Source organism: Microbulbifer aestuariivivens (genome assembly GCF_039545115.1).
GTDB classification, from domain to species: Bacteria; Pseudomonadota; Gammaproteobacteria; order Pseudomonadales; family Cellvibrionaceae; genus Microbulbifer; species Microbulbifer aestuariivivens.
Genome location: NZ_BAABRT010000005.1, coordinates 115344 through 173014, shown reverse-complemented (window position 1 = coordinate 173014; position 57671 = coordinate 115344). Strand labels below are relative to the sequence as shown.

The following is a 57671-nucleotide window of genomic DNA, read 5'->3' as shown; positions in this document are numbered from 1 at the left end:
ATGGTCATCGCCGATATAAAAGCCGGTGCTGTCCGGCGGCACGGAGGTGACGGTGGCACCGAGAGGAGGCTCTATCTGGCGAAAGGAATCGCCCTCCTGACGATAAAAGTAACCGCCCTCATAGTAATAGGCCTGATTGCGCAGCTCGATTTTAACCGCCCCCGCCGGCAGCTCGCGATAGAGATCCTGCCCGCAGATCCCAACACTGAAAAGCACGGACAGCAGAAAAACCGCGGGCAAGCGTAACAGCGCAGGAATTCGCAAAAACGACGGATTAAAAACAACCGAAGGGCGCATGATGACAATCCTCAAACCGCGGGGTCCACCGCTGGATTGCCTTTAGTCTATGCACTGCCCGGCGAAACCCCCACCGGCGCCACCATGATACCGGGAGCAAGGCGCATGACGGCGGGCGAGCGAGCGAGCGAGGGTGTGGGACAAAGGGTAGACAAGAATCTACAAAAAACGCTAGAGAAAATGCTGGACCTTGCTCTTGTAGCTGCGGCTCATCTTCAGCCGCTCGCCGTTGTGCAGCACTAGGTAATACTCACCGTTAATATGCGCGCAGATTTCGCTGACGCGCCCAAGATTGACGATGGTGGAGCGGTGAATGCGCTGGAAGACACGCGGGTCCAGCTGCTGCTCCAGCTCCTTCATGGTGATCCGCATAACGTGGGTTTCGCCATTGGCATGGATGCACATGTAATCCCCCGCGGCATCGATCCAGTCGATCTCCCGCGCCGGTACCAGGGCGATTTTACCGGTATCCTTGATGGCGATTTTTTCCGGATAGCGTGGACCGGAGAGATCGCCGCTGGCCAGCTTTTTCTCCAGCGCCTCCGGCGATTCCTGGGTGAGGTCCGCCACCGCCTCCAGCAGCTGCTCGCGCTGCGCGGCCAGATCTTCGGTGGCGCGCTTCTCCCGCACCCGCACAATCGCGCGCTGCAGGCGCTCTTCCTCGATCGGCTTCAGCACATAGTCCACCGCGTTCACCTCGAAGGCGTCGACGGCATATTCGTCATAGGCGGTCACGAATACCACCTGCGGCAACTCTTCCAACGGCAAAGCCTGCACCAGTTGCAGGCCGTTGATGCCGGGCATCTGAATATCGACGAAGGCGATATCCGGCCGCAGTTCGGGAATTTTTTCCAGCGCCTCGCGACCGTTGCGGCATTCGGCCAGAATCTCCACCCCACCCAGATTCTCCAGCCGCAGCCGGAGACCGCGCCGGGCCAGAGGCTCATCATCGACGATGATGGCCTTTAATTTTTCCGCAGTGACAGTGGTCATAGTGCCCTTCCCAATACTCACCCTGATTCCTGCCGCGAGCGATCCCAGCCGCTGGCTGTTCTCCGGCCGCTGGCGGCTCTTATTGGCTACTCGTGCTCGAAAGGAATACGGATATCCACCGCCAGCCCGCCATCGGGCTGGCTGCGAAACCGCACTTTCTGTTCCGTCCCGTAGAGCGCATCGAGGCGCTCACAGGTGTTGCGGATGCCCACGCCACGGCCGGAACCCAGCGCCTGCAGTTGCTCCTCGCTCATGCCGGGGCCATTGTCTCGCACCTCCAGCAACAGCTCGCCGGCGAAGACGCGGGCGCAAATGGTGATCTCGCCACCCCACTCCCGCTGGGAAATACCGTACTTGATGGCATTTTCCACCAGCGGCTGCAGCAACAGGCTCGGCACCAGCGCCCTCGGCGAATCCCCCTCCAGGTCCACACTCACCCCCAGGCGGTCGGCGAAACGCACCTTTTCGATATCCAGATACAGCATCAGCGCCTCCACTTCGCGGGCCAGCGTGACCTTCTGCATCGGGTCGTTGTCCAGCGAATGACGCAGAAACTGCGACAGCCGCGACACCATGCTGTTGGCCGTGCGGCCGTCATTGTCGAGGATCAGCGTCGAGATGGCATTGAGGGTATTGAACAGGAAGTGCGGATTCAGCTGGTAGCGCAGCATCTTAAGCTGGGACTGGTGGGCCATGGATTCCGCCAGCAGCATTTTTTCATGCTGCTCCTGCGAGGCCTGATAGTACTTGATGCCGAAGTAGAGCGCGGCCCAGGTCATCAGCAGCAGGAAAGAATAGGAGAACCAGTAGGTCGCCAGTACCGCCGGGTGCTCTTCCCACTCCCGGCCGTACAGCCACACCGAGCCGCCAAATTTAATCCCCGCCCACACCAGCGCCGCCAGCACCACCACCAGCAGGGAGCCGATAAAGCGGGTGGCCGCCGGGCGCTCCCACAGCCGATGAAAACCCCGGCGCATCACTTCCGACAGGGCCACACCGGAAGCCGTGGCCACGGCGATATACACCGCGTGCAGCCAGTGGTTCTTAACCCAGAAAAAACTGCCGACAAATGTCAGCAGGGTATAGCCGCCCCAGCCGCACGCCTGCAGCGCCCAGTACCTACAGCGCTCGGAGGCCAGCCGCTCAGACAGCCATTGAAAAGCATTATTGCCCATAAGATCCCGTGTCGGCCCGGCGCCAATCGCAGCAGGCCGGTGAGTTGACAGTGCCAGTGGAGTTCATAGTAAATGGCGCCGGCCGCCGGCGAAACACCGCCCGGCGCAGCGGCAACACCGCCTGCCGCAGGCCGACCACCGCAGTCAATACCGAGGACGCACATTGAACTACTGGCTCTTCAAGTCCGAACCCGACGAATACAGCATCGATGACCTGGCCGCCGAACCGGACCAGGTAGGCCGCTGGGACGGCATCCGCAACTACCAGGCGCGCAACTTCCTGCGCGACCAGGTCGCGGTTGGGGACGGCGTGCTGTTTTACCACAGCGCCTGCAAGGTGCCGGCGGTGGTGGGCACCGCCGAGGTTGAGAAAGCCGCCTACCCCGACCCGGCCCAGTTCGATGGGCAAAGCGCCTACTTCGACCCCAAGGCCAGCGCGGAGGCCCCGCGCTGGTTCTGTGTGGATATCCGCTGGCGCAGCCGGTTTGCCCGCCCGGTGCCCCTGGCCGACATCAAGCATGACCCGTTGCTGCAGGAAATGGTGCTGGTCAAACAGGGGCGCCTGTCCATCCAGCCCGTGACAGAGCGGGAATGGCAATACCTGTTGCGGCTGGGGCGGGATTCCTGAGCCTGACGTGCGCTCAAACCTGCACCTTTACCAGAGCGGAAAGCAAAGCGAATCGATCCCGCAACCCGCAATAACAAAGAGCCCTCGCCGCCCATGGCCCGCTGAGCAGACCCGCCCGACTTAAACGCGAGCTGGGGAATGGAGGAATGGAGGAATGGAGGAATGGAGGAATGGAGGAATGGGAGAGCGTGTATCGGTGAGTTGGAATGGGGGCGGTGAATCAGGCGTTGTGCACGCCGGTTAAAAACCGCGCGCGGCGATCACACCACGCCTTTGCTGCGCGCGATCAGCCAACTGACCAGCGACAATGCCGTCAGCACCATAACGATAACCCCGAGCAGCAGGAAGGGGCGGAAGGGCTTGCGCTCCACTCGGTGAACGCCGCTATTCAGGTATTGATCGACCCTGGCCTGGTCTTCATCGGAGAGTTTGTTGTCGGGCATGTTTTTTCGTGCCTAGTTTTTATCGGGCCTGATTTTTGTCGCGGCGAGTTTTGCCTGGCATGCTTTGTCGATCATAGTTTTTGTCGGGCATAGTTTTTGTCGGACAGGGCCAGTTATCGGTTTTAACCATGCTCCACCGAGTTTAGGAGAAACGCCAGATACAAAAAAGCCCCGCACTGCGGGGCTTTTTCACAAAGACTGGCAATCAGAACAGCTCTGCTTCCAGATCCATCAGCGTGGCGCTGCCGGCATCGATGCTCTCTGCCAGCGCCCGGGTCTGCGGCAGCAGGCGGGCGAAGAAGAACCGCGCCGTCTTCACCTGGCCGGCGTAGAAGCTGTCTGCGCCGGTCTGCGGCAACGCGGTGGCGGCGATGCGCGCCCACATATAGGCGTAGGCCACATAGCCGAACAGGTGCAGGTACTCCACCGACGCCGCACCCGGCGCGTTGGGGTCTTCCTGCGCCGCGGCCAGAACGCGCGCGGTCACATCGCGCAGGCGCTGCAATTCGGTTGAAAGCGGCTGAATGAACTCCGCCATCTCCCCGTTGTTTGCCTGGGCATCGATAAACTGCTGCACATCATCGGCAAACAGGTTGAAGTAGGCCCCCTTGTTGGCGACGGTCTTGCGACCGATCAGGTCCAGCGCCTGGATACCGTTGGTGCCCTCGTAGATCTGGGTAATGCGCACATCGCGCACCAGCTGTTCCTGGCCCCACTCGCGGATATAGCCGTGGCCGCCGAACACCTGCTGGCCGAGCACGGTGCATTCCAGGCCCTTGTCGGTAAAGAAGGCCTTGGCCACCGGCGTCAGCAGCGCCACCATCGCATCGGCTTTCTGCTTCTCTTCGCCCTCACCCGCGCCGAACTTGGCGATATCGAGCCACTGCGCCACGTAGGTGGACAGGGCGCGACCACCGCCGATCAGGGCTTTCTGGGTCAGCAGCATGCGGCGCACGTCCGGGTGCACCAGGATCGGGTCGGCCGCTTTGTCCGGCTGCTGGGCGCCCGCCGGGGAGCGGCTCTGGATACGCTCGCGGGCGTATTCCACCGCGTTTTGATAGGAGCGTTCAGAGGCGCCGAGGCCCTGAATACCCACACCCAGGCGCTCGTAGTTCATCATGGTGAACATGGCGGCGAGGCCTTTGTTCAGCTCGCCCACCAGCCAGCCCTTGGCGCCGTCGTAGTTCATGGCGCAGGTGGCGGAGGCCTTGATGCCCATCTTGTGCTCGATGGAACCGCAGCTGACCGCGTTGCGCTCGCCGACGCTGCCGTCTTCGTTGACCAGATACTTGGGCACCAGGAACAGAGAGATACCCTTCGGCCCCTTGGGCGCATCCGGCAGCTTGGCCAGCACCAGGTGAATAATGTTTTCCGTCAGGTCGTGGTCGCCACCGGTGATAAAGATCTTATTGCCGGTGATCTTGTAGGAACCGTCCGCCTGCGGCTCCGCCTTGGTGCGGATGATGCCGAGGTCGGTGCCCGCGTGGGGTTCGGTCAGGTCCATGGCGCCAGACCAGGTGCCCTCGTACATTTTCGGCAGGTAGCGCTGCTTGAGCTCTTCGCTGCCGTGGGCATCCAGCGCCAGACAGGCGCCGGCGGTGAGCACGGGGTAGAGGGCGAAGGAGATATTGGCGGCGTTGATCATCTCTTCCATCTGCGCGCCGAGCATCTTCGGCATGCCCATGCCGCCGTATTGCGGGTTGCCCACCAGCGCGCCCCAGCCGCCTTCGCAGAAGGTGTTGTAGGCTTCCACAAAGCCCTCGGGGGTGGTCACCACGCCATCTTGCCACTGGCAGCCCTCTTCATCACCGCTGCGGTTGATGGGGTCCAGAGTGTTGGCGGCGAGCTTGGCCATTTCCTCGAGAATGGCATCTGCGGTCTCGCGGTCCACGGCGCCATCCAGTCCCGGCAGGCGCGCCCACAATTCATCTGCAGCAAAAACCTCGTGCAGCAAGAAGTTCATTTCCCGCAGCGGCGCTCTGTAATCCGCCATTCTCGGCTCCTCAGTCAAGTGTTTCAAACAAACGTTTGAATTTAGGTGGAGGCGCCCGCCTTGTCAACCGTGGCGGCGCAAATCACACCATTAAAGGGTTAATATCCAGGGCTTGCGCCGCGCTGCGGTAGTCCGCCGCCTCGTCAAAGGGCACCACCCCCAGCAATGGCGCCGGCAATAATGCCCGCAGTGTGGCCAGGTTTTCATCCGCGCGCGCCATGCCCTCCCGCGCGAAGTTGGCCACCCAGCCGGCCAGGGTCAGCCCATCCCGGCGAATCGCCTCGGCGGTCAGCAGGGCGTGGTTGATACAGCCCAGTTGCATGCCCACCACCAGTATCACCGGCACGTCGAGCTGCCTGGGCAGGTCCGACAGGAAGGCGCGCGGCCCCAGCGGCGTGCGCCAGCCACCGGCGCCTTCGATCAGCACCAGGTCCGCCCCCGCGGACATGACGCCGCGGCAGATGCCCGCCATCCGCGACACATCGAGCCGCTTGCCCGCCTCCATGGCGGCAATATGCGGGGCGATGGCGGGCTCCAGCGCAATGGGATTGACCTGGGAATAGGCCAGGTCCATGGTCATCGCCTCCTGCAGCAGCAGGGCGTCGCCGTTGCGCAGGCCCTCGTCGGTGACCTCACAGCCGGAAGCCACCGGCTTCACCGCCGCGGTCTGCAGCTGCTGCCGGGCGGCACACGCCAACAGCGCCGCGCTGACGAAGGTTTTTCCGACTTCCGTATCGGTTCCGGCCACGAAATAAGTTCTAGTCAAGCTGACTCTCCGTTCACTGGATTTTTTCCTGGCGCCCTTTGAAACGCCACCCGATTGCTGATAAGTTAGCCGCTAAGATCATTTTTTAATCACCCCCGCCTCTTTTATGCATCCGGGTTAGGTTCGCCCTAACAGCATGCCCGGCCGGGATCTGGTTGCCAGCGCAGGATAACGCTGTCATGAATCGCGCCACCCGCCCTGCGGCGAGGTGAAAGCAGGGAGGCTGTCTTTACGCGGAAACTGACAAAAACGGTTTACCAAATGATGCGATACCTTTCTTTTGCCCTGCTGCTCTTAGCGCCCATGCTCGCCAACGCCACCATCCAGAAAGCGGATGAGGTGGTGGTGTATAAATCCAAGTCGCTGATGCAGTTAAAGCGCAACGGCCGGGTGCTGAAAAGCTACAAGGTGGTCTTCGGCGAGAACCCGCGCGGACACAAAGTCATGCAGGGTGACGAGCGCACGCCGGAGGGTCGCTATACCCTGGACTGGAAAAACCCCCAGAGCCGCTTCTACCGCTCCATCCATATTTCCTACCCCAACGCGGCGGACAAGGCCCGCGCACGGCGCCTGGGTGTGGACCCGGGCGGGGACATTATGATCCACGGTATCAAGCCGCAGTGGAAAGGCATGGAGAACTACCTGACCAAGATGAACTGGACCGACGGCTGCATCGCGGTGACCAATCCTGAGATGGATGAGATCTGGGCGATGGTGGATACCCCGACGCCAATTTCCATCTACCCGTAACCCCTCTCAGTCGGCAACCACCGGCCCGCAACCACCAGCAACTCAACACAGCCCGCACTCTTGCCGCCGGGTCCGCCCGGCATCAGCTTCGCACGCCCCTGACGCCGGCACCTGCCCCGGTGTCGCTGCGGGCATCAGGGCTTTTGCCCGCGCCGCTTGCGGAAATTCCACCACTCTCGGTAATGACTTCTCTCACGCCGGGGCCGCGATGCCCGCCGCTCTCAGTGCTTTCAGCCCTTTCACCTCTGGCGGCATTTTCGCCGCCGACATCCCGCTCGCCGCTGGCCGAACCGCGCTGCAGCTGCAGGTAAAACACCTCGTAACTGGCCGGCAGGCCCGCCGCCCCGCGCTGGGATTCATAAGCCTGCGACAGGCGCCGCAGGCGCTGACGCCCGGTCAGCCCGCGCCCGGCATCGCGATTGACGTTGTTGGCGCCGATGCGCTTCAGGTCGCGCATCAGCTCCATGGCGCAGGCGTAGTGCAGCACCCGCTCTTCCTTCTGCACAGTGCCGGGCAAATCGGCCCGCCGCGCCGCGGCGGCCCAGTCTGCGGCGGGCAGAAAGCGGTTTACGTGCACGCCGCTGTCCACCTGCGACCAGGCCGCCTTCAGTTCCCGCAGGGTGCCCGGACCCAGGGTGGAAACCAGTAGCCTGCCGCCCGGGGCCAGCACCCGCCGCAACTCCGCGAACAGCTGCGGCAGCCGATAGCACCACTGCAGCGCCATGCTGGAGAACACCAGATCAAAGCTGCCCTCGGCCAGCGGCAGCCGCTCCGCATCGGCGGCGATATAGCCATCGGCGGCGGGCCGGCTGGCGCGGGCATAGGCCAGCATCCCCTCGGCCAAATCCAGCGCCACGATCTCCGCCGCGGGGAAACGCGCCCGCAGCAGCGCACTGCCGTAGCCGGTGCCGCTGCCCAGATCGAGAATCCGCCGGGGTTGCGCCGCGGCGGGCAGGCCGGCGAGCAGTTGCCGGCAGACCGCGCGCTGCAGGTGCGCGGCCGCATCGTAACTGGCTGCGGCGCGCCCGAAGGAGCGGGCCACCGCAGTCTTGCTGAACGGCTCCGCCGCCTCCCCACCAACCTCGGCAGTATCAGTGTTGTCAGCAGCGGCAGAGCCCTCAGCGCCGATGGAACCCTCTGCGACTATAAAACCTTCAGCGTCGAGAGAGTCCTCAGCGGGGATAGAGCCCTCAGCGGGTATAGAGCCCTCAGCGGTAATAGAGCCCTCAGCGTCAATAAAACCCTCAGCCCCGCCATGCCGCTGCACGAAGGCATCGATACGGGCGGCCACCGCCGGGGCGTGCCCCAGGGGCAGCGCATGACCGGCGCCGGCGATGGTTTCCGCCGCCACCCCCAGCGCTCGCAGCGTCTCCGCGACGCCGGCGGGCACCAGCGCATCGCGCTCACCCAGCAGGTGTAACTGCGGCTGCTGCAGCCGCTGCAGCAGCAGGCGATTGTCCAGCTGCCCCAGGCACTCCAGCGCCGCCGGCCATGCGTCGCCGATGGCGGGCGGGGCGAGCGCCCGCAACTGCTTCAACAGGATTCGGGCGTTTTCATCGCCCTGGGCCTGCAGGCCACAGAAACGCTGCCAGGCCTGCGCTGGCCCGGCGGCAAAAGCCGCGCAGAAAGCGTCGAACACGGCTGGCGCCATAGCGGGCCACTCCGCTGTCGCGGTAAAGCGGGCGTTGGCGGCCAGGGTGATGACCCCGGCCACCCGCTCGCTGCAGGCCGCCAGGCGCACCGCCAGCATGCCGCCGAGGGAGTGGCCGAGCAGGAGGCTGTTGCGGGGTATCTCTTGCGCCAGCTCCCCGAGCAGCTTGTTCAGCTGGGGCCAGTCTTCCCCGCGACGCGCGCCGAAACCCGGCAGCTCCAGAATTTTGACCGGCAGCGCCAGGCGCTCTTCCAGCTCCTCCTGTAAGAGCTGCCAGATGCGCCGGTCGCAGCCCCAGCCGTGAATCAGGACCAGGTGTTCAAAGCGCATGGGGGCGCACCTCGATACCCGCTGCGGCAGCGGAGCGAAGAGTGGCGAGGGATGCGCCGAGCGCTTCCAGTAAGCCGTCGATTTCCGCGCCGCTGTGGGCGGCGCTCAGGGTGATGCGCAGGCGGGCGGTGCCGGCGGGCACGGTGGGCGGGCGAATGGCGCCGACCAGATAGCCCCTGGCCGCCAGCTCCGCGGCGATGCTCATCACGGTGTGCTCACAGCCCAGCAACAGGGGCTGAATGGGGCTGGCACTGTCGCAGAGCGGCAGGCCCAGCTGGCCCGCGCCGCGACGGAAACGGGCCACATTGTCACGCAGCTGCCGGCGCCGCTCCGGCTCCCGCGCCATGACCTGCAGTGCCGCCAGCGCACCGGCGGCAACCGCCGGCGGCATGCCGGTGGTGTAGACGTAAGTGCGGGCAAACTGCAGCAGATAATCGATCAGGGCGCGGGAACCGGCGACAAAAGCGCCGGCATTGCCGGCGGCCTTGCCCAGGGTGCCCATCAGTACCGGCGCCTCATCGGCGCTGAGGCCCGCCGCCGCGGCACTGCCGGCGATAGGCCGCGCCTCACTGCCCATCACGCCAAAGCCGTGGGCTTCGTCCACCATCAGCCAGGCACCATAACGGCGGCACAGCCGGGCGATCTCCGCTAGCGGCGCGCAGTCGCCATCCATGCTGTAAACCCCATCCACCGCCACCAGGGTATTGCCGCCCAGGCTCTGGGCGCGCTGCAACTGCCGCTCCAGGGCGCCCATGTCGCTGTGGGCAAAGCGCAGGCTCTCGGCGCGGGACAGGCGCGCACCGTCGATGAGCGAGGCGTGGTTGAGCTTGTCGGAGACGATACAGTCACCGCGACCGATCAGGGCGCCGATGGCTCCGAGGTTGGCGGCATAGCCGCTGGAGAACACCAGTGCGGCCTCGCGTCCGGTCGCTGCGGCGATCTCCTCCTGCAGCGCCTCGTGGACACGCAGGTGGCCGTTGACCAGGTGCGAGGCGGTGGCGCCGGCGCCCAGACGGGCGCCCTGCTGCTGGGCGGCAATCACCTGCGGATGGCGGGCAAGGCCCAGGTAGTCGTTGCTGCTGAAGGCCACCATCGGCCGGCCATCCACCAGCGCGTGGGGGCTGGGCGCCTCATCCAGAGTCTTTATCTGGCGATAGAGGCCACGCTGGCGCCGCTCCGCGAGTCGCGCCTGCAGGGTCTCAGCAAGAGTTGGCTTGGAGGGCGCTCCGGAGGTCATTTGGCCGCGTCGTAAAAGTAGGGATCGTTCTGCTGCTGGACGATGCGCGAGCTCAGTTCCGCTTCCACTTCCGCCTCATCGGCATACTGCTGGTATTCCTCCGGCTTAATTCCCAGACGCTGGAACAGCTGCATGTCTTTGTTGGCTTCCGGGTTGCCGGTGGTGAGAAGCTTTTCTCCGTAGAAAATGGAGTTGGCCCCGGCCAGGAAAGCCAGCGACTGCATCTCGTCGCTCATGGCCTCGCGGCCGGCCGACAGGCGCACATGGGACTTCGGCATCATGATCCGGGCCACAGCGATGCAGCGGATGAATTCGAACGGGTCCAGGTCCTTCTGCTCCTCCAGCGGCGTGCCCGCCACCTTCACCAGCATATTGATGGGCACGGATTCCGGGTGCTCCGGCAGGTTGGCCAGTTGCATCAGCAGGCCCGCGCGGTCCTTATCGCCCTCGCCCATGCCGATGATGCCGCCGGCGCAGACCTTCATCCCCGCAGCGCGGACGCTGTCCAGTGTTTCCAGGCGATCCTGATAGGTGCGGGTGGTGATGATCTCGCCGTAGTACTCCGGCGAGGTATCCAGATTGTGGTTGTAATAGTCGAGACCGGCGGCGGCCAGCTCTTTGGCCTGATCATCGTTGATCATGCCCAGGGTCATGCAGGTTTCGAGGCCCAGAGCTTTGACTTCCCGCACCATCTGGGTGACGTAGGGCATATCCTTCTTCTTGGGCGAGCGCCAGGCGGCGCCCATGCAGAAGCGGGTGGCACCGCTGGCTTTGGCCGCGCGAGCCTCCTCCAGCACCTTTTCCACCTTCATCAGTTTTTCCCGTTCCAGGCCGGTGTCGTAACGGGCGCTCTGCGGGCAGTAGGCGCAGTCTTCCGGGCAGGCGCCGGTCTTGATGGAGCAGAGAGTGCTCACCTGCACCCGGTTGGCATCGAAATGGGCGCGGTGCACCTGCTGGGCGCTGAACAGCAGGTCGTTAAATGGCATCGCAAAGAGATCCAGAACCTGCTGGCGGGTCCAGTCGTGACGAATCGTGGAGGAGGGCATTTGCTGGGCGGCGGTCACTGAGGGTAGTCTCCCTGGTTCATTATTTTGATCCGGCGCAGGCCGGCTACTGGGAACTGCTGTGAGATGTTCGCCAGTGTAGCGACGGCCTGGTCACTGTCAACTGGAAACCAAAGGAATGGTTTACTGCGAATGGCGACGAAGCAGACTGGTGCGCTGCGTCCTCTGCGGCGGCGCGGCGGAGCCCGGTTGCGGAGTTTGCCCCGGCTGTGCCGCTGAGCTGCCGGCCCTGGGCACCGCCTGCCACTCCTGCGCTCTGCCGCTCCCGCCCTCGTCCGGGGCATCCCACCGCAAGCGGCAGTGCCCGGCCTGCCTGACCCGAACCCCCGCCCTGAGCAGCGCACACTGCGCCTGGCACTACGGCTTCCCCATCAATCAACTGATCCAGCGTTTCAAGTACGACGGCGATCTGGCCGCCGGCTTCAGCCTGTCGGCACTGGCGGCGAAAACCCTGGCTGATCAGATCGACTCTCTCGACCTGCTGGTGCCCGTACCCCTGCACTGGTGGCGCTACTGGAGGCGGGGCTTCAATCAGGCCGAGCTTGTCGCCGCAGCGCTGGGGCAGGCCTGGGGGCTGCCGGTAGGGCCACGGGTGCTGCGCAAAAGCCGCCCCAGCAGCGCCCAGCAGTCCCTCGATCGACGCCAGCGGCTGCGCAATCTAAGCGGCAGTTTTACCGTCCGCGCGAATGTAGAAGGCTGCCGGGTGGGGCTGGTGGACGATGTGATCACCACCGGCGCCACCATGGAGAGCGCGGCCACAGCCCTGCTGGCCGCGGGTGCGATGCGGGTGAGCGCCATCGCCTTGGCCAGAACCCCCTAACCACTGGCTGTCGCCAAATGCTCTTAAAGTAGACCAAATGTGACAATCTCGTCACAATACCCGCGCTATTTTCCCCTCATTGCGACACTGCGCCGCCACCCCAGGGGCTTGCAGCATTTCGACGGTCCCCACGACTGGGCTGCTAAGGTTTAAATTAATGACTATGGTCCGCAAGCCGTCGACAGCGGGCCGAGGATTCAGCGATGACAGATTTCAAGTTGCCGCGCGGTATCGTGGTCAGCGGTACCGGCCTGTGGACACCGCCGGACGCCATCAGCAACGAAGAGCTGGTTGAGGCATACAACACCTTCGCCGCGCGCTACAACGAGCGCCATGCAGCGGAGATCGAAGCCGGCGATCTGGCGGCCAAGCCCTTCTCCTCTGCAGAGTTCATCGAAAAAGCCTCCGGCATCAAGAACCGCTATGTCATCAGCCGGGAGGGTATTCTCGATCCCGAGCGGATGCGCCCCTACCTGGCCGAGCGCCCGGATGACGAGATCTGCCACCAGGCGGAGATGGGCCTCAAGGCGGCCAAACTGGCGCTGGAAAAAGCGGGCAAGAAGCCCGAAGACATCGATGCGGTGATCGTCGGCGCCTCTTACCTGCAGCGCGCCTACCCGGCCATCGCCATCGAGATCCAGGGCGCTCTGGGTATCGAGGGCTTCGCCTTCGACATGGAGGTCGCCTGCTCCTCGGCCACCTTCTCCCTGCAGCGGGCGGTAGACGCCATCGCCGCCGGCACGGCGCGCACGGTTCTGGTCATCAACCCGGAGATGTCCTCCCCGCAAGTGGATTACACCGACCGCGACAGCCACTTTATCTTTGGTGATGTGGCCGTCGCCAGTGTGGTCGAGCGCCGCGACACCTGTGCGGTGGATACCGCCTGGGAAGTGCTCAGCACCCGCGCCCAGACCGTGTATTCCAACAACATTCGCTCAAACTTCGGCTACACCGCCCGGGCCGCGGATGTGGACCCCTTCGGCCCCGGCAAGCTGTTCCGCCAAAACGGTCGCAAGGTGTTCAAGGAGGTCTGCCCGATGGCCGCCACCCATATCGAGGAGCATGCCCGTGCCGCGGGCAGCGAGCCGAGCGAGGTCAAACGCTACTGGCTGCATCAGGCCAATATCAACATGAACAACCTGATCGCGAAAAAACTGATGGGCGATGAAGCCAGCCCCGAACGCGCCCCGATTGTGCTGGACCGTTACGCCAATACCGGCTGCGCCGGCTCCATGATCGCCTTCAACCTGCACAGTGACGATTTGGCTCCCGGCGACAGGGGGGTTATCTGCTCCTTTGGCGCCGGCTATTCAATCGGCAGCCTGGTGCTGGAAAAAATCGCCCTCTGATATTCGGCGGCCCCGGTGAAAGCCGGGGCGTTTGCACACGATCGTGCCCGATTGGGACTGCAATGGCCCGCCTGAGGCGACTGCTGCCCCCACATTTTTAGGCTCCCACCCACTTTCCGCTCCCGGCCTTTCGCTCCCCGCTTTCCGCTTTCCGCTTTCACCAGCTTGCCACCTGCCCGGTTAGTTCGCACTGCTGCCCGACCGCCCCCAGCACCCCGCACAAACACGGACGCCAAGCCCGGCGACACCGCGACCGGCACCCGTTCTTCGCTTGCGCTGAGACATGTGAACGGCTGCATGTGAGCGGAGGCACGGAATCCAAACCATGACCATCGTCACACATAAGCCGCTATGGCAAACAACTCATCCCAACTTGCAAGTAAATACAAAATACACAGACTACCAAACTCACAAATTGCGGATATAATCGCCGACCACAACCCGCCTGACTGTTCTGGCCACTGACGAGATCGCTGTTGATATGTCGCCACCCATTGTCGCTCCGCCCCTAGAGCCAGCAACCAGTCCGGCTCCGCCGCTGGCACTGTGCCGCCGCCGGGAGCTGCTGCTCGACATCTTCGCCATGAACAGCTTCTCCTGGGCTGTGGCCATACCCATCGAGCTGCTGCTCGCCGGGCTCAGCCTGCAGGAGCACCTGCAGGTGCGCGTGATGGCGCTCGTATTCAACACCCTCATCGCACGCCCCTTCGGCCAGTACCGCCTGTGGGTCCATCGCCGCCTGCCGGGGCAGGGAAAACTGCACGGCTATCTGGTGGACACCTTCGTTTTCCTCAGCTTCCAGCTGCCCCTGTATACGGGAAACATGCTGCTGGGAGGCGCCGACTGGCTGGAGATCGCCACCGCCAGCGGCACCTTTATGCTGCTGGCCGGCGCAATGGGGCGCCCCTACGGTCTCTACCTCGACTGGTTGCGGCGGCTGTGGATCAGCCGCCGACAGCACAGCCGGGCGGGCGCCATGGCCTGACGATAAGGCCGAAACGTCAAAAGCAGCAGATCCCTCCACCAACCTGACAACGGCTGAGATTGGACTATGCTACTCAGGGGGAGTGACGACGGTCGCAAACACGGCAAATGGTGCGCCGGTACCTAGTAGCCGCCAAGGTTTGCTTGCGAGCTTTGCTAGCGATCTTTGTTGGCGATCCTTGTCAGTCAGCTCTGCCCGCCGGGGTACCCGAACCGCCCCAACGACCCCTGACAGCCAGCGCGGTTTCCAGCAGCACAGTTTCCAACAGAATGTCTTGAGGTTGTTCGCGCCTTTGCAGTGACAAGCAGCTGTGGGTCCAACAGGAAGTTTCGACCCACTTGAGTGAGCTTTGGGCCAGAGGATTTGGCCCCATCAAATGGTGACAAGGATGAATAAACGCCGTAATTCCGTGGTGACTGATAGCATTGTGCGATCGTCTTTCGCCATCCCTGTATTTCTCTCTCTGATCAGCCCATCCGCCGCCCTCAGCCAGGAGTTCCCGGTTGTGGCGTCGGGAATGGTGCCCCTGTTATGGCTGGCGGCGGTTTCACTCGCCCTCCTCGCCACACTCACCACCAGCCTGCTGCTCTGGCGACGACTGCGCAGGGAGGCCCGCATCAGTGTCAGCCGGCTGACAAAACTGCAATCCGAGCGCGACTCTCTTAACCGGCAGTTGCGCCACTACGAGCACAAAGTCAAAGAGCGCAACAAAAAACTCTCCGAGGCCCAGCGAAGCATCAGCGAGCTGCGCCAGAGCAAATCGGACCTGCAGGTCATGATCGGCCATCAGCTGTGCCGCCCACTGGAAAATCTGCGCGAAACCCTGCAGAGGGTGGCGGCCATCGCCCACGGCGAGAGCGCGGCCCTGGCGGGCCACGCACACGCCCAGTTGCAGCCGATCATTTTCTCGCTGAATCAGATTCAGCATCTCGGCCATGTCGAGGCCCTCGCAGTGAACGCGTCGCTGCGGGCCAGCAATATGGCCATGGATGAGACCGATGCGCAGCCCCTGAAAATTTTGAACGTCTGCACACTGGAAGAAAAACGCGGCACCCTCGACCACCAGACCTTCGCCGATCAGATTAACCAGCGAGCCGCCAACCTGCCCAAGCAGATCACCAAGCTCACCAGCGCACTGACCGACCGGCAATGGTCGCAGGCGCAACAGTGCGCAGCGGTGGTGGCCGCCAATGCCGAGGAGATCGGCCTCGACGCCATCGCCGGCCTGCTGCGCAACCTGTCGGTGCAGCTCACAATCGACAGCGAGCGCGACTATTGCCGCCAGCAGCGCATTGAGCTGCTGAACCTGATGCGCCGGTCAATACAGCAGCTGCAGGAATGGAAAGCTCACAATCTGCATACCGAATGGGCCCTGCAATAATCGCTACTGTACTGCCCCCTATGACACGGTTTGCAAAGTGCGGCGATGATCGCACAATAGAAGCTTTAATCGGTTGCGAGAAATTCCATGTCCGAGCAGTACCCTGTGAAAAGTCCAGAGGCCCGCGAGCAATCCGCCCGTGACCTGGCCACCCTGGTTTACCTGATACAGGCCATCAGCCTGTTCACCGCGCTGCCGTTTTTCATCGGCTTGATCATCAACTACGTGAAAGGCGATGACGTGCGGGGCACTCTGGCGGAGTCGCACTTTCGCTGGCAGATTCGCACCTTCTGGTTCAGTATCCTGTGGTTTGTGGTGGGCTGGCTGACGGTGTGGATTTTCGTCGGCTTTGTGATTCTCGGCATCAGCTGGATCTGGGTGATCTACCGGGTGATTCGCGGCTGGCTGGTGCTGGCGGATGGCCGCCCCGCCTATTGATCCGCCATCGACAATCCCTGCAAAAGACCGGCTTTTATGCCGGTCTTTTCGTTAAAGACTGGGGACAATGAAGAAGATTTTTAGACAAGCCTCAAGCAGGCTGAAAAGAAAAACAATAGGGGAAAGAAACAGTGGCGCGGAGGGTCAGAACTGCCCGGTAAGCGCCATCAGGAAAAGATCCGCAGGCAGCCGCTGGCCGTTGACCTTCAGATCACCGCGCTTCACTTCCAGCAACATCTGCAGCTCGCCATCTTTTTTCTCCAGCAACCCGTACTGGCGCAGTAGCAGCGTCTGGCCGATCAGCGGAGACTGCAGCAGTGCCTGCTCCGCAGCCGTAACCTGGATGATGCCGGTCATTGGCGCCAGCCACTGTGCCGCTCCCGCTGCCTGGCCCGGCATCGGCATCGGCCACTGCTCCGATATTTGCGCCCCCCCACCCGCGCCGGTGCGGTAACCCCGCCAGTCAATATCGGCATCCACCATGGCGGGACCATTGGCGGACTCCACCAGCAACTGCTGCTGCAGCGACAGCGGCGGCCCGAAGACTTCCGCCCAGTTGCGGCCACCGGTCGGCGGCAGCAGCTGTGACACATAGTGCGCCAGTACGGCAGGCGCAACCTCCGGCACCAGAATACGCTGGCTGACCGCGCTCACCGGCGTCGCGGATTGCACCTGCGGGGCAGTGAATATGCTCTCCAGTTTCACGCCGCCGCCGGTCAGATTCAGGGCAAGGTCCAACCGCACCCGCCGCAGTTCCACGGGGCCGGACTCTGTCTCGGCCTTTACAAGCGGCCATTGCAGGCCGCCCTCCAGCGAGCGACCAGGCACTATCGTCAGCTGCCCATCGGCCGCCTGACTGTAAAACTTTTCGTGATCACCCTCTCTACGGCGAATCTCACCGAGGCGCACCGCGCCACTCAACACCGCGCCGCTGTAATCGGTCTGCAACACCAGTTCAGCGCCGGCAAACTCTAACTCACCGCCGGCGTCGCTGCGGGCGAAAGGTTGCAGGCGCAGAGTATTGTCGATGTTGTTGTCCACACCGACGACGGTTTCCAGACGCACAGGGCTGTGGGCGAGACGGCCATAGAAGGCTCGCAGTTGCGCCCGCAGTGGCTGCGGCAGCTGCTCGGTTTCCAGCGTGGTGACACTGTAAACCGCGCCCAGGCGCGGGCCGCCGGAGGTGAAAAGGAGAGGTCCGTGCTGGATTTCACTGCGCAGCACAGCCGGGCCATCGCCTGTGGCGATTTGCATCTGCGTCTCGGCGCCGAACCAGCCGCGCCGATACTCGCTGCGCTCCAGCCCCTCGATGCGCCCGAGCTGCTCCTGCCAGACCGTTTCGACCTGGGGGCCGATGACTCCGGGGGCGGCCACCGCAATCAGGAGCAGCAGCCCGGTCACAAGCAGAAGCAAATTGCGCAGTAGTTTCATGGAAAAGACAACACGGAAGATTTTGAGATTCTTTAAGCGTTAAAGCGTTTAAAGCTGTGCGCCCATGGTAACCGATTCAGCAGGCGGGCGAGGGCAACACCTGGCCCTCACCTCGAAACCCAACCCGAAACTCAACCTGAAGCTCCATCAGCATTTCAGCTCGGCAGGCAGCGGGTGCTGGCGCAGCACCATGGGGCAGAGAGCGCCAAAGCGCAGAGGCGGCCGCCTAACAGGCAGCCGTCATCGCCCGGGCCACGCGGGAATTGCTCTCGCGCCCCAGCTCGGCGGAAATGAAGTTGCCCGCTGCCACCAGTCTGTCCAGATCGACACCGGTGTCGATTCCCAGCCCCTGCAGCAGGTAGAGCACATCCTCACTGGCCACATTGCCTGAAGCGCCGCGGGCGTAGGGGCAGCCACCGAGGCCCGCCACGGCGGAGTCCACCACTGCCACGCCCATCTGCAGGGCCGCGTAGATATTGGCCAAGGCCTGACCGTAGGTATCGTGAAAATGCACCGCCAGCTTCTCGATCGGCACGCGGCCGGCGACGCTGTCGATCATGCGCTTGGCCTGCTCTGGCGTGCCAACTCCGATGGTATCGCCGAGAGAAATCTCGTAGCAGCCCATCTCCAGCAGCGCCGCGCTCACCGCCGCCACTTTCTGCGGGGCTATGTCCCCCTCATAGGGGCAACCCAAGACGCAGGAGACATAGCCGCGCACCGGGATGCCGTCGGTGGCCGCCCGCTCCAGCAGCGGTGCGAAACGCTCCAGGCTCTCGGCGATGGAGCAATTGATGTTTTTCCGCGTAAAGGCCTCCGAGGCGGCACCGAATACCGCCACCTCGTCAGCGCCAGCCTGCAGCGCGCGCTCATAGCCCTGCAGGTTCGGCGTCAGGGCGCTGTAGCGCACCCCCTGGCGGCGCTCAATACCCGCGAGAACCGCTTCGCTGGCAGCCATCTGCGGCACCCACTTCGGGCTGACAAAGCTGCCCGCCTCGATCACCGGCAGGCCGGCGGCGGAAAGCCGGTCCACGAGGCCGATGCGCGTTGCGACGGCTATCGGCTGTCGCTCGTTCTGCAGGCCATCCCTGGGCCCCACCTCGACCATTTTTACCCGCCGGGGCAGTGTGACGGTGGTGTCTGTCATGCTGGCTCCCCGCTATCGAAATCAATCAGCAGGCTGCCGCCATCCACCAGGTCGCCTTCCGCACAGAGATACTGTTGCACCACGCCGGCAGAGGGTGCCCGCAGGGTGTGCTCCATTTTCATCGCCTCCATCACCAGCAGCGGCTGGTCCGCCTCGACGGCGCTGCCGGCCTCCACCAGCAGGGCGATCACGGTGCCGTTCATCGGCGCTTCCAGACCCCCGGCATGCTGGCCGGCTTCGCCCAGATCCGGTGGCAGTACGCGAAACTCCACCTGGCAGTCACCGACAAAGACGGCACCGCCCTCGGCGGTATCCACGCAGCTAAAGCCCATGCGGCGCCCGTCCACCAGCGCCAGCTCGCTGCCCGGCAGCAGGCGGATCTCCCCGCGCCCCGCCTCGCCCAAAGCCTCGCAGCACCAGGACACCGCGCCATCGACCACTTCTGTCTCCAGACCCACATGGCGGCCGTGAATGTCGATGTTGTGCCGGCGCCGGGCAGGCAGGCCACTGCGCCAGTTGTCGCCGCAGTGCCAGGGTGAGCCGGGGTCCTCTGCCGGTGCCGCCGCGCGCAGGTCGCGCCGTTCACGCTCGTGCAGATACGCCGCGATTCCCGCGCACTGCAGCGCAGTGAGTGCACGCTCCGCCTGCAGCAGCTCGGACTCGTGGTCCTCGATAAAGTGCGTGGTGACGCGACCGGCGACGAAGTCCTGCTGGTTGATGACCCGGCGCAGGAAGTCGATATTGTGGCGCAGGCCGGCAATCTGGTATTGGCCCAGCGCCCGGTCCAGTTTCGCCAGCGCCTCGCGCCGGTTGCGGCCGTGGCAGATCAATTTGGCGATCATCGGATCGTAATGCACGCTGATTTCATCGCCGCTCTGCACGCCGGTGTCGACCCGCACCGATTCGCTATCCACCGGCGGACGGTGGCGCACCAGTGTGCCGGTGGCCGGCAGGAAGTTGTTGTCCGGGTCTTCCGCGTAAATACGCACCTCGAACGCATGGCCGTCGATGGCCAGCTGCTCCTGCCGCTTGGGCAGGGGTTCGCCGGCGGCGACCGCCAGCTGCCAGGCCACCAGGTCCTGACCGGAAATCATCTCGGTCACCGGGTGCTCCACCTGCAGCCGGGTATTCATCTCCATAAAGTAAAAGCTGCCGTCGGCATCCAGCAGGAACTCGACCGTACCCGCACCCTCGTAGCCGATCGCGTGCGCCGCGCGCAGCGCCGCCTGTCCCATCTCATCACGGAGCTCCGGCGTCAGCCCCGGTGCCGGCGCCTCTTCCACCACTTTCTGGTGACGGCGCTGCACCGAGCAGTCCCGCTCGAACAGGTAGACACCGTTGCCCTGCTGATCACAGAACACCTGGATTTCCACATGGCGCGGGCTGACCACATAGCGCTCCAGCAACATCAGGTCGTCGCCAAAGGCGTTCATGGCCTCGCGCTTGGCCGCATCCAGGGCGCTGTGAAATTCACCGGGGTCATCCACCCGGCGCATGCCCTTGCCGCCGCCACCGGCGGCGGCCTTCAGCAAGACCGGGTAGCCGATTTCCCGGGCGTGCTCTTGCAGCAGTGCCGGTTGCTGGTTTTCGCCGTGATAACCGGGCACCAGCGGCACCCCGGCCTCTTCCATAATCCGCTTGGCCGCGGACTTGGACCCCATGGCTTCAATGGCACTGGCGGGCGGGCCGACAAAAATAATTCCCGCCTGCTCGCAGGCGCGGCAGAAGCCGGCGTTTTCCGACAGAAATCCGTAGCCGGGATGGATGGCATCGGCACCGGTGCGCCTGGCCGCAGCGAGCACCCTGTCGGCATCCAGGTAGGAGTCCTTCGCCGGCGGCGGCCCCAAGCGGATCGCCTCGTCGGCCAGCTGCACATGCAGGGCGTCGGCATCGGCATCGGAATAGACCGCCACCGTGGCGACGCCGAGACGGCGCGCGGTTTTGATAATGCGGCAGGCGATCTCGCCGCGATTGGCTATCAACAGTTTGCGAATCATAGTGCGTCCGAAAAATTATTCCCCGCCACTGCCCATCCAGCTGGGCGCCCGTTTTTCAAGGAATGCCCCCAGCCCCTCCTGCCCTTCCGGCGACACCCGCACCGCCGCGATCAGGGCGCTGGTCTGGCCCTGCAACTCCTCATTGATCACCCGGTTGGACATGGACATGGCCAGCTGCTTGGCCATCACCACGGCGCGCGGGCCGTTGTCGAGGATCGCATTCACCAGTTTCTGCACTTCGAGATCCAGCTCCCCCTCCTGGCACACCTCAGAGACCAGGCCGATCTCGTGGGCGCGCCGGGCGGAAAAGCGCTCGGCGGTCACGAAATAGCGGCGCGCCTGGCGGGCGCCGATGGCGTTGATGACGTAGGGGCTGATGGTGGCCGGCAGCAGGCCGATCTTCACTTCCGATAAACAGAAGCTGGCGCGCTCCGCCGCCACCGCCATATCGCAGCAGCTCACCAGACCCACCGCACCGCCGAAGGCGGCACCCTGTACCCGGGCGATGGTCGGGGCCGGGAAGGTGTCCAGTTTATGCAGCATGGCGGCAAGCGCCGCGGCGTCGCGGCGGTTGTCCTCCTCCGAGTATTCCGCCATGCGCCGCATCCAGTTCAGGTCGGCACCGGCGGAGAAATTCTTGCCCGTGGAGGCCAGCACCAGAGCGCGAACCTGTGGCTGGCGGGAGAGCCGATCGAAAGTTTCGCCCAGCTGCCGGATCAGGTCGTCATCGAAGGCGTTGTGGACATCGGGGCGGTTCAGGGTGACCGTCGCCACTCCCTCGCTGTCGATGTCAGTCAGCAGTTTTTCAGTCATGAAATTTCCTTGTTCTGCCGTTTCCCCACGGCATTCTGGATAGGGGCCTTACATGCGGAAGACGCCGAAGCGGGTCTCTTCCGGTGCCTTGTGGGTAGCGGCGGCCAGACAGAGACCCAACACCCGGCGGGTATCCGCCGGATCGATGACGCCGTCGTCCCACAGCCGCGCCGAGGCATAGTAAGGGTGCCCCTGATGTTCGTATGTCTCGGTGATGGGTTGGCGGAAGGCGCGCTCCTCGTCCTCGCTCCAGCTCTCGCCACGGGCCGCTTTCTGGTCGCGCTTCACCTGCGCCAGCACCCCGGCCGCCTGTTCGCCACCCATGACCGAAATGCGCGCATTGGGCCACATAAACAGGAAGTTGGGATCGTAGGCGCGGCCGCACATGCCGTAGTTGCCGGCGCCGAAAGATCCGCCGATAAGAATGGTGATCTTCGGCACCCTGGCGGTGGCCACCGCCGTCACCATCTTGGCGCCGTGTTTGGCGATGCCCCCGGCCTCGTACTGCTTGCCCACCATAAAGCCGGTGATGTTCTGCAGGAACACCAGCGGGATATTGCGCTGCGCACAGAGCTCGATGAAATGGGCACCCTTCTGCGCGCTCTCCGCAAACAGGATGCCGTTATTGGCGACGATACCCACCGGGTAGCCGTGGATGCGCGCAAAGCCGGTCACCAGCGTGGTGCCGTAGAGCGCCTTGAATTCATCAAACGCTGAGCCATCCACCACGCGGGCGATCACCTCCCGCACATCGAATGGCTGACGGGAATCCGCCGGCACCACACCGTAAATGTCTTCGGGGGGATAAATAGGCTCCACCGGCTTGTGGATATCAAGTCCCGGGTTCTTCACCCGGTTGAGCCGCGCCACCGAGCGGCGCGCCAGCTGCAGGGCGTGCACATCGTTGTTGGCGTAGTGATCGGAGACACCGGAGGTGCGGCAGTGCACTTCCGCCCCGCCCAGCTCTTCCGCCGAGACCTCTTCGCCAGTGGCGGCTTTGACCAGGGGGGGGCCGGCGAGAAAGATGGTGGCCTGCTCTTTCACCATGATGGACTCGTCCGCCATCGCCGGAACATAGGCGCCGCCGGCAGTGCAGCTGCCCATCACCACCGCGATCTGCGGAATATTTTTCGCAGACAGATTGGCCTGATTGAAGAAAATCCGCCCGAAGTGCTCGCGATCCGGAAACACCTCATCCTGACGCGGCAGATTGGCGCCACCGGAGTCCACCAGATAGATGCAGGGCAGGTTGTTCTGCTCGGCGATGGTCTGCGCCCGCAGATGTTTTTTTACCGTCAGCGGGTAATAGGTCCCGCCCTTCACCGTCGCGTCGTTGGCGACAATCACGCAGGGCTGCCCGGAGACGGTGCCGATTCCGGTAATAATACCGGCCGCCGGGACCTCCTCCCCGTAAACCTCGTAGGCGGCCAGCTGGGAGAATTCCAGGAAAGGGCTGCCGGGATCGAGCAGGGCGTCGATACGCTCCCGCGGCAATAGTTTGCCGCGGGCCAGATGCTTCTCCCGGGCCCGCTCGCCGCCGCCCCGGGCAATGGTCTCCAGCTTTTCGCGCAGGTCCGCAACCAGGTTTTGCATCTGCTCGCGGTTGGCTGCAAAGGCGTCGTCCCGTGGATTGATCTTGCTGTGTAGCTGATTCATAGGTCTTGGCTTGCTGGTGGCAATCTATTTCGCCGTTATTCTTTAAGCGTCATTCTTGCGCTTGCGCGATTTCATCGTTTGGCCGCGCACAGTCCGCGCAGACTTTTCAGTAACCGCCCTCAATCGTTTAATAAAACCCTCAACGGGTTTCCTGAAACAGCTCGCGGCCGATCAGCATACGCCGCACCTCCGAGGTACCGGCACCGATCTCGTACAGTTTGGCATCCCGCAGCAGGCGGCCCGTCGGGTATTCGTTGATATAGCCATTGCCGCCCAGGGTCTGAATCGCCTGCAGCGCCATCTGCGTGGCGCGCTCGGCGGTAAACATGATGACCGCGGCCGCGTCTTTGCGGGAATCCTCACCGCGATCACAGGCCCGGGCCACCGCGTAAAGGAAAGAGCGGCTGGCGCTCAGGTCGGCATACATATCCGCCAGTTTGCCCTGCATCAGCTGGAACTCACCAATGGCTCTGCCGAACTGCTGGCGCTCGTGCACATAGGGCACCACCACATCCATGCAGGCCTGCATGATGCCCACCGGACCGCCGGAAAGAATGGTGCGCTCGTAGTCGAGACCACTCATCAGAACCCGCACGCCGCCGTTCAGCTGGCCGAGAATGTTTTCTTCCGGCACTTCGCAGTCTTCGAACACCAGCTCGCAGGTGTTGGAGCCGCGCATGCCGAGCTTGTCGAGCTTCTGTGCCTGGGAAAACCCCTTGAATCCGCGCTCGACGATAAACGCGGTAATGCCACCGGAGCTGAGTCCCGGCTCGGTGCGGGCGTAGATCACATAGGTGTCGGCGTCGGGACCATTGGTGATCCACATTTTGTTGCCGTTCAAAATAAAACGATCGCCGCGCTTTTCTGCGCGCAACTGCATACTGACCACGTCCGAACCGGAATTGGGCTCACTCATCGCCAGCGCGCCCACATGCTCGCCGGAACAGAGCTTGGGCAGGTACTTTTCCTTTTGCGCCTGGGTGCCATTCTTGCGGATCTGGTTGACGCACAGGTTGGAGTGGGCACCGTAAGACAGGCCAACCGCAGCGGAAACCCGGGAGATTTCCTCCATCGCCACAGCGTGGGCCAGATAGCCCATATTGGAGCCGCCGAACTCTTCCTCCACGGTGATGCCAAGCAGGCCCATTTCGCCGAATTTCTTCCACATATCGGCGGGGAACTGGTTGTCCACATCGATCTGCGCAGCGCGGGGAGCCAGCTCTGCCTGACACAGTTTGAAAACCATGTCGCGCAGCATGTCGATCTCTTCACCGAGATTGAAATTAAGGGTGCGGTATGCGGTGTTCATAATCACTCCGGTAAACGGTTATCGGTTCACGGGGAAATATTTCTGGCCAGAGCAGCGCGTGCGCGCTCCTCCGCCTCATCCAGCTCGCTCATCAGGCTCTGGATATCGCGCAACTGCTGCTGCAACTGCGCGCGCTTCTCGGCAATGCCCTGCAGCAACCGCTGCAACTGCTCCACATTGCCGTGGGCGGGGTCGTACATCTCGATGATTTCCCGGCTCTCATCGAGGGAGAAACCCAGCCGCTTGCCGCGCAGGATCAGCTTCAGCCGCACCCGGTCCTCGGGAGAGTAGATACGGGTCTGGCCACGCCGCTCTGGAGCGAGCAGCCCCTTGTCTTCGTAAAAACGGATGGTGCGCGTGGTGATGCCGAACTCCCGCGACAGGTCGGAGATGCTGTAGCTGACGGGCTCAGCGTGGCTCGATTCGGGTTTCATGACTGACTCCTGGCAACGGGGCCCAGACTAGCAAAGGCTTACGTTAACGTAAACGTAAGCAAGAGGACGCAGCCGCCATTTTGCCAGCGGACAAATACCGCCCGCGCCCCCATGGACGCAGCCGCAGAAGAGGGAGCGGGAGTGTGAGCAGGAGTCGGCGTGTGACCAGGAGGCACAGGGGGAAATCGGCGGCAAGCCAAGGCAGCCAATAGGGCTGCTAAAAATTCAGCGGCGTCAGGCCCGGGCAAGCTGCTGCAGCTGGTTGTCCAGCAGCCGCTGATATACCGGCGACAGGGCCGTCACTTCCAGCCCGGCATCACCTTCGTGGCACTGAATACGGGCCGCCAGCTCTGCCTCCTGCAGAAGGTCCCGGTGCAGATAGAGCGCGCGTGGCTGGGCCAGCAGGCGGTCAGCGGAGAAGTCCCGCAGCTCGCCGGGGGTGACGGCCAGCGCCAGCTGCAGCCCGGTAATGGCGCTCGCGCCCTGCAACTCCCTCAATAGCAGGCCACAGCAGATCGCCCGGAAGGCCGCATCGTCACCGGCAAACCCCAGCCCCTGTTGCGGGCCGGCATCCCTTAACGGCCGCGCATCGTAGATACGGCACAGCAGCTGCAGACGCGCTTGCAGCTGCGCCTGCAGTTTCTCCAGCGCGCCGCGACTGAGCTGATTGCCGAGCTGCGCCCAGTTCAGTGGCCGCAGGTAAAGCCCCGCCGCCACCGGCGGTTCCGGCTCCGCTGCCGGTCTGAGCGGGGCTGCGGAGATCACCGGCGTTGCCCGCCGTGCCGGCAGGTACGACAGCGCCAGCGCCACCGCCGCGCTCACCGGCAGCGCAAATACCAGGCACAGCAACAGGCTCGCCCAAGGAAAAGTCACCCCGGCGGCGGGCACGAAGTTAATCGCGACGCTGCCGGCCAGGCTGTCGTGCAACACGACCGGCGCCGTCACCGTCTCGCCGCGCTCCACATCGCCGACCTGCGTGAGCGGGTAGGACTCCACATCCTGCACGGTAATCCCCGTAACAGCGGGCAGCGCCAGCAGCTCCTGCGCCAGCAGCTGCAGACTGATGCGGTCACCGGCGACGATACGTTCCAGGCTCTGGCGGGCCAGCACGGTGGCCGCGGTTTCTGCCACAGCCCGGTCCCGGGCCAGGGCTGCGGATTTCTGGCGGCCGAAATCATGGCTCAAACCGGTGGCGCAGAAGGCCGCGACCAAGAGCCAGACGACAGCCGCCACCAGCTGCTGACGCGCATTCGGCGATAGCCCGGCGAAAAAATCCTTAAGCAATCGCGACGGGTTCGGGCGGCTGGCAGGGCTGGCTGACATGAGGCGGCACACTTTTATTGTGATTCTTGAATAGTGATGGCGGGGATTTTAGCGGATATTGTCATCGGAGCTATAATGCGCGCCCAACTTTGCCATGCCACGGACTCTCAACATGGACGCCCAAACCGTTTCCCTGCAACTGCCCCTCGCGCAGATCACCCGCTCCACCGGCGATGCGCCCCTGCACTACCTAGAGTACCACCCAGGTGTGGCCGAGCTGGCGCTGCTGGGGTTAGCTAAGGATACGGGGGACGCAGACCTTGGCGATGCCCTGACGCTTGCGCGGCCGCTCTCACAACCACTGCCCAAGCAGCCCGCCGCCAGCGCGGTCACCGCCCCCTGGTGCCTGACCCTGCTCTCCCCCGGCGCGACCCTGGCGCAGTTGCGCGCGCTACTGGATTTTGTCGCCGGCCTGGGCGCATCGGTCACCGCGGTGGATACCCTGTCTCAGCGCCGCGAGCGCACCGTGCTGCGCTTGCAGCTAGACGGAAAACTGGACTTCGATCCGGTGCGACGCGCCTGCCTGAAACTGGCGGAGGAGATCGGCGCGGACCTGGTACTGCAGACCGGGGACAGCCAGCGCCCGCCCTCACTGGCCGGTTTCGATATGGATTCCACCCTGATTGACGCAGAGGTAATCGACGAGCTGGCCAAGATCACCGGCATCGGCGCGCAGGTGGCCGCCATCACCGAAGCCGCTATGCGCGGGGAGCTGGACTTCCGCCAGAGCTTCAAAAAACGCATGCGACTGCTGAAGGGTTTTCCGGAAGCCGAGCTGGCCCGCATCGCCCCGCAGCTGCCCCTCAAAGACGGCGCCGAACCCTTGCTGCGGGCACTGCGCGCACTGGGCTGTAAAACCGTCATTCTGTCCGGCGGTTTCACCTATTTCGCCCACTACCTGCAGTCCCAGCGACTGGCGGTGGACACGGTGCATGCCAATCAGCTGGAATTTGCCGACGGCGCCCTCACCGGCGAGGTGATCGAACCGATCGTGGACGGGGCGCGCAAGCGCGAATTACTGGAACAGATTGCAGTGGAAATGGGCTTGCCGCTGTCGCGGGTCATTGCCGTCGGCGACGGCGCCAACGACATCCCCATGCTGTCGCTGGGCGGACTGGGCATCGCCATTCATCCCAAGCCCAAAGTCCGGCAGGAGGCACCGCAATCCATCGACCGCTTCGGGCTGGATGCGGCGCTCTACCTGTTCGGCCTCAACGACGGGCAGATCGCCGGGCTGCTTGAACGCGGCTGAGGCGCGCTCAGGCAAGGCTCCCGATGGGGGAACCTGGGACGGACTACGGGGATTCGTCTCCGTAGATAATCTTGCTGTTCACTTTCACAGTGAGTGGATGGTAACCAGCCTTGGCGCCCTCAAAAATCTCAGCGGCCATTTCCTGACGGCCGCTCTCTACCAGGTTGCTGTATAGAGGGCGCAGGAATTTGTTGCGGCCGATTTCGGTCAGGAAACTGTTCAGGCGTCCGAAAGCCGGCTGGTAATCATTGCGCACAGCGATCATCAACCAGCTGAACGCGATCTCGTTGTTGCTGGACTCGGTCAGGCTGAAAGCACTATCCAGCTCCCGCAGCTGCTTTTCGTCCAGCTTTTCCGGCATGCCATCGAGGAAATATTTCCACTGGTGGTAGGTCCAGTTGCCGGTGTCGATATCCTTCGCCGCCAGCTCCCCTTTGAGCCACTGCTCGCGCAACGGGTCGATTTTTGTAAAGGCATCGGAAGTGGGAACCGGGGCACCTTCCGGAATCCCCGGTTCGTGAATCCACTGGCGGATGCGCTCCGCATCCAGCTTGTCCGGGTACTGGGCCAGCAGCGTCTTCTGCAGGTAGCTTTCAAAGTCTTCCGTGGTGATGCTCTGGAAAGCAAAATTGTTGAAGTAATCCAGCAAAAACTGGTCGAAGTTCTCGCGTCCTACTTTCTGCTCCAGCTCATAGAGAAACAGAGAACCCTTTTCATAGGGAATGTTGGAAAACACCTCGTCGGGATCGCGGCCACGCAGATCGATGGCCATGATCTCGTCACCGTCCGGCCTTTCGGCCAGGTCGGCCTGCAGGTCGTCATAGCCCAGCGCCATCTCCATGCGATAGCGATCGTCGCCGTAAATGTTCTGCATGATGCGGTTGGTCAGGTAGGTGGTGAAGCCCTCGTTCAACCACAGGTCGCGCCAGCTGGCATTGGTGACCAGGTTGCCGGACCAGGAGTGGGCCAGCTCGTGGGCGATCAGGGCCACCAGGCTCTTGTCGCCGGCGATCACCGTCGGGGTAATAAAGCTCAGGCGCGGATTTTCCATGCCGCCGAAGGGGAAGCTCGGCGGCAGAATGAGCAGATCGTAGCGATCCCAGCGATAGGGGCCGTAGACCCGCTCGGTCGCCTCCAGCATGGACTCGGTATCCTCAAATTCCGCGGCCGCGCTTTCCAGCAGCGCCGGCTCGGCGTAGACGCCGGTGCGCTCGCCCATCGGCTTGAATTCCAGGTCCCCCACCGCCAGTGCCAGCAGATAGGAGGGAATCGGCTGCGGCATGGAGAATTCGAACACGCCGTCCATTTCCGCCCCGGGGTCGTTATTCGCGCTCATCACCGCGCGCAACTCCTTCGGCGTGCGAATAGTGGCGTTATAGGTGATGCGCACCTGCGGCGTATCCTGCAATGGCACGAAACTGCGGGCGTGGATGGCCTGGGCCTGGGTAAAAAGGAAAGGGTGTTCACCGCCGGCGGTCTGCTGGGGTTCCAGCCACTGCACGCCGGAGGCGTCCGGAGAGGTGCGGTATTGAATGGTGACCGCGGTGGCGTTCTTGGGTAACTGGATCTTCAGCGGTGTGCCCAGATCGGGATCGGTTTTGCCCAGCGAGAACTTCACTGGGTGCATCTGCCCGCCGTGCCCGGCCTTCACCGCCTCGATCTCCAGCCCGCGGGTATCCAGGATCAGCGGCTCCCTCTTATCGGTCAGGCGCTGCAGCTTCAGTTTTGCCACGCCCTCAAGCACCTTGCGCTCGAAATCCACGCTCAAATCCAGATCCACATGCTCAACGAGGAAGTCATCGGTATTGGCATAGGAGTGATAATCGACACCGGACTCCGGCAGGTCGGGCTGCGCTTTTGCCGCTTGCCGCTGCGAGGGGACCGACTCCCGCGCTGATACCTGCACTAACGCCGCTCCCTGCATTGACGCCGCGGGCGCTTCTGCGGCCATGATCTCGGCGCCCTGAGTATCGGGCTGTTGCGGCTCCCCTGAGGGAGAGCAGGCTGCCATCAGCGATAGGGCGCAAATCAGCAGGCTGCTACTAAGGCATCTGGAAGACATGGAATAGCTCCAGTGGTTTTTTTGGTTTATCAGTATTGCACTCGCATTCAAAAAGGATAAACAAAGGACCGCAGAAGGTGGAAGTGCGCTGCGGGAAAAGAGATGGCAATGAGGGGCTATTGCGCGCCGAATGTCATTGCGGGCTGAAGCATGGGACATGGGAAGGAATTTGCCGGCAGCGGGGAGCGCCGCCGGCGGCGGCTCATTCGATGTTGAAGTCGAATGCCATCTCGTCAGCGGGCGCCTGCACATAGTAGCCCTGAATATAGTCGGTACCTGTCTGCCAGAGGGTTGGCAGCATGCTGGCCTGCTCAATATGGGGAACGATCACCCGGGTGCCAGTGGCGCCAAGCTCCTTGACCAGGTTGGCCAGGGTCTCGCTGCTCTCGCCCTCGTCCTGAATTTCGCGGACAAACGACGGGTCCACTTTGGCGATGTCGACCTTCACATGCTCCAGCGACTTGAAGGGGTTGAGGCCGATCCCAAAGTGGCAGACCGCCACCCGGCAGCCCAGATCCTGCACCTGCATGGTGAAGTCCCGCGCGGCGTGCAGGTTGCTGTTGATATCCTCCTGGCGCAACTGGAACACCACCGAGTTTGGCGACACTTTGGCGGCCTTGAAGGCAACCCCCAGCCATGCGGGCAGGCCGCTGTCCAACAGCGAGGCGGCGGTCAGGTGCAGCAGCAAAATGACCGGCTTGCCGGCAGCGCGCTGCGCCGCAGCCGCCTTCATGGAATTGAGGATCACCCAGCGGTCCATCTTCGTCGACAGCGCGGTGTCGCCAATCCCCTCAAGGAAACTCACCGGCGCCAGCTCTTCCTTGCCGTCCACCAGGCGCACCAGCACCTCGTAGATGTGCTCGCCGCTGCCCTGCAGGCTCAGCACCGGCTGGTAGAGCAGCTTCAGTGTGCCCGCATCCAGCGCCTGCGCCACCCGCGCCCGGCGATAGGTATTGGCATCATCGGGCTGCTCGGCATCCGGCTCATAGAGGGCAAAGCTGTTGCCATTGCTGTTTTTCTGCAGCGCCTCGGCGTGGGCCTTGATGGCCTGGTTCAGCACTTTTTCGCCGCTGCCGGAGGCTTCACTGAGAAGCGAGATACCCACCGAGGCAGTGACCTGCACGGTCTTGCCGACCACCTCAAAAATGGTATCGGATATTTTCTTCAGCAGTTCGCTGGTGCGGCGTTCGGCGCTATCGGGAGTTGTCTCCGACATCAGCAGGCAGAAGCTGTCATCGCCGTAGCGCGCCACCACGTCCCCCCGGCGGAGTCCGGACTGCAAGAGTTCAGCCACTTTTTTCTGCAACGCGTCTGCACCGGCCACCCCCACCGGCCCACGCACGGTTTCCTCGAAACGGTCGATCTCAAGGTAAAGGAGACCTCCGGTGCGCGGCGAGCCGGCGATTGAATTGATGGTGGAGTCCAGTACGCGCAGGAAGTGCTGGCGGTTATAGAGTCCGGTAAGGGGGTCGCGATTCTTGATGTCGCTGATCTGCGCCTCGAGCTGTTCGGTATCGCCGCTGCCGGAGGCAATGCGCACCTGCAGGCACCGCTCCTCGTCATAAATGGTGGACAATACTTCGGCAGTGGTTGGCAGCGGCGAACCGGAGGCGGTGTTGGCGGTAAACTTCCACTCCTGCGCCTCCACATCGTTATTGTCGATGGCGCACTGCTTGAGAAACTCGCGCGCTTCCTCGCGCTCGCCCTCAGCCAGCATGTCGATCAGCGGCTGGAACTCGACGTCGTCATTGCTCTTGTAGCCGAATCGCTCGGCAAAGGAGTCGTTGGCATAGACGATAAGGCCGTCGGAGATATAGGCGATCGCATCCTTGGAACTGTCCAGCAGCTCCTTGGTCCGCTGCAGCGTGGCGTGGTAGCGGCGATCGTGGAGACGGGCCTGACGACGGTTTTCCAGGGCCTGCATTTCCCGCTGGATGACCAGCAGCAGGTGCTGGTCCTCATCCACGGTGACCACATCGCGCGCACCGAGCTTAAGCCCCTCAACCACTGGCTGTGCGCCGCTGCGCTCACTGAGCAACAACACCGGGACATCCTTTTGCATCTTCTGGATTGTGCGCAGGGCCTTCGCCGGCGCCAGATTCTGGCTGCCCTCGGCCGCGATCAGAAGATCCCAGGTCTTGTCCTGCAGCAGCTTGACCAGCACCGCCTCTGTGGCCACATGCTGGGCGCGATTGGGGCGCCCGGCGTTGTGCAGCATGCTCACCAGCCTCTGCGCTTCAGAGGGCACATCGTGAATCAGGAGAAGTCGGATCGTGTCGCTGCTGCTCATCTTATTGCTCTTTATGGCAACTGCGGGGGCCACAGTGCCAGAAGGTATTATTCAGGGAGCATAAGTTTAGGGTGCGCCAGTGGTCACTTACAAGAGCGGTGACCTTTCTGGCCGCGCAGCAGGTTATACAAATTCAAAACACGCGAAGCCGGAGCCGCTCTCCACCTGGGACCCAAGGCGCAGGGAGCGCTTCTCGGCCTTGCTGACCAGCTCGACGCTATCGCCACTTTTGAACAGCGGCTGCGGCAGGGCAAACACCACCGGCCCCGCGGGCGCAGCCCCGGCCTGCTTCGCGTCGCCACGGCGGCGCAACAGCAAGCCCGAAATGGGCGCCGACAGGCGACCTTCCGCGGTGTGCCTCTGCACCCGCACCGCCAGCGCCTCGCTGGCGACAAACTCCACTCCGGCGCGCACACAGTCCTGCAGCTGGCACTGCCAGCGAATCACCGCCAGCTGCCAGCGGTCCGCCAAGCGCACTGCCAGCAGTTCACCGACTCGCACCTTCTCCGCCAGTTCCTTCGGCAGCCTGAGGCCCATACCCCCGCGGCTGACATCTGCCACTGCGGCTTCCACCGCGCGGTACTTCTGTGCACCCATGGCGCCCTTGCCGTCCAGCCCCAGACTCGGGGCAGTGGGCAATACACCACCGAGTTCTATTCCCTGAGGGCGAAGCTCCGTCCCAACAGCGCCCCGGCCCCCGACACTGGCACCGCAGAAGCCCTCGATCACGGCCTGATCCAGCGGCGCGCCACTGTCCAGATGGTGACAGATGGCACCCATGCCGGTGAGGACCTGGCAGCGCTGCCGGGAGGGGACGCGGCGATCCAGTCGTCCGCCCCGGTAGGACCAGCCGCGATAGACGCGGCGGATCAGGTGCTCGTCGGCCCGCTTGGAGCGCCGGGCGAGTCTGGCGAGAAGACGCTTGAGGTCGATCTTCCACCCCAGCGGGGCGGTATAGAGACGCGGGTCGAGCCGACAGTTCTCGATGCGGTTGCCCGGGATCGGCGCCCGATCCGATGCCAGCGAAGCAAGCAGCGACTCGCTGCGGCTTTTGTAACTGTCCACGATGGCGGTCACGCCGGCCCATTCAAAGGTCAGGGACCACAGCTGCTGCTGCTCGCTGCTGCCCAGCTGGCCGGGGTTGGCGGCGGCAAACAGCGCCACCTGCATATAGGCGTTGGCAACGCGATCGCGGCGCTGTGGATGGTGACGATCCCGCACCGCCCGGGTCTCCAACTTCTGGGCCCGCGCCACCTGCACCAGCAACTGCAGGTTGCGCCAGGTATCGCGCGGCGTGGCGAGCGCAAACAGCGGACCCAGCTGCAGCAGGCGGCGGTAGGCATCCACAGCCCGCTGCAGGGCGCAGGCGTTGCGACGGCGGGCAAGCAGTCCCGATTCCTGGCGCAACTGCCCGGCCAGCGCCCCATAGGCCAGCGCCAGCTGTTGCAGCAGGCGCATGGCGGCGCGCACCGCGATCTGCGGAACCTGGGCGCGGCCTTTGGGCTGGTCGCCCCGGCGCAGCGCGATGCCATCGACGCAGGCAAGGGCATACTCCCGCACCACCTCGAGCATCGCCAGGCGCTGCTGACCGGAGTTGTGCCAGCGGGCGATTTCACCGGCGAGACTCACCAGGAGCCCCGCCAGGCGCAGCTGATGGGCGGGCTGATACGGATGCAGACCCTGTTTGGCAAGCCAGTCATGCAGCTGGTTTTCGTTTGCACAGGCGCAGGTCAATACGTCCAGAGACGGCTGCGGCAGACGCAAGCGGGCGAAGAGATCGGGGGCAACGGCCGCCTTTTGGGGCGCCGTTTGAGTGGGAGCTTGAGGCATTTTCTGCGTCCATGCTTTGTTATGGCCGGCAGTATAGGGAGCGGGCAATTCCTCAAACAAGACAACACGAATGAATACCGCGCCTAAATTGTGAGGCGCGTCACTTTTATCCTGTTAAATGCATCAGACAGGGGTCTTGGAAGCCTCACCGGCGATCTCCCGCACCAGCCGCGGCACCAGATAGCCCGGCAGGCGCCTGCGGATTGCCGCCACCAGCGCCTTCGCCCGCGCGTCCGACACCTCGAAATGCGCCGCGCCCTGCACCCGGTCGAGCTGGTGCAGGTAATAGGGCATCACCCCGGCATCGAACAGGCACTCGCTCAGCTGCACCTGCGCCGCCTCGGAGTCGTTCACTCCGCGCAGCAGCACAGCCTGATTCAACAGCGTCACCCCCGCGGCGCGCAGTCGCCGCAGCGCCGCGCGCACCCGCGCATCAATTTCATTGGCGTGATTGCAGTGCAGAACCAGTACCGGCTGCAGACGCGACCCGGTCAGCCACTGCAACAGCTCGTCGGTTACCCGACTGGGAGCCACAATCGGCAACCGCGTGTGCACCCGCAGGGTGGTGAGTTGCGCTATCGCCGCCAGTTCGCCGGCGATCCAGCCGAGCTGGCGATCCCCCAGTACCAGGGGGTCGCCGCCACTGAGAATGACTTCCCGCAACGGGTCCTGGGCGCGGATATAATCCAGCGCCGCCTGCCACTGGGCGCGGCTCAGGTGGTTGTCGCCGTAGGGAAACAGGCGGCGAAAACAGTAGCGGCAGTTGACCGCGCACTGACCGGCGGCGATCAGCAGCAGGCGCCCCCGGTACTTGTGCACCACGCCCGCCACCGGGTTGGCCGCCTGCTCACCGAGAGGGTCGGCGCTAAAACCGGGCGCGGGCTCCAGCTCCGGGGCTCCGGGCAGAACCTGCAGCAATAGCGGGTCTTGAGGGTTGCCCCGGGTCATGCGGGCGAGAAACGGGCGCGGAACCCGCAGGGAGAAATCCGCGCTGGCCTGCAGGGCCGCAGGCAACTGGGCGGGGTCCAGCGCCAGCGCCTGGATCAGCTCCCGCGGGTCGGTAACCAGATCGGCGAGTTCCTCCTGCCAGCGGCGCTCGGCGCTGAGGGCGGGATTATCGCTTGCAACGATTTCACTGGGAGCTGGGGGGTGCTGTATCATACATCGCTATTCGGCTTGCGCAGAGCGCGCAAATTTTAAGCGCCCGCACCAAAATTGGAAGGGCAAAATTGAGCGGGAGACTGGCGATTAGTGCCGGGTCCGCTTGTTGCACTCAGAGGAATCCATGGCTAGTTACTCCACCAACGAATTCAAGGGCGGTCTCAAGGTTATGCTGGACGGCGACCCCTGCTCCATCGTGGAAAACGAATTCGTCAAGCCCGGCAAGGGCCAGGCGTTCAACCGCGTCAAGCTGCGCAACCTGAAGACCGGCCGCGTCTGGGAGCGCACCTTCCGCTCCGGTGAAAGCCTGGAATCCGCGGACGTCATGGACCGCGACATGGAGTACCTGTACAACGACGGCGAGTTCTATCACTTCATGGAACCGGAAACCTTCGAGCAGCACCAGGCCAGCGCCGAGGCGGTGGGCGATGCCGCCAAGTGGCTCAAGGAACAGGACACCTGCACGGTGACCCTGTACAACGGCGCACCGCTGGCGGTGACTCCCCCCAACCACGTCATTCTGGAAATCACCGACACCGACCCGGGCCTGCGCGGCGACACCGCCCAGGGCGGCACCAAGCCCGCCACCCTGTCCACTGGCGCGGTGGTCAAGGTGCCGCTGTTCCTCGAGATCGGCGAGACCGTCAAGGTCGACACCCGCAACGGCGAATATCTGGGCCGCGCCAAGGACGAGTAATCGCCTCGCCCCCAGAAACACTTACCTTCGCAACACTTACCGTCGCCAGCCGGCGACGGTAAACCTGCCACCCCCACTCTATGACATCAGTGATCTCCCCCTGGCAGCCGAGCGCCAGTATCCGCGCCCTGCACCAGCGCGCCGCGCTGCTGGCGCAAATCCGCCGCTTCTTTGCCGAGCGCAACGTGCTGGAGGCGGAGGTGCCGACCCTTTCGCGCCGCGCCACCAGCGACCCCCACATCGACTCCATAACCGCCCTGTGCACCGGCGAACCCGCCTACCTGGCCACCAGCCCCGAGTTCGGCCTCAAGCGCCTGCTCGCCGCCGGCTTTGGCGACTGCTACTACCTGGGCAAGGCGTTCCGCGAGGGTGAGGCCGGCGGCCGCCACAACCCGGAGTTCACCATGCTGGAGTGGTACCGGGTGGGCTGGGATGACCACCGCCTGATGAGCGAAGTGGGCGAGCTGCTGTCACTGGTGCTGGGGATCGCCGACATCCAGTTGCTGAGCTATCGGGAACTGTTCCTGCAGCATCTGCAACTGGACCCCCATACGGCCAGCGACGAGGCACTCGGCGACTGTACCCGCCAGGAAGTGGAACTTTCTTTCGCGCCAGCCAGCCGTGACGAGTGTCTCGACCTGCTGATGAGCCACCGGCTGGAGCCGGCCATGGGGCCGGGCATCACCCTGCTGTATGACTTTCCCGCCAGCCAGGCCGCGCTGGCGCGGGTGACCGAGGACGCCAGCGGAACCCCGGTTGCGCGGCGCTTCGAGGCCTACGTGGCCGGCCTGGAGCTGGCCAACGGCTATTGGGAGCTGACGGATGCCGAGGAACAGCGCCGGCGCTTCGAGGCGGACCACCGCTACCGCGCCGCGCACAAGCTGCATGTCTACCCGTTCGAGGAACGACTGGTGGCGGCACTGGAGGCCGGCCTGCCGGAGTGCGCGGGGGTGGCGATGGGTGTCGACCGCTTGCTGATGCTGGCGGGCGGCTATCGGCGCATCGAGGAGGTCATCGCCTTCCCCATCGAGCGCGCCTGAACCGGGCTAAAACTCTTCTGCCCGCCTTTCGCCTCTCGCCTTTCGCCCTTAGCCCTTAGCCCTTAGCCCTTCAGGGTTCGAAGCGATAGCAGGCCACCTCACCAACGGCGAAGAATCCCGCTTCCAGCAACAGCTGCTGGCGGTCGGCGCTGGTCAGCGCCACCGCATGTTTGTGATGGCCCTTCTGTATCTGCCCCACCAGGTAGTGGAACAGGGCCCGGCCGATGCCACGGCCGCGGTAGTTTTCATCCACGAACAGTTCATAGCAGCCCAGGGCATCGGCGGATGCATACAGCGATGCCCCGGCCACGACCTTGCCGTCGAGGCGCCCGGCAAAATAGCGCAGGCGACAGCGTTTGGCTTCCGGCACCCGCGCCAGCGCCTGATAGAACTTGCGAATCTGCGGCCCCTCGCGCTCACCACTATAGGCCTGCGCCTGTAACTGCCCATAGGCATCCAGCGCCTCGGCATCCAGCGGCTCCAGCTGCAGCTTGCCTTTGAGGTCTTCCGGCAAGTCATCCACCGCCGCAAGGTGCACCCTCTCCCCCGCCATCGCCACCATCGAGGGCTGCCGCCTGAGGCCGAGTTCCGCCATCTCCCCTTCGTCCAGCGGCTTGTTGGCACAGTGCCAGAGGGTGAAGGGGCTGTGGCGCTCGCGAAAATAATCCACGGCGAAACGCTGCAGTATCCGCGAGGGCATCACCGCGGTGGTGACTACCTGGTTGAATGTATGCGAGAGCAACCCGCTGTCAGCGCGCAGCACGCCGGTAATCTCCCTGGTGCCATCCACGCTCATCAGGCCCGCGCAATAGTTGGCGCGGGCCTCCAGGTTCCGGTTGACGAGATTTTTGGCGCTGAGACTGTATTTCATGCCCTAAGAATAGCCGCCTTTACCCCGGCACCGCGCCGCATTGCCCGGCCGCAACAGCGGTTTAACACCTCAGGGCAGCTGCAGGTCCACCTGAGTGAGCGCACACTGATCCATGGACAGCGCCGGCTGCTCACAACTGGCATCACCGATCACCCGCGCGGGCACACCGGCCACCAGTTTTTTCTCCGGCACCGACTTCAACACCACGCTGCCCGAGGCCACCTGCGTGCAGCGGCCAATCTCGATATTGCCCAGTACCTTGCTGCCGGCGCCGATCAGTACACCGCGGCGGACTTTCGGGTGGCGGTCACCGCTCTCCTTGCCGGTGCCGCCCAATGTCACGGACTGCATGATGGAAACATTGTCTTCCACCACCGCCGTCTCACCGATCACGATGCCGGTGGCATGGTCCAGCAGAATCCCCTGCCCGAGCGTGGCCGCCGGGTGAATATCGACACTGAACACCACGGAAATCCGGTGCTGCAAGAACAGCGCCAGGGAGCGGCGCTGCTGACGCCAGAGCCAGTGGGCGACCCGATAGGCCTGCAGGGCATGGAAACCCTTGAAGAAAAGAAACGCTTCATAGAGCGACTGGCAGGCGGAATCGCGCTGATAAAACGCGCTCAGGTCGGCGCGCACCGCGCGGCCGATGCCGGCATCCGCCGCCAGCGCCTCATCGATCACCTCCCGGATCAGCAGTGCCGGCGCCACCGCGCTGTCCAGCTTGTTGGCCAGGTGAAAGCTCAGCGCCTGCTCGAGGGTGGCATGGTTGAGGATGGTGGCGTGGAGGAAGCTGGCCAGAATCGGCTCCCGCTCCGCCTGCGTGGCCACCCCGGTGAGAATCTCGCACCACAGGGGATCACTGCTGGGCGCCTTTTGATGGGTTGCCATGGCTCCGTCTATCACTCCTGTTATTCCTCCCTTTATCGCTGCAGACATCCATCACTCCTGTCATCACCAAACTTTCGCCACTCGAATGGCACCGCCCAAGACTCATCACCTCAGAGCCTTGCCGTCAGAGCGCGCCCAATGTCAGCGGCGGCTCCTGCAGCGCCGACTGCTGTTCGCGCAGCGCCAGTATATGTTCCGCCCAGTAGCGCGGCGTGTTGAACCAGGGGAACGCCAGCGGGAAGGCGGGGTCCTGCCAGCGGCGCGCCAGCCAGGCCGCATGGTGTATCTGCCGCAGGCAGCGCAAAGGTTCGACCAGCTGCAGCTCGCGGGGATCGAAAGACGAGAAAGTCTCGTAACCTTCGATTACCGCGTCCAGGTAGGCGGTCTGCTCGGCGCGGTTACCGGAGATCAGCATCCAGATATCCTGTATCGCCGGGCCGGTGAGGCAGTCGTCCAGGTCCACAAACCAGGGGGTTTCATCCCGCCATAAAAAATTGCCCGGGTGACAGTCACCGTGCAAACGCAATTGTCGCCACGACTGCTCGAACAGCGGCGCGATGGTGTCGATGATGTCCGCGGTTACAGTTTCATAGGCCAGACGGTTTTCGCGGGGCAGGAAATCCCCGCTGAGGACAAACTCGCGGCTGTCGATGGCAAAGTGCTGCAGGGTCAGGGCGGGCCGATGCTCGAAGGGCCGTGTGGCACCCACTGCGTGGATGCGCCCCAGCATGGTCCCCACCTGTTCCAGGTGGTCGAAATTATCCAATTCCAGCTGGCGGCCGCCACGGCGCGGGAAAAGGGCAAAACGGAAACCCTCGTGTTCCATCAGGGTCTCGCCATCGAAAGCAAGTGGACCCACCACCGGTATCTCGGCCTCCACCAGTTCGCGGGTAAAGGCGTGTTCCTCGAGTATCTGCGCATCCGTCCAGCGGCCCGGACGATAGAATTTGGCGATCAGCGGCTCCGCGCCCTCGATGCCCACCTGATAGACGCGGTTCTCATAACTATTGAGCGGCAAAATCCGCGCATCGGACCAAAGCCCCATCGATTCGACACTGTCGATGACCCGGTCCGGCGTCAGAGCTTCATAGGGGTGGTGACTGGAGGACATGGGGGGCTACCGGCTGGCTAATGGCCGCCAATGCTAACGCGCCGCGACCAGTGGGCCAACCGCCCTGTTGCGCTGGTCATGGCACAGGCTACTAACGCGTCTCGCGGCTCAGAGCCGTGCCGCAGTCTCCGCGACTCCCGCCAACTCCGGGCCAGTGCGGACATCCCGCGGCCGTGACGGCCTTTTTGGCGACGATGACCCGCTCCGTTGTGGCTGCCTGTCAACCGGAGCACCTGGCTCGCCAGCAAACTGGCAGAGTGATCGCATCACCATGGATATTAACGCTGCCCTCATGCCGCTCCTCCAGAAAGATGGCAACCCCCGCCGGACTGCCTCGATAGTGTGAAGGCTAGCGGTGCGCGCCTGCCTATGGAAATTGGAAGAGGTTATGGTCGCCATTGCCGCTTGCTATTCACCTCTTCTCGGCTGTCCTTATCTGACCTCAGCTGCCCTCAGCTGCCCTCATCTTGGCGAGCATCTGGGCCTCTGCGCATCTCTCACCGGGCTCACCCCGGCCCCCGGCTCACCCCGGCTCGCCACCCGGCACCGATGCGGAGATTCAGGGAGTCCTATGGCGATTCCGGCAAGTGGCAGACCACCTCAATGTTGTGGCCATCCGGGTCGAGCACATAGGCGGCGTAGTAGTTGTCGTGATACTGCGGCCGCAGCCCCGGCGGACCATTGTCCTTGCCGCCGGCTTCGAGCGCGGCACTGTAAAAGTCATCCACCGCCTGGCGATCTTCGGCGCGAAACGCCAGATGCACGGAGCGCGCGGTGGCATTGCCGCCCTTGATCCACAGATCTGGTTTGTCGCCCCAGCCAAACCCCGCCCAACCGTCGAACTCCAGAATCAACTCATAGCCAAGCGGCGCCAGCGCCAGGCGATAGAACTCCTTGCTGCGCTCATAACTGTGAATATGGAGAGCGATATGATCGAGCATCCTGGGCGCTTCCTGCGGGAGCCTGCTTTGCTAAGACTTATAGCGCACCGGGGCGGGGTGTGGCCGGATCAGGGGAAAGCAAGCGACAGCTTTTACCGCATTCACACCGACAAAGACTGATACGGGGCAAATTGTGTCGCGACAGGGTTCCGCCGCCTGAGAGAAAAATCCTACAAGAGCGCGAAAACACTGCCGCGATTTTCTCTCCTGCTGCTTCCCCAGCTTCCTCCCCAGCTTCCCCTCGGCTTCCCACCGATGCTCTCTTTAACTTTCTCGCCGTTTTGCCCCACCTTTCTTATATTTTGTTGTTTGGCGGGGGAATCTCATGCCCCTTCACTCGGCCATACAGCAGAGTTGATGCACCACACCCCATGGGCACGCCTTAGACATCCTTTTTTTGCATGCTCCAGCGGGATTCCAAACTGCCAGCGCGGCGGCGCGCGGGCCGGCGAAGCTTTGGCGTTTGTTCGCATCACCGGTTTTTATAACCGGCCTCCCGTAATCGATTTTCACTGCCGCCGCTGGTGCGCGGTGGACGCGGAATTTTTTGGTACGTCACAGAAATGCTGAAAGCGACAAATAAAAAAGGCGAAACCCGAAGGTTTCGCCTTTCTGCTGCCAGTGTAACCGATGCGGACAGTCGTGCCGCACTAGCGGTTGGCGCGGTGCTCGATCAGTTCATCCACCACCGAGGGATCGGCGAGGGTCGAGGTATCGCCAAGGTTTTCCAGTTCATTGCCGGCGATTTTGCGCAGAATGCGGCGCATGATCTTTCCCGAGCGGGTTTTCGGCAGGCCCGGCGCCCACTGAATAATGTCCGGCTTGGCGATTGGCCCAATCTCCTTCACGCACAGGTCGATCAACTCCTGGCGCAGCGCCTCGGAGGGTTCATGCCCGGCTTTTAGCGTGACGTAAGCGTAAATACCCTGCCCCTTGATATCGTGGGGATAACCCACCACCGCCGCTTCGGCGGTATCCTCGTGCAGCACAATGGCGCTCTCGATTTCCGCCGTACCCAGCCGGTGCCCGGAGACATTGAGCACATCGTCGATGCGGCCGGTAATCCAGTAATAACCATCGCCGTCGCGGCGCGCGCCGTCACCGGTGAAGTAGTAACCGGGGAAAGTGGAAAAATAGGTATCGATCATGCGCTGGTGATCGCCGAACACGGAGCGGATCATGCTGGGCCAGCTGGACTTCATGACCAGGGCGCCCGCGCCTTCGCCAGTGATTTCACAGCCTTCTTCATCCAGCAGGGCCGGCTGCACACCGAAAAACGGCTTGCTGGCGGAACCCGGCTTCATATCAACCGCACCGGGTAACGGCGTGATCAGGTGCGCGCCGGTTTCGGTCTGCCACCAGGTATCGACGATCGGACAGCGCTCCTCGCCCACCACCTCGTAATACCACTCCCAGGCCTCGGGGTTGATGGGCTCGCCCACGGTGCCGAGCAGCTTCAGTGAACTGCGGTTGGTCCGGGTCACAAACTCATCGCCGGCACCCATCAAGGCGCGAATGGCGGTGGGGGCGGTATAGAAAATGTTGACCTGGTGCTTGTCCACCACCTGCCAGCAGCGGGAGGCATCCGGATAGGTGGGAACCCCTTCGAACATCAGGCTGATCGCACCCGCGGACAGGGGGCCGTAGACGATATAGCTGTGCCCGGTGATCCAGCCCACATCGGCGGTACACCAGAAGACATCGCCCTCTTTGTAATCAAAGGTGTACTTGAAGGTCATGGTGGCCATCAGCAGATAGCCGGCGGTGGTGTGCAGCACCCCTTTGGGCTTACCGGTGGAGCCTGAGGTGTAGAGAATAAACAGCGGGTCTTCCGCGCTGACCATTTCCGGCTCGCACTGCGCACTCTGTTCGGCCACGGACTCGCGGTACCAGATATCGCGCTTGGCGAACCAGTCCACATTGGCGCCGGTGCGTTTGACCACGATCGAGGTGTGCACGTCGGGACAGCTGGCGAGCGCCTGGTCCACGTTGGCTTTGAGCGGCACCGTCTTGCCGCCGCGCACCCCCTCGTCGGCGGTGATCACCACCCGGCAGTCGCTGTCGAGGATGCGATCCTTGAGGGAGTCCGGGGAAAAACCGCCGAACACCACCGAGTGCACGGCGCCGATTCGGGCGCAGGCCAGCATCGCGTAGGCCGCCTCGGGGATCATCGGCATATAGATACACACCCGGTCGCCCTTGTTGACGCCACGGGCGCGCAGCAGGTTGCCGAGCCGGCAGACCTGCTCGTGCAGTTCGGCATAGGTGACGGTCTTGCTGTCGGCGGGATCGTCACCCTCCCAGATAAAGGCGGTCTGCTCCGCGCGCGCGGGCAGGTGTCGGTCGATGCAGTTTACCGAGACATTCAATGTGCCATCGGCAAACCAGGCGGCATGGCCGCGCTGCAGGTCCTCTTCACGCACTCGCGAAAAGGGCTGCTGCCACTGCAGGAAGTCCTTGGCCTGCTGGGCCCAGAAGGCGTCGGGGTCCTCGATGGATTGGCGGTAAAGCGTCTCGTAGTCTTCGGCGCGAATATGCGCCTCAGCGGCGAACGCCGCCGGTACGCGGCGGACATGGACTTCGGACATCGTTTTCTTCCTTACTTATTGGTCTTATCAGGCTGCTCGGGCCTCTTGGCAGGCCTCTCGGTCTTCATCGCGCTGCCGCCGGAACATGGCTGCCATTGCCGAGGCGGTCAGTGTGGGCGGCCAGTTATAACATCCAGTGGCGCGAAATGACAACGCTGTCAGCTTGCACCTCCCCTCATCTTACTCCGCCACTTGGCCGGCTGCCGGGAGGCCTTCACAATCGGGCATGGATTGCAGTGCCAATTTTCCGCAAAGCCGGGCACAATTAGCCCGCAAGAAAGTGATCACATTAGAGGTATGTCATGAGCAAGAAACTGTTGCGTATTGTCGAGGGCAGCGGAGCACGGGAAGCCGGTCCGGTCGCCGAGGAGAAACTGCTGGCCGGCAAGCCCCAGCAGCTTACCGAGCACTTCTTTACCAATGCCAAGGAAAACTTCTTCTGCGGCGTGTGGTCTTCCGACGCCGGCAAGTGGAAGCTCAGTTACAGTGAGGACGAGTTCTGCTACATCATCGACGGGGAAGCGGTGATCACCGATGCCGAGGGTCACAGTGAGCGCGTCACCACCGGCGACGCTTTCTGTATTCCCGCCGGCTTCGAGGGCAGCTGGGAAACCATCGGCAGCGTCAAGAAGTTTTACGCCATCTACGAAGAGTAAGGCGGCGCTAATAAAGCAAGGGAAGAATAGGCAGGGAGCGGAAAGGAATCAGCGGCGGTCGGTGGGCCGCCGCCAGTCTATGGCCGCGGTCAAGCGCGTCTTCAGCGCCTTCTCCCGGCCCGACTGGCAGCCTTCCGCGCACAGTTCACAGCTCAATGGATATATTGTCGATCAGTCGCGCCGCGCTGGTGTACATGGCCCCGAGCACGGTGATCTCGCGGTCGTCGTCCGCCGCCGGTTCCAGGTTGCGGCTGTTGCGGATTGAGAAATAATCCACCTGAAAGCCGCTGTCCTCGATCTGCTGGCGCGCTTCCGCCTCCAGCCCGGCAAAATCCCGCCGCCCCTGCTCAATCAGCTCTTTGACCCGGTTCAGGGCCTGATTCAACACCGCCACCCGCGGGCGCTCCTCTGGCGTGATATAGCCGTTGCGGGAGCTCATCGCCAGGCCATCTGGCTCGCGGTGCACCGGCGCCGAGACCACCTCCACCGGGATGCACAGATCCTCCACCATGCGGCGGATCACCGCCAGCTGCTGGAAGTCCTTGATGCCGAATACGGCCTTGTGGGGCTGCACGATATTGAACAGCTTGGCCACCACGGTGGTCACGCCCTCGAAGTGCCCGGGGCGGCTGGCGCCGCACAGCACGTCGGTCATGGCCGGGCACACCACGCGGGTCTGCTGGTCCATGCCGTTGGGGTAGATCTCGCTCTCTTCGGGGTGGAACAAAAAGTCGCATCCCACACCGCGCAGGCGGGCCATATCCTGCTCCATGGTGCGCGGGTACTTATCCCAGTCCTCGTTGAGACCGAACTGCAGGCGATTGACGAAGATGGACACCACTACCAGGTCGCACTGCTGCTGCGCCAGCTTCACCAGCTCGATATGCGCATCGTGCAGGTTGCCCATGGTGGGCACAAAGCCGATGGTCTTGCCGCTTCTGCGCGCCTCGTTCAGCGCTTCGCGCAGGCTCGCCACATGATGAAAAACTTGCATCCCGTTGATCTCCGCTGGGGTAAGCCGAAGCCACCCGGGTGTTCACTGCTGGATAAAATATGCGCGGCATCATACTCGGTGGACCAAGCGTCCACAACATATGGCGCCGGTCAAAAGTAGCACCCCAAAGCCCCTTAAAGAGACCATGCAAAGCGGCAACTCCGGCCACAGGCCCGGGTTCAGGAAAGATTCAGTCGGCGCCACGCAAACTCCTCTCCATCGTATCAGTGGCTGCGCCAGCGGCACCCAGGAGAGCGACATGAAAACCCTACTCAATATCCTCGCAGCCGCCAGCCTGTTGCTGGCCGGCCCTGCCCTCGCCGGCGGCGATCATCGGCACAGCCTGTCCGCAGATGCCGACTCTCCCGGCGCGTCGGCTTTCGGCCGCGCTCACCACAAGGAAAAGCATCACCAGCAGCACAGCCCTCGCGGTCACGGCGACAAGGGCCAACAGCAGAAGCATCCGCAAGAACACCACTACCAGAGCCATAAAAAGAAGCACAAACAGCACCACAAGCAGAGCCACAAGGGCAGCTACCAGAAGCACCACGCCCTTAGCCAACACAAGAGGCGCAAGCACTACCGCCAGCACAGGCACCACTGGCGCCCCGCACATTACGATTACGGCTATCGCTGGCGCCACCTACCGCGCAGCTTTGTTCGCATCAATATTGGCGCCCTGGGCTTTTTTTACAGCGACGGCATTTTCTACCGCCCCCACCACAGCGGTTACGTTGTCGCCAGGGCGCCGATCGGCGCGGTCGTCACCTCTCTTCCCGCCAGTGCCGTCAGCCTGGCTTTCGGCGGCCGCAACTACTTTGTGGCTTATGACACCTTCTACCTCTGGGATCATCACCAGCGGGGCTACCGTATCGTCGAAAACCCCGGCATTCTGTATTGAGCGGCCAAGACCCAGCAGAAATGGCGGCCTATATGGCCGCCTTTTCGCAACTATTCAAGAACATAAAAACCGAACCTTTATTTAGCTTTTATTTTTCCTGCGCAAAGAGCGACAAATTTCTGCGATATTCTTGACGGAATATCCAAGCGCCAAATACCCTCCCGTCATTACCGACTCAGTGAAAACCGAATAAAAATTTAATTTCTGCCGATTAATTTTTTCGGTTTTTGTTTTCTATAGTTATTGCTTTCCCCAAGCGGTGAGCGCACCATTCGCGCCCTTTAAGCCCCTGATCGATAAGACGTCATGAAACAGCAACAAGTACAGGACTGGACCTGCGAAGACTCCGCAGAACTCTACGGTATCCGCAACTGGGGCGCGGGCTATTTCGACCTGAACGATCTCGGCGAAATCACCGTCACCGTCAAGAGCAGCGCCGGCGGCACAAATACCGTGTCGCTGATGGATATCGCCAATGGCGCCATGGAGCGCGGCCTTGGCATGCCATTGCTGCTGCGCATTGAAAACCTGCTCGACGCTCAGGTGGCGCTCATCAACCAGTCCTTTGCCAGCGCCATTGCGCAGTGCGGTTACCGCAATGTATTTCGCGGTGTTTTTCCGATTAAGGTCAACCAGCAGTGTCAGGTGATCGAGGAGATCGCCAGTGCCGGCAAACCATTCGGCCACGGGCTCGAGGCCGGCAGCAAGGCGGAATTGATTACCGCCCTGTCCACCCTCGAAAACACTGACTCGCTGATTGTCTGCAACGGTTATAAGGACGAGGAATTTATCAATCTCGGCCTGCAGGCCCAGCGCCTGGGCGTGCAGGTTTTCTTCGTGGTGGAAACACCGTCGGAAGTCGCCACCATCATCCGCTGCGCCGAGCGCGAAGGTGTGAAGCCCAACATCGGCGTGCGCATCAAACTGGCCTCCAAGGTGGGCGGTTACTGGAACGCCACCAGCGGCGACCGCAGTATTTTCGGCCTCGGCAGTAACGACCTAATCGCCATGGTCGACGAACTGCGCCGCCACGACATGCTCGACTGCCTGAAGCTTCTGCACTACCACCTCGGTTCACAGGTGCCGAATATCCGCGATATCCGCACCGGTGTGCTGGAGGCCTGCCGCTACTATGCGGACCTGGTCGAGGAGGGTGCCGCCATGGGCTACCTGGATCTGGGCGGCGGCCTGGCGGTGGACTACGACGGCTCCAAAACCAACGATACTCACAGCCGCAACTATTCGCTGGACGAGTACTGCGTCGATGTGGTCGAGGCCATTATGGGCACCCTCGACAGCGAGGGCATCGAGCACCCGGTCATCATTACCGAATCCGGCCGCGCCACAGTGGCCTACTCGTCCGTGCTGCTGTTCGACATTCTCGATACCACCCGCTACGAGCCGGTGGCCATTGACCCCGACGGCACCGGCGAGAGCGATCACATCATGCTCCGCAACCTCAAAGAGGCGGTGGATGGCATCAATGCGAACAATCTGCAGGAGAGCTACAACGACGCCCTCTATTACCGCGATGAAATCCGCGCCCTGTACCTGCACGGCCAGGTGAGCCTGCGCGAGCGCGCCAACGCCGAAAACCTGTTTCTGTACGGCGCGCAGAACATACGCGCGCTGCTCGACGAGGTGGATGAAGTACCCGTAGACCTGCAATCGCTGCCGGAGGCGCTGTCGGATATTTATTACGGTAACTTCAGCCTGTTCCAGTCGCTGCCCGACATCTGGGCCATCGACCAGGTTTTCCCGCTGACACCGATTCATCGCCACCGCGAGGCCCCGACCCGCTCCGCCATCATCGCCGACATCACCTGCGACTGTGACGGCAAGATCGATCGCTTTATCGGCCGCCAGGAAGTACAGCGCACCTTGCCCCTGCACGAATTGCGCGAAGGCGAGGATTATATTCTCGGCTCCTTCCTGGTGGGTGCCTACCAGGAGACCCTCGGCGACCTGCACAACCTGTTTGGCGATACCAATGTGGTGAGTGTGCGCATCCACGACGATGGCAGCTTCGACTACAGCCGTGAAATTCACGGAGACAGCATCGCCGACGTATTGAGCTATGTGGAATACCGCCCACAGGATATGTTCGAGCGGTTCCGAAAACTGGCGGAGAAAGCGGTCAAAAATGGCCTTATCACCGCCCAGCAGCGCAAGGACATACTGCACACCTACACCGCCAGCATGAGCGGCTATACCTATTTTGAAAAATAAACCCCGCAGAAGTATCAACCCCGCAAAAGCAAAGATCGCAGCCTGCGGGTGATCGCGACGAACATTAGAGGAGGATTTTCATGGCCCGTGTACTGATTATTGGCGCCGGTGGCGTCGGCCAGGTAGTGGCGCACAAGTGCGCGCAGGTTGATGAAGTGTTCGAGCACATCACCCTTGCGAGCCGCACCAAAAGCAAGTGCGACAAGATCGCGGCGATGCTGCCCCGCAAAATCGATACCGCCGAAGTGGATGCGGACGATGTACCACAACTGGTCAAGCTGATCGAAAAAGTAAAACCGGACCTGGTGATCAATGTGGCTCTGCCCTACCAGGACCTGCATATCATGGATGCCTGCCTGGAAGCCGGCGTGCACTATCTGGATACGGCCAATTACGAGCCGCCGGAAGAGGCCAAGTTCGAATACAAGTGGCAGTGGGCCTATCAGGATAAATTCGAAAAAGCGGGCCTGATGGCGCTGCTCGGCAGCGGTTTCGATCCGGGTGTCACCAGCGTGTTTACCGCCCATGCCAAAAAGCACCATTTCGACCGGATGCAAACCCTCGATATTCTCGACTGCAATGCCGGCGATCACGGCCTGCCGTTCGCCACCAATTTCAATCCCGAGATCAATATCCGCGAGATCACCGCCAACGGCCGCTACTGGGACAACGGCCAGTGGGTGACCACCAAACCGCTTGAGCAAAAGCGCGTGTTCGATTTCCCCGAAGGCATCGGCGAGAAGGATATTTATCTTCTCTACCATGAGGAGCTGGAATCCCTGTCGAAGCACTTCCCGGAGCTGGAGCGGGCGCGCTTCTGGATGACTTTCTCGGCCAATTACCTCAAGCACCTGGAAGTTTTGCAGAATGTCGGCATGACCGGCATCGAGCCGGTGGAGTTCCACGGCCAGGAAATCATCCCGATCCAGTTTTTGAAGGCGCTGCTGCCGGACCCCGCCAGCCTGGGCCCGCTGACCAAGGGCAAAACCTGTATCGGCAATATCATCCGCGGCACCAAGGACGGCAAAGACAAGATCTATTACGTCTACAACATCTGTGATCATCAGGCCTGTTACCGGGAGGTACAGTCCCAGGCGATTTCCTACACCACCGGCGTGCCCGCCATGATCGGTGCCAAGATGATGCTCGAAGGCAAGTGGATGAAGCCGGGAGTATGGAACCTGGAGCAGCTCGATCCGGACCCCTTTATGGCGGACCTGAATCGCTACGGCCTGCCCTGGCAGGAAACCTGGCTCGACCAGGCTTTTCAGTAACCGCCTTCGCACAGGCGGGCGCCGCGGTGCCCGCCCCTGTCAACGCCACGGAATTACCGAGCACCTATGGACCTGACGCCCCGCAAAGACTACTTCGCCGAATTCGATCCCTCTCGTGTGCCCTCCCCCTGTTTCGTCGTCGATGAACAAGCGCTGCGCGACAACCTCGCCGTGCTCGCCGATGTGCAGCAGCGCAGTGGCGCCAAGGTGCTCAGCGCACTGAAAGCCTTTTCCATGTTCAGCGTCGGCCCCATCGTGGCGGAATATCTGAGTGGCGCCTGCGCCAGTGGCCTGCACGAGGCAAAACTGGCCTACGAGGAATACGGCGGTCGCGACCTTGGCCGCGAGGTGCATGTGTTCAGTGCCGGCTACAAAGAAGCGGAGCTGCGTGAAATTCTCACCTTCGCCCACCACGTTATTTTCAATTCCTTTTCGCAGTGGCAGCGCTACAAGCCGCTGTGTCTGGAGGCGCAGCGGCAGCGGCCGCAACTGCGCTTCGGTCTGCGCATCAACCCACAGCATTCCGAAGGGCACACCGCGCTGTACGACCCCTGCGCGCCCTGCTCGCGCCTCGGCATTGTGCGCTCGCTGTTCGACGGCGAGGATCTCAGCGGTATCAGCGGGCTGCACTTCCACACCTTGTGCGAACAGGACTTCGAACCCCTGGCCCGCACCATCGCCGCGGTGGAAGAGAAATTCGGTCACCTGCTCGCGCAAATGGAGTGGGTCAATTTTGGCGGTGGCCACCACATCACGCGGCGGGACTACCAGGTGGACCGCCTTGTGGACGCGGTGCGGGATTTTTCCGCGCGCTACAAGGTCCAGGTCTATCTCGAGCCCGGCGAGGCCGTGGCGCTGTTTGCCGGCATTCTGGTGAGCGAGGTTGTGGATATCGCCTGGAACGGCCAGGATCAGGCCATCCTCGACGCCTCCGCCACCTGTCATATGCCGGACGTGCTGGAAATGCCCTACCGCCCGGAAATCACCGGCGCCGCCCCGCCGGGTGAGCTGCCCCACGGCTATCGTCTCGGCGGACAGAGCTGCCTTGCCGGTGACAGTATCGGTGAGTACAGCTTTCCCGCCCCGCTCAAGGTTGGCGACAGAGTGGTTTTCGAGGAGATGGCTTACTACACCATGGTCAAGACCAACACCTTCAACGGTATTCCGCTGCCGGCCATCGCCCTGTGGAACTCCGCTACCGACGCCCTGCGCATTGTGCGCGAGTTCGGCTATGAAGATTTCAAGAACCGCCTGTCGTAACCGCGCTTACCCCCTTGAGGACAGCACCGATGCTCTCTGACAACGACTTCCCCATTTTCCTCGGCTCCGAGATCGAGCAGCCGCGCCCCGAGGACGCACTGTTTCATGTGCTGCCCATTCCCTACGAGGAGACGGTGTCCTATGGCGGCGGCACCGGCAAGGGTCCGGCGGCGATACTGGAAGCCTCCTGGCAGCTGGAAACCTTTGACAACTTCTCCTCCCCCTGCGAACTGGGCATTTACACCCGCTCCCCGGTCAATGTCAGCGGCGAGGCCGCGCAGGTGATGGAGCGAATCGCCCGCGCCACCCGGGAGATTGTCGAAGCGGGCAAGATGCCGGTGGGTATTGGCGGCGAGCACTCGGTCACCTGGGGGGTTATCAAGGGCTATCTTGACGCCGGCATCACGGATTTCGGCGTGGTCCAGATCGATGCCCACGCCGACCTGCGCGACCGCTACGAAGGCCACAAGCACAGCCACGCCAGCGTCATGCGACTGGTGGTGGAGGCCGGCATTCCGCTCTTTCAACTGGGGATTCGCGCCTACTGCGAAGAGGAGATGGCGGCGCGCACGCAGTACGGCATACACCACCTGGATGCCCACGAGCTGGTGCCCAGCAACGTGCAGAGCTTCAAGCTGCCGGAGAATTTCCCCAGCAAGGTATTTTTCACTCTGGATATCGACGGTATCGATCCGTCGGTTTTCCCCTCCACCGGCACACCGGTCCCCGGTGGTCTCGGCTGGTACCAGACACTGAACCTGTTCGAGTCCGTGGCACAGCAGCGGGAAATTATCGGCTTCGATCTGCTGGAGTTCGCACCCATCGAAGGCTTCCACGCCTACGATTTCGCCGCCGCGCAACTGCTCTACAAACTGATGGGCATCATTCAGCGCAATCGGGCGACTCAAGGCCAATAGCGCTAGCAAGCAGGTGCAGCCTGGACAATAGAGGCAACAGGGGAGGCTGAGGCAACTCAGGAAACAGAGGTAACAGACCGCAGACCCCGGGTTCACACTTCTTAACCAGATGGCGCGACACAGGTCTCCGGGGCCGAGTTAAACTTTCCCCACGGCAGGTCATCGACCCCTGGAGATAAGATGAAAACTCTCAAATTCCTGATCGTCGCCGCGGCACTGGCGGCCCTCGGCGCCTTCGCCTTTGCGCCAGCGGCGGATGCCCGCACCCCCGCACTGGAGCGACACGGTGGACATCATCAGTCCTGGAAGCGCCATCACCACGGAATTCCGCTGCGCAATCCACGCGTCTCCGTGGGCTTCACCATCCCGATCCTGCCCCGCGGCCACCTGAGCCTGGCGGTGGGCGGGCGCCCCTATTATTTTCACGGCGGGCACTTCTATCGCCGCGCAAACAGCGGCTATATCGCCGTGACCGCGCCGCTGGGCGCCGCAATCACCTCCTTACCGGCCGGTGCCGTGCGCATCACCCTGGGCGGCGCAGTCTACTACCAGTACGCAGACACCTATTACCAATGGCACCCCGCCCGCAAAGCCTACCAGGTGGTCGCAGCCCCCTCTGGCCTGGCCGCCTCTGCCCCCAGCGCGACCGCGCCCATAACCGCTGCCTCCACATACACACCCGGTCAGGTGCTGGATACGTTGCCACAGGGCTATACCGCGGAAGTGATCAACGGGATCCAGTACTACCGTTATGGCAGCGACTACTTCATGCCCACCCAGCGGGACGGCCGCGAGGTTTATGTGGTCGTGCAGATCTGACAGGCGGTGTGAATGGCAGATGCAAAAAGGGCGAACCATTGGGTTCGCCCTTTTTGCATCTCAACGTCTGCGCCGGTCTCCGCGGCCACCTGTCAGTCGCCGCCCTGATAGTACTCCGGCGCCAGGTTGTCGAAGCGCGTGTACTTGCCGACGAACGCGGCGCGGCAGGTGCCGATTTCACCGTTACGCTGCTTGCCGATAATCAGCTCCGCCATGCCCTTGTCGGGGCTGTCCTCGTTGTAATACTCGTCCCGGTAAATAAACAGGATGACGTCCGCATCCTGCTCGATGGCACCGGATTCCCGCAGGTCGGAGTTCATCGGCCGCTTGTTGGGGCGCTGCTCGACGCCGCGATTGAGCTGCGACAGGGCGATCACCGGGCAGTTGTACTCTTTGGCCAGCCCTTTCAGGGAGCGGGAGATCTCGGAGATCTCCTGGGTCCGACCTTCGGTGGCTCCCTTCACCTGCATCAGCTGCAAATAGTCGAGCATGATCAGCGCCGGCATGCTCTTGGCCTCGGCCTCCTCGCGGGTCATCCTGGGATTTTCCCGCATCAGCTTGTTGGTGTGATCGCGCACCGTGCGCTTGGTGCGCGCGCGCACTTCACTGGGGGACAGGGCCGGGGTGTCGTCGATATACAGCGCCCGGCCTTTCATCTTCTGCACGGCACTGGAGAGCTTGGGCCAGTCCTCCTCCTGCAGCTTGCCGTTGCGTATGCGCCCCTGGTCGATGCGGCCAATAGAGGACAGCATCCGCATCACCAGCGCATCGGAGGGCATCTCCATGCTGAATACCAGAGTCGGCTTTTCCTGCGACAGCATGGCGGTTTCAATAAAGTTCAGCGCCAGCGCAGTCTTGCCCATGGAGGGACGGGCGGCGAGGATGATCAGTTCGCCCGGCTGCCAGCCGGAAGTGCGCTGATCCAGCTCGGTGAGACCGGTGCCGAGACCGGTGATGTCGCCCTCGGTCTTGAACAGTTCATCGATACGCTCGACGGTCTTCTTGAGCAGGGTATCGACGCCGACGAATCCCCCCTCTTTCGCCCGCCCCTCGGCGATCTCCGCCACACGGCGCTCGGCCATCTGCAGCAAATCCGTGGAGGCCAGGCCACCGGGATTGAAGCTGCTGCGGCTGATCTCGCCGGCGGCGGCGATCAGCTGGCGCAACATGGAGCGTTCGCGCACGATCTTGGCATAGGCGACGATGTTCGCCGCAGAGGGGGTGTTCTCGGCCAGTTCGGCCAGATAGGCGGGACCGCCCACTTCAGCCAGCAGATCGCGGCTGGCCAGCGCCTCGGCCAGGGTGACGATATCGAGGGGCTGCTCCCCGTCCGACAGCTGTGTCATCACCGCGAAGATCTTGCGGTGGCTGGCAACGAAAAAGTCCTGTTCGCCGAGCTGCTCAGCGACACTGTCAAGACGGCTGGAGTCCAGCATCAGGCCGCCGAGCACGGACTGCTCAGCCTCCACCGAATGCGGCAGGGGCGAACTGTCGTCAGCTTGCAGCTCTTCTTCCGGTAAAGCGTACTCTTCGTTCATCGTTGTTCCGGCTACCAAAAACAGATCGGGCGCTGGACTCACAAGGAATCCAGCGCCCGATTGTAGCGCGACTGACGGCGTCTGGGGCCATTCAGAGCGGAGTTACCCGCCCCGGTCCCCCGGCTGCCGCCGGAAGGGCTTATTCGGCTTCGACAACTACCTTGATGGTAGTGACGACGTCGGCGTGCAGCTGCAGGTCGATGTCGTATTCGCCAACTTCGCGCAGGGTGCCCTGCGGCAGGTTGACTTCAGCCTTGGCCACTTCAACGCCGGCAGCGGTGATCGCTTCAGCGATATCGCGGGCGCCGATGGAACCGAACAGCTTGCCTTCGTCACCGGCATTGGCGGCGATGGTGACAACCACCTCGGCCAGCTTCGCAGCGCGGCTCTCCGCCTCGCTCACCTTGGCTGCAGCGGCAGCCTCCAGTTCGGCGCGCTTGGCTTCGAACTCGGCCACATTGGCCGGGGTCGCGGCAACGGCCTTGCCGGAGGGCAGCAGGAAGTTGCGGCCATAACCAGCCTTCACTTCAACGCGGTCGCCCACGTTGCCCAGTTTCACTACTTTATCGAGCAGAATAACTTCCATCTCGGTGTCCTCAATTTCAGTTGTATGCGTTCGCAGCTACTTGTTTTCAGCGCGAGCGCGAATATCTATCCAGCTATCTATCAACGCCAGGCCACACAGAAAGCCTGCCAGCGGCAGAGCCGCAATCACCAGCGAGACATACATGGCCACCAAAGGCCCCCTGCCCCAGCCGCGCCTGGCGACCATCCAGTGGATCAGGGCGATACCCGCCACCACCATTGGGAACGCCATGAGCGCACCCCAGAAGGCATAGTCCTCGGTCACCAGACAGTATACCCAGGCCAGCATGCCGATCGCGGCCAGCGGCAGCGGCATACGCAACTGGTGAAACTCCTGACGGAAACCGCCGGGGTTGTACAGCATCGCCTGCCACCAGCGCCCCACCACCAGGGCCAGAGTCGCGGTGATCGCCGAGATCCAGCTCAGGTAGCCCGTGACGATCGGCTCACTGGTGAACACCTTCTGCAGCTGCTCCGCCTGAGCGCCGCCGGACTCCTCCGCCGCCGCCAACAGGCTTTGCACCAGGCCGCCACTGAAGTGCGCCGTGAGCGCAATACCAATGGCCGCAACCGCAGTGATCAGCACCAGAGCCTGTGTCCAGGAGCGGCTGCTGCGCAGTGCCACCGAGCCGCAGAACACCGCGGCCAGATGGGTTACCGCAAGCCCGGTCATCAGCGGCGATACGTAACCACTCATGCCGGCGGTGACCACCGGCAACAGCGCCCAGGCCAGAACCATCAGGCCTTCACTGCTGCCGCGGCGCAGGCTGACCAGCGCCAGCGCTGCCGGGCTGATCAGCGGGATACCCACCATAGTGATGAGCACCGCGCGCACACGCCCGCGCATAATGAACTCTGCCAGGGCGCGCACGACTAGATAGCTTCTCTAATAAATCGTTTAAGCAACGAAAGCCTCTTAAGAAGCCGCTTAGGCTTCGTGGCTGTCCGTGTACGGCAGCAGCGCCAGGTAACGGGCGCGCTTGACCGCGGTAGCCAGCTGACGCTGATACTTGGCCTTGGTACCGGTGATACGGCTCGGAACGATTTTGCCAGTTTCAGAAATGTAGGCTTTCAGGGTATCGAGATCTTTGTAATCGATACGCTTAGTGCCTTCGGCGGTGAAACGGCAGAACTTACGACGACGGAAAAAACGTGCCATCTGAATATCCCCTTATTCTTCGCTTTCAGCGTTATCGGAAGACTCGGCTTCCTCGGAGGAGCTGTCCTGTTCAGAACGCTCACGACGCTCGGAGCGCTCGGTACGCTCGGCGCGCGCAGCCTTGCGCTCACGGCTCTCTTTTTCCGCCTTCATGATCGGGCTCTCTTCAGTGATCGCCTCGTCTTCGCGGATAACCATGTTGCGCAGTACTGCGTCGTTGTAGCGGAAGTTGGTGGTCAGCTCTTCCAGAGCCTCTTCCGTGCACTCCACGTTCATCAGAACGTAGTGAGCTTTGTGGATCTTGTTGATCGGGTAGGCCAGACGGCGACGGCCCCAGTCTTCCAGACGGTGAACCTGTCCACCGCTGTCTTTGATGGAAGCGCTGTAGCGTTCCACCATGCCAGGTACCTGCTCGCTCTGATCCGGGTGGACCAGGAATACAATTTCGTAATGACGCATTTTTGCTCCTTACGGGTTAAACAGCCTCCCGGCTAATCCGGTGAGGCAAGGAGTACAACAGGCTCCGCAAACCGCGGACCCCATTGCGGGCGGCGTATTCTATGCGCACGCCCAACTGGTTGCAAGTTGACCGATTCCGCCCGCCGGCACAGCGAGGCATCGCTTATGGCCACTCGGCCGGGGTTAAGTGGAGCCGTGGAACCAGCTGGGACCAGTGGAGCCAGGTGGCACTGGGTCGCGCCGGACGGCGCCATCGATTCAGGTTGCCGAACTGCGCTGGCGCACCGCCTCGAACAGGCAGACCCCGGTGGCCACCGAGACGTTGAGACTGCTCACCTCGCCGGCCATGGGAATTTTCAGCAGGTGATCGCAGTGCTCGCGGGTGAGACGGCGCAGGCCGGAGCCCTCAGCGCCCATCACCAGTGCCAGAGGGCCGGTAAGCTGCGCCTCATAGACACTCTGCTGCGCCTCGCCGGCGGCGCCAAAAATCCACACCCCCGCCTGCTGCAGTTTCTGCAGCGACCGCGCCAGGTTGGTCACGGTGACAAACGGCAATACCTCCGCCGCACCGCAGGCCACCTTGCGCGCGGTGGGCGTGAGCCCGGCGGACTTGTCCTTGGGGGCGATTACCGCATGCACACCGGCGGCCTCCGCAGAGCGCAGGCAGGCGCCCAGGTTATGCGGATCGGTGACGCCGTCGAGCACCAGCAGAAAAGGCGCCTCCTGCCGTTGCTGCAGGTCCTCGAGCAGCTCCTGCAGGTAGCGCTCGTCGTACACGCGGGTCCTGCCCGCGCACACGGCCACCACGCCCTGGTGATTGCCCTCGTCACCCACCTTGTCGTCGAGGGCGCGGCGGTCGACGAAACTGACCGCGATATCGTTCTTCTCCGCCTGAGCGATGATCTTCTGCAACCGCTGGTCGCGACGACCGCGCAGCAGCAACAGCTGCTGGACCTGCTGCGGAGAGCCTTTCAACAGTGCCTGCACCGCGTGCAGGCCGTAGACCAATTCTTCTGACACGACTTATTTCTTCTTGCTCTTGGACGAGCCGCTGCGGCTCGATTTCTTTTTGCCGCTGGCGGATTTCTTCTTCGCCTTGCCGGCTTTTTCAGCCTTCTGCGCCGCCTTGCGCGCGGCGACCGCCGGCCGCTTGCCGCCCTTGCGGGTCGGCGAGCGCCGGGGGCCGCGACGACGCTTCGGCTCCTCGCCACCGCCCTCGCGGGGCTCTACTGCTTCGCGCGCCTCCAGCCCCTCACCAGCTTCCAATTCCCTGCGCTTTGCAACCTCTTCGGTTCCGCGGTGGGGCTCGACCTCCACGCCTGGGTCTGCCACCACCGGCACGGCGTCACCGGAACCCACCTTGCGCTTGCGGTACGGCGCCTCTCCGGCAGCACTTTGCGGTCGCGTCTTCCAGGGCGACGGTTTAGCGCCCGCTGCAGTCTCCTTGTCTGCCCTCTCAGCAGCGCCCTTACCGGCCCCTTGGCCAGCACCCTGACCAGCGCCACTGGCTTCTTGGCCAGCGCCGCTGTGAGCACCTTTAGCGCCTTCTTTACGGCCACTTTTGCCGCCGTGACTGGCGCCCGTCTCGCCGCCCGCCACGGGGGCATCGTGCCTTTTTGCTGTCCTGGCCTGGCTTGGCGTCTTGGTCTGAATTGGCGTCTTGGCCTCGGCTTTGGTCTTGCTCTTGCGCTGCCGCTCGCGCTGGTGCTCCACCGCCATTTCCATGGCCCGCGAGCTGA

Annotated in this window: 51 protein-coding genes (2 of these 51 cut by a window edge); 17 read left to right on the top strand and 34 right to left on the bottom strand. The window is 62.9% G+C overall.

Annotation, left to right across the window (positions count from 1 at the left end; genetic code table 11):
* The 3 genes from ABEA58_RS04780 to ABEA58_RS04770 all read right to left on the bottom strand — a co-directional run.
* Nucleotides 1-240: the start of a DUF6515 family protein gene (locus ABEA58_RS04780; protein ID WP_345549344.1), read on the bottom strand. The gene continues 381 nt to the left of window position 1, outside the view; only the first 240 of its 621 coding nucleotides appear in the window; the start codon lies at nt 238-240; its stop codon lies off the left edge, out of view.
* 228 nt (nt 241-468) lie between these two features.
* Nucleotides 469-1290 (bottom strand): LytR/AlgR family response regulator transcription factor, encoded by an 822-nt coding sequence (locus tag ABEA58_RS04775; protein WP_345549343.1) that lies wholly within the window; start codon nt 1288-1290, stop codon nt 469-471.
* Nucleotides 1291-1376: 86 nt separating this feature from the next.
* Complete coding sequence (locus ABEA58_RS04770; RefSeq protein WP_345549341.1) at nt 1377-2465, bottom strand: sensor histidine kinase; 1089 nt, start codon at nt 2463-2465, stop codon at nt 1377-1379.
* A gap of 163 nt (nt 2466-2628) precedes the next feature.
* Here ABEA58_RS04770 and ABEA58_RS04765 point away from each other — a divergent pair, with 163 nt between their 5' ends.
* Nucleotides 2629-3093: an EVE domain-containing protein gene (locus ABEA58_RS04765; RefSeq protein ID WP_345549339.1), complete on the top strand. Its 465-nt coding sequence runs from the start codon at nt 2629-2631 to the stop codon at nt 3091-3093.
* A gap of 260 nt (nt 3094-3353) precedes the next feature.
* On the opposite strand, the gene ABEA58_RS04760 is transcribed toward ABEA58_RS04765, so the two are convergent.
* The 3 genes from ABEA58_RS04760 to bioD all read right to left on the bottom strand — a co-directional run bounded on the left by ABEA58_RS04760 (nt 3354) and on the right by bioD (nt 6295).
* The gene (locus tag ABEA58_RS04760; RefSeq protein ID WP_345549337.1) at nt 3354-3536 is read right to left on the bottom strand and encodes a DUF3094 family protein; all 183 of its coding nucleotides are present in this window, start codon (nt 3534-3536) and stop codon (nt 3354-3356) included.
* Nucleotides 3537-3741: 205 nt separating this feature from the next.
* Nucleotides 3742-5529, bottom strand: a complete 1788-nt coding sequence (locus ABEA58_RS04755; protein WP_345549335.1) for an acyl-CoA dehydrogenase C-terminal domain-containing protein — start codon at nt 5527-5529, stop codon at nt 3742-3744.
* A gap of 82 nt (nt 5530-5611) precedes the next feature.
* Nucleotides 5612-6295, bottom strand: coding sequence for a dethiobiotin synthase (gene bioD, locus ABEA58_RS04750; protein WP_345549333.1), 684 nt, complete (start codon nt 6293-6295; stop codon nt 5612-5614).
* 261 nt (nt 6296-6556) lie between these two features.
* On the opposite strand from bioD, the gene ABEA58_RS04745 reads away from it, so the two are divergent.
* A complete protein-coding gene (locus ABEA58_RS04745) occupies nt 6557-7045 on the top strand; it encodes a L,D-transpeptidase family protein (RefSeq protein WP_345549330.1) in 489 nt (162 codons plus the stop codon).
* Nucleotides 7046-7127: 82 nt separating this feature from the next.
* Here ABEA58_RS04745 and bioC read toward each other — a convergent pair whose 3' ends face one another.
* From bioC to bioB, 3 genes are read right to left on the bottom strand one after another with little or no spacing between them, the layout of a single operon-like run.
* Nucleotides 7128-9026, bottom strand: a complete 1899-nt coding sequence (gene bioC / locus ABEA58_RS04740; RefSeq protein WP_345549328.1) for a malonyl-ACP O-methyltransferase BioC — start codon at nt 9024-9026, stop codon at nt 7128-7130.
* On the bottom strand, nt 9016-10263 hold the full coding sequence (gene bioF / locus ABEA58_RS04735; RefSeq protein ID WP_345549326.1) for an 8-amino-7-oxononanoate synthase: 1248 nt from the start codon (nt 10261-10263) through the stop codon (nt 9016-9018). Before bioF ends, bioC begins: the two co-directional genes overlap by 11 nt.
* Nucleotides 10260-11309 carry a biotin synthase BioB gene (bioB, locus tag ABEA58_RS04730; RefSeq protein ID WP_345549368.1) on the bottom strand — a complete coding sequence of 350 codons (1050 nt, stop codon included), beginning with the start codon at nt 11307-11309 and terminating at the stop codon, nt 10260-10262. The genes bioF and bioB overlap by 4 nt, the downstream gene beginning before the upstream one ends.
* A gap of 136 nt (nt 11310-11445) precedes the next feature.
* Between bioB and ABEA58_RS04725 the strand changes: the two genes are divergently transcribed.
* The 5 genes from ABEA58_RS04725 to ABEA58_RS04705 all read left to right on the top strand — a co-directional run bounded on the left by ABEA58_RS04725 (nt 11446) and on the right by ABEA58_RS04705 (nt 16300).
* Nucleotides 11446-12147, top strand: coding sequence for a ComFC family protein (locus ABEA58_RS04725; protein WP_345549325.1), 702 nt, complete (start codon nt 11446-11448; stop codon nt 12145-12147).
* Between the two features lie 203 nt (nt 12148-12350).
* Complete coding sequence (locus ABEA58_RS04720; protein ID WP_345549324.1) at nt 12351-13496, top strand: beta-ketoacyl-ACP synthase III; 1146 nt, start codon at nt 12351-12353, stop codon at nt 13494-13496.
* 481 nt (nt 13497-13977) lie between these two features.
* Nucleotides 13978-14481: an L-alanine exporter AlaE gene (gene alaE / locus ABEA58_RS04715; RefSeq protein ID WP_345549322.1), complete on the top strand. Its 504-nt coding sequence runs from the start codon at nt 13978-13980 to the stop codon at nt 14479-14481.
* 388 nt (nt 14482-14869) lie between these two features.
* Entirely contained in the window at nt 14870-15862 is a 993-nt protein-coding gene (locus tag ABEA58_RS04710) for a hypothetical protein (RefSeq protein ID WP_345549321.1), read from the top strand.
* A gap of 87 nt (nt 15863-15949) precedes the next feature.
* Nucleotides 15950-16300, top strand: coding sequence for a DUF4870 family protein (locus tag ABEA58_RS04705; RefSeq protein WP_345549319.1), 351 nt, complete (start codon nt 15950-15952; stop codon nt 16298-16300).
* A gap of 144 nt (nt 16301-16444) precedes the next feature.
* Here ABEA58_RS04705 and ABEA58_RS04700 read toward each other — a convergent pair whose 3' ends face one another.
* The 8 genes from ABEA58_RS04700 to ABEA58_RS04665 all read right to left on the bottom strand — a co-directional run bounded on the left by ABEA58_RS04700 (nt 16445) and on the right by ABEA58_RS04665 (nt 26407).
* On the bottom strand, nt 16445-17731 hold the full coding sequence (locus tag ABEA58_RS04700) for a DUF945 family protein (protein ID WP_345549317.1): 1287 nt from the start codon (nt 17729-17731) through the stop codon (nt 16445-16447).
* Between the two features lie 226 nt (nt 17732-17957).
* Complete coding sequence (locus ABEA58_RS04695; RefSeq protein ID WP_345549315.1) at nt 17958-18875, bottom strand: hydroxymethylglutaryl-CoA lyase; 918 nt, start codon at nt 18873-18875, stop codon at nt 17958-17960.
* Nucleotides 18872-20872 (bottom strand): acetyl/propionyl/methylcrotonyl-CoA carboxylase subunit alpha, encoded by a 2001-nt coding sequence (locus ABEA58_RS04690; RefSeq protein ID WP_345549313.1) that lies wholly within the window; start codon nt 20870-20872, stop codon nt 18872-18874. Before ABEA58_RS04690 ends, ABEA58_RS04695 begins: the two co-directional genes overlap by 4 nt.
* A gap of 15 nt (nt 20873-20887) precedes the next feature.
* Nucleotides 20888-21685, bottom strand: a complete 798-nt coding sequence (locus ABEA58_RS04685) for an enoyl-CoA hydratase/isomerase family protein (RefSeq protein ID WP_345549311.1) — start codon at nt 21683-21685, stop codon at nt 20888-20890.
* Nucleotides 21686-21733: 48 nt separating this feature from the next.
* Nucleotides 21734-23341 (bottom strand): carboxyl transferase domain-containing protein, encoded by a 1608-nt coding sequence (locus ABEA58_RS04680; protein WP_345549310.1) that lies wholly within the window; start codon nt 23339-23341, stop codon nt 21734-21736.
* Between the two features lie 139 nt (nt 23342-23480).
* Nucleotides 23481-24650, bottom strand: coding sequence for an isovaleryl-CoA dehydrogenase (locus ABEA58_RS04675; protein WP_345549308.1), 1170 nt, complete (start codon nt 24648-24650; stop codon nt 23481-23483).
* Between the two features lie 26 nt (nt 24651-24676).
* A complete protein-coding gene (locus ABEA58_RS04670; protein WP_345549307.1) occupies nt 24677-25084 on the bottom strand; it encodes a MerR family transcriptional regulator in 408 nt (135 codons plus the stop codon).
* A gap of 234 nt (nt 25085-25318) precedes the next feature.
* Nucleotides 25319-26407 (bottom strand): hypothetical protein, encoded by a 1089-nt coding sequence (locus ABEA58_RS04665; RefSeq protein ID WP_345549305.1) that lies wholly within the window; start codon nt 26405-26407, stop codon nt 25319-25321.
* A 112-nt stretch (nt 26408-26519) separates the two neighbouring features.
* Between ABEA58_RS04665 and serB the strand changes: the two genes are divergently transcribed.
* Nucleotides 26520-27659 (top strand): phosphoserine phosphatase SerB, encoded by a 1140-nt coding sequence (serB, locus tag ABEA58_RS04660; protein WP_345549303.1) that lies wholly within the window; start codon nt 26520-26522, stop codon nt 27657-27659.
* Nucleotides 27660-27702: 43 nt separating this feature from the next.
* On the opposite strand, the gene ABEA58_RS04655 is transcribed toward serB, so the two are convergent.
* From ABEA58_RS04655 to epmB, 4 genes are all read right to left on the bottom strand, one after another.
* Nucleotides 27703-29721, bottom strand: coding sequence for a M1 family metallopeptidase (locus tag ABEA58_RS04655; protein WP_345549301.1), 2019 nt, complete (start codon nt 29719-29721; stop codon nt 27703-27705).
* Between the two features lie 202 nt (nt 29722-29923).
* The gene (locus ABEA58_RS04650) at nt 29924-32011 is read right to left on the bottom strand and encodes an EAL domain-containing response regulator (RefSeq protein WP_345549299.1); all 2088 of its coding nucleotides are present in this window, start codon (nt 32009-32011) and stop codon (nt 29924-29926) included.
* Nucleotides 32012-32134: 123 nt separating this feature from the next.
* On the bottom strand, nt 32135-33841 hold the full coding sequence (locus ABEA58_RS04645) for a hypothetical protein (protein ID WP_345549298.1): 1707 nt from the start codon (nt 33839-33841) through the stop codon (nt 32135-32137).
* A gap of 123 nt (nt 33842-33964) precedes the next feature.
* On the bottom strand, nt 33965-35002 hold the full coding sequence (gene epmB / locus ABEA58_RS04640; protein WP_345549296.1) for an EF-P beta-lysylation protein EpmB: 1038 nt from the start codon (nt 35000-35002) through the stop codon (nt 33965-33967).
* Between the two features lie 124 nt (nt 35003-35126).
* Here epmB and efp point away from each other — a divergent pair, with 124 nt between their 5' ends.
* Together efp and epmA are read left to right on the top strand one after the other, a co-directional pair.
* On the top strand, nt 35127-35699 hold the full coding sequence (gene efp / locus ABEA58_RS04635; RefSeq protein WP_345549294.1) for an elongation factor P: 573 nt from the start codon (nt 35127-35129) through the stop codon (nt 35697-35699).
* Between the two features lie 80 nt (nt 35700-35779).
* The gene (gene epmA, locus ABEA58_RS04630) at nt 35780-36739 is read left to right on the top strand and encodes an EF-P lysine aminoacylase EpmA (protein WP_345549292.1); all 960 of its coding nucleotides are present in this window, start codon (nt 35780-35782) and stop codon (nt 36737-36739) included.
* A 70-nt stretch (nt 36740-36809) separates the two neighbouring features.
* On the opposite strand, the gene ABEA58_RS04625 is transcribed toward epmA, so the two are convergent.
* The 5 genes from ABEA58_RS04625 to acs form a co-directional block, all read right to left on the bottom strand.
* A complete protein-coding gene (locus tag ABEA58_RS04625; RefSeq protein ID WP_345549291.1) occupies nt 36810-37610 on the bottom strand; it encodes a GNAT family N-acetyltransferase in 801 nt (266 codons plus the stop codon).
* 69 nt (nt 37611-37679) lie between these two features.
* Complete coding sequence (gene cysE / locus ABEA58_RS04620; protein ID WP_345549289.1) at nt 37680-38501, bottom strand: serine O-acetyltransferase; 822 nt, start codon at nt 38499-38501, stop codon at nt 37680-37682.
* Between the two features lie 124 nt (nt 38502-38625).
* A complete protein-coding gene (locus ABEA58_RS04615; RefSeq protein WP_345549287.1) occupies nt 38626-39612 on the bottom strand; it encodes a serine/threonine protein kinase in 987 nt (328 codons plus the stop codon).
* 569 nt (nt 39613-40181) lie between these two features.
* Nucleotides 40182-40553, bottom strand: a complete 372-nt coding sequence (locus tag ABEA58_RS04610; RefSeq protein WP_345549286.1) for a VOC family protein — start codon at nt 40551-40553, stop codon at nt 40182-40184.
* A gap of 650 nt (nt 40554-41203) precedes the next feature.
* Nucleotides 41204-43141, bottom strand: coding sequence for an acetate--CoA ligase (acs, locus tag ABEA58_RS04605; protein ID WP_345549284.1), 1938 nt, complete (start codon nt 43139-43141; stop codon nt 41204-41206).
* 302 nt (nt 43142-43443) lie between these two features.
* Here acs and ABEA58_RS04600 point away from each other — a divergent pair, with 302 nt between their 5' ends.
* Nucleotides 43444-43797, top strand: a complete 354-nt coding sequence (locus ABEA58_RS04600; RefSeq protein WP_345549282.1) for a cupin domain-containing protein — start codon at nt 43444-43446, stop codon at nt 43795-43797.
* A 145-nt stretch (nt 43798-43942) separates the two neighbouring features.
* On the opposite strand, the gene panC is transcribed toward ABEA58_RS04600, so the two are convergent.
* Nucleotides 43943-44791: a pantoate--beta-alanine ligase gene (panC, locus tag ABEA58_RS04595; protein ID WP_345549281.1), complete on the bottom strand. Its 849-nt coding sequence runs from the start codon at nt 44789-44791 to the stop codon at nt 43943-43945.
* Between the two features lie 259 nt (nt 44792-45050).
* Between panC and ABEA58_RS04590 the strand changes: the two genes are divergently transcribed.
* The 6 genes from ABEA58_RS04590 to ABEA58_RS04565 all read left to right on the top strand — a co-directional run bounded on the left by ABEA58_RS04590 (nt 45051) and on the right by ABEA58_RS04565 (nt 52191).
* Nucleotides 45051-45692, top strand: coding sequence for a DUF6515 family protein (locus ABEA58_RS04590; RefSeq protein WP_345549279.1), 642 nt, complete (start codon nt 45051-45053; stop codon nt 45690-45692).
* 306 nt (nt 45693-45998) lie between these two features.
* Entirely contained in the window at nt 45999-47921 is a 1923-nt protein-coding gene (gene speA / locus ABEA58_RS04585; RefSeq protein WP_345549277.1) for a biosynthetic arginine decarboxylase, read from the top strand.
* An 80-nt stretch (nt 47922-48001) separates the two neighbouring features.
* Nucleotides 48002-49195 carry a saccharopine dehydrogenase family protein gene (locus tag ABEA58_RS04580; protein WP_345549276.1) on the top strand — a complete coding sequence of 398 codons (1194 nt, stop codon included), beginning with the start codon at nt 48002-48004 and terminating at the stop codon, nt 49193-49195.
* Nucleotides 49196-49261: 66 nt separating this feature from the next.
* A complete protein-coding gene (nspC, locus tag ABEA58_RS04575) occupies nt 49262-50455 on the top strand; it encodes a carboxynorspermidine decarboxylase (RefSeq protein ID WP_345549275.1) in 1194 nt (397 codons plus the stop codon).
* A gap of 29 nt (nt 50456-50484) precedes the next feature.
* Nucleotides 50485-51372, top strand: a complete 888-nt coding sequence (gene speB, locus ABEA58_RS04570; protein WP_345549274.1) for an agmatinase — start codon at nt 50485-50487, stop codon at nt 51370-51372.
* Nucleotides 51373-51552: 180 nt separating this feature from the next.
* On the top strand, nt 51553-52191 hold the full coding sequence (locus ABEA58_RS04565) for a DUF6515 family protein (RefSeq protein ID WP_345549272.1): 639 nt from the start codon (nt 51553-51555) through the stop codon (nt 52189-52191).
* A 92-nt stretch (nt 52192-52283) separates the two neighbouring features.
* On the opposite strand, the gene dnaB is transcribed toward ABEA58_RS04565, so the two are convergent.
* The 7 genes from dnaB to rnr form a co-directional block, all read right to left on the bottom strand.
* A complete protein-coding gene (gene dnaB / locus ABEA58_RS04560; protein WP_345549271.1) occupies nt 52284-53729 on the bottom strand; it encodes a replicative DNA helicase in 1446 nt (481 codons plus the stop codon).
* 139 nt (nt 53730-53868) lie between these two features.
* A complete protein-coding gene (gene rplI / locus ABEA58_RS04555; RefSeq protein ID WP_345549269.1) occupies nt 53869-54315 on the bottom strand; it encodes a 50S ribosomal protein L9 in 447 nt (148 codons plus the stop codon).
* 36 nt (nt 54316-54351) lie between these two features.
* Nucleotides 54352-55185 carry a hypothetical protein gene (locus ABEA58_RS04550; RefSeq protein ID WP_345549268.1) on the bottom strand — a complete coding sequence of 278 codons (834 nt, stop codon included), beginning with the start codon at nt 55183-55185 and terminating at the stop codon, nt 54352-54354.
* Nucleotides 55186-55242: 57 nt separating this feature from the next.
* Nucleotides 55243-55473 (bottom strand): 30S ribosomal protein S18, encoded by a 231-nt coding sequence (gene rpsR, locus ABEA58_RS04545; protein WP_345549266.1) that lies wholly within the window; start codon nt 55471-55473, stop codon nt 55243-55245.
* A 12-nt stretch (nt 55474-55485) separates the two neighbouring features.
* Nucleotides 55486-55932 (bottom strand): 30S ribosomal protein S6, encoded by a 447-nt coding sequence (rpsF, locus tag ABEA58_RS04540; protein WP_345549264.1) that lies wholly within the window; start codon nt 55930-55932, stop codon nt 55486-55488.
* Between the two features lie 258 nt (nt 55933-56190).
* Entirely contained in the window at nt 56191-56952 is a 762-nt protein-coding gene (rlmB, locus tag ABEA58_RS04535) for a 23S rRNA (guanosine(2251)-2'-O)-methyltransferase RlmB (protein ID WP_345549262.1), read from the bottom strand.
* Between the two features lie 3 nt (nt 56953-56955).
* Nucleotides 56956-57671, bottom strand: partial view of a ribonuclease R gene (gene rnr, locus ABEA58_RS04530; RefSeq protein ID WP_345549260.1) — the 3' portion only. 2284 nt of this gene lie beyond the right edge of the window; only the last 716 of its 3000 coding nucleotides appear in the window; its start codon lies beyond the right edge, outside the window; it ends in the stop codon at nt 56956-56958.

Coding starts and splice junctions, on each gene's coding strand:
- ABEA58_RS04775 (WP_345549343.1), bottom strand. CDS start 1,290: ATGACCACTGTCACTGCGGAAAAATTAAAGGCCATCATCGTCGATGAT.
- ABEA58_RS04770 (WP_345549341.1), bottom strand. CDS start 2,465: ATGGGCAATAATGCTTTTCAATGGCTGTCTGAGCGGCTGGCCTCCGAG.
- ABEA58_RS04760 (WP_345549337.1), bottom strand. CDS start 3,536: ATGCCCGACAACAAACTCTCCGATGAAGACCAGGCCAGGGTCGATCAA.
- ABEA58_RS04755 (WP_345549335.1), bottom strand. CDS start 5,529: ATGGCGGATTACAGAGCGCCGCTGCGGGAAATGAACTTCTTGCTGCAC.
- ABEA58_RS04745 (WP_345549330.1), top strand. CDS start 6,557: ATGATGCGATACCTTTCTTTTGCCCTGCTGCTCTTAGCGCCCATGCTC.
- bioC (WP_345549328.1), bottom strand. CDS start 9,026: ATGCGCTTTGAACACCTGGTCCTGATTCACGGCTGGGGCTGCGACCGG.
- bioF (WP_345549326.1), bottom strand. CDS start 10,263: ATGACCTCCGGAGCGCCCTCCAAGCCAACTCTTGCTGAGACCCTGCAG.
- bioB (WP_345549368.1), bottom strand. CDS start 11,309: ATGCCCTCCTCCACGATTCGTCACGACTGGACCCGCCAGCAGGTTCTG.
- ABEA58_RS04725 (WP_345549325.1), top strand. CDS start 11,446: ATGGTTTACTGCGAATGGCGACGAAGCAGACTGGTGCGCTGCGTCCTC.
- ABEA58_RS04720 (WP_345549324.1), top strand. CDS start 12,351: ATGACAGATTTCAAGTTGCCGCGCGGTATCGTGGTCAGCGGTACCGGC.
- alaE (WP_345549322.1), top strand. CDS start 13,978: ATGTCGCCACCCATTGTCGCTCCGCCCCTAGAGCCAGCAACCAGTCCG.
- ABEA58_RS04710 (WP_345549321.1), top strand. CDS start 14,870: ATGAATAAACGCCGTAATTCCGTGGTGACTGATAGCATTGTGCGATCG.
- ABEA58_RS04705 (WP_345549319.1), top strand. CDS start 15,950: ATGTCCGAGCAGTACCCTGTGAAAAGTCCAGAGGCCCGCGAGCAATCC.
- ABEA58_RS04700 (WP_345549317.1), bottom strand. CDS start 17,731: ATGAAACTACTGCGCAATTTGCTTCTGCTTGTGACCGGGCTGCTGCTC.
- ABEA58_RS04695 (WP_345549315.1), bottom strand. CDS start 18,875: ATGACAGACACCACCGTCACACTGCCCCGGCGGGTAAAAATGGTCGAG.
- ABEA58_RS04690 (WP_345549313.1), bottom strand. CDS start 20,872: ATGATTCGCAAACTGTTGATAGCCAATCGCGGCGAGATCGCCTGCCGC.
- ABEA58_RS04685 (WP_345549311.1), bottom strand. CDS start 21,685: ATGACTGAAAAACTGCTGACTGACATCGACAGCGAGGGAGTGGCGACG.
- ABEA58_RS04680 (WP_345549310.1), bottom strand. CDS start 23,341: ATGAATCAGCTACACAGCAAGATCAATCCACGGGACGACGCCTTTGCA.
- ABEA58_RS04675 (WP_345549308.1), bottom strand. CDS start 24,650: ATGAACACCGCATACCGCACCCTTAATTTCAATCTCGGTGAAGAGATC.
- ABEA58_RS04670 (WP_345549307.1), bottom strand. CDS start 25,084: ATGAAACCCGAATCGAGCCACGCTGAGCCCGTCAGCTACAGCATCTCC.
- ABEA58_RS04665 (WP_345549305.1), bottom strand. CDS start 26,407: ATGTCAGCCAGCCCTGCCAGCCGCCCGAACCCGTCGCGATTGCTTAAG.
- serB (WP_345549303.1), top strand. CDS start 26,520: ATGGACGCCCAAACCGTTTCCCTGCAACTGCCCCTCGCGCAGATCACC.
- ABEA58_RS04655 (WP_345549301.1), bottom strand. CDS start 29,721: ATGTCTTCCAGATGCCTTAGTAGCAGCCTGCTGATTTGCGCCCTATCG.
- ABEA58_RS04650 (WP_345549299.1), bottom strand. CDS start 32,011: ATGAGCAGCAGCGACACGATCCGACTTCTCCTGATTCACGATGTGCCC.
- ABEA58_RS04645 (WP_345549298.1), bottom strand. CDS start 33,841: ATGCCTCAAGCTCCCACTCAAACGGCGCCCCAAAAGGCGGCCGTTGCC.
- epmB (WP_345549296.1), bottom strand. CDS start 35,002: ATGATACAGCACCCCCCAGCTCCCAGTGAAATCGTTGCAAGCGATAAT.
- efp (WP_345549294.1), top strand. CDS start 35,127: ATGGCTAGTTACTCCACCAACGAATTCAAGGGCGGTCTCAAGGTTATG.
- epmA (WP_345549292.1), top strand. CDS start 35,780: ATGACATCAGTGATCTCCCCCTGGCAGCCGAGCGCCAGTATCCGCGCC.
- ABEA58_RS04625 (WP_345549291.1), bottom strand. CDS start 37,610: ATGAAATACAGTCTCAGCGCCAAAAATCTCGTCAACCGGAACCTGGAG.
- cysE (WP_345549289.1), bottom strand. CDS start 38,501: ATGGCAACCCATCAAAAGGCGCCCAGCAGTGATCCCCTGTGGTGCGAG.
- ABEA58_RS04615 (WP_345549287.1), bottom strand. CDS start 39,612: ATGTCCTCCAGTCACCACCCCTATGAAGCTCTGACGCCGGACCGGGTC.
- ABEA58_RS04610 (WP_345549286.1), bottom strand. CDS start 40,553: ATGCTCGATCATATCGCTCTCCATATTCACAGTTATGAGCGCAGCAAG.
- acs (WP_345549284.1), bottom strand. CDS start 43,141: ATGTCCGAAGTCCATGTCCGCCGCGTACCGGCGGCGTTCGCCGCTGAG.
- ABEA58_RS04600 (WP_345549282.1), top strand. CDS start 43,444: ATGAGCAAGAAACTGTTGCGTATTGTCGAGGGCAGCGGAGCACGGGAA.
- panC (WP_345549281.1), bottom strand. CDS start 44,791: ATGCAAGTTTTTCATCATGTGGCGAGCCTGCGCGAAGCGCTGAACGAG.
- ABEA58_RS04590 (WP_345549279.1), top strand. CDS start 45,051: ATGAAAACCCTACTCAATATCCTCGCAGCCGCCAGCCTGTTGCTGGCC.
- speA (WP_345549277.1), top strand. CDS start 45,999: ATGAAACAGCAACAAGTACAGGACTGGACCTGCGAAGACTCCGCAGAA.
- ABEA58_RS04580 (WP_345549276.1), top strand. CDS start 48,002: ATGGCCCGTGTACTGATTATTGGCGCCGGTGGCGTCGGCCAGGTAGTG.
- nspC (WP_345549275.1), top strand. CDS start 49,262: ATGGACCTGACGCCCCGCAAAGACTACTTCGCCGAATTCGATCCCTCT.
- speB (WP_345549274.1), top strand. CDS start 50,485: ATGCTCTCTGACAACGACTTCCCCATTTTCCTCGGCTCCGAGATCGAG.
- ABEA58_RS04565 (WP_345549272.1), top strand. CDS start 51,553: ATGAAAACTCTCAAATTCCTGATCGTCGCCGCGGCACTGGCGGCCCTC.
- dnaB (WP_345549271.1), bottom strand. CDS start 53,729: ATGAACGAAGAGTACGCTTTACCGGAAGAAGAGCTGCAAGCTGACGAC.
- rplI (WP_345549269.1), bottom strand. CDS start 54,315: ATGGAAGTTATTCTGCTCGATAAAGTAGTGAAACTGGGCAACGTGGGC.
- rpsR (WP_345549266.1), bottom strand. CDS start 55,473: ATGGCACGTTTTTTCCGTCGTCGTAAGTTCTGCCGTTTCACCGCCGAA.
- rpsF (WP_345549264.1), bottom strand. CDS start 55,932: ATGCGTCATTACGAAATTGTATTCCTGGTCCACCCGGATCAGAGCGAG.